The sequence below is a fragment of the Moraxella oblonga NBRC 102422 genome, from assembly GCF_001598275.1.
In the GTDB taxonomy this organism is placed as follows: domain Bacteria; phylum Pseudomonadota; class Gammaproteobacteria; order Pseudomonadales; family Moraxellaceae; genus Moraxella; species Moraxella oblonga.
Genome location: NZ_BCYQ01000022.1, coordinates 1 through 40420, shown reverse-complemented (window position 1 = coordinate 40420; position 40420 = coordinate 1). Strand labels below are relative to the sequence as shown.

General features: G+C 41.5%; 35 protein-coding genes, 3 tRNA genes, 1 other RNA gene and 1 pseudogene. 2 read left to right on the top strand and 38 right to left on the bottom strand.

What is annotated here, in order from left to right:
* Positions 1-2: 2 nt before the first annotated feature.
* From MOB01S_RS07575 to MOB01S_RS07440, 28 genes are all read right to left on the bottom strand, one after another.
* A tRNA-Met gene (locus MOB01S_RS07575) sits at positions 3-79 on the bottom strand.
* Positions 80-174: 95 nt separating this feature from the next.
* Positions 175-573: RNase P RNA component class A (gene rnpB, locus MOB01S_RS07570), an RNA gene on the bottom strand.
* Between the two features lie 29 nt (positions 574-602).
* Complete coding sequence (locus MOB01S_RS07565; RefSeq protein WP_084349661.1) at positions 603-2168, bottom strand: NYN domain-containing protein; 1566 nt, start codon at positions 2166-2168, stop codon at positions 603-605.
* 27 nt (positions 2169-2195) lie between these two features.
* Positions 2196-3326, bottom strand: a complete 1131-nt coding sequence (locus MOB01S_RS07560; RefSeq protein WP_066803351.1) for a S1 family peptidase — start codon at positions 3324-3326, stop codon at positions 2196-2198.
* Between the two features lie 89 nt (positions 3327-3415).
* Positions 3416-4012, bottom strand: coding sequence for a TerD family protein (locus MOB01S_RS07555; protein ID WP_066803348.1), 597 nt, complete (start codon positions 4010-4012; stop codon positions 3416-3418).
* Between the two features lie 102 nt (positions 4013-4114).
* Positions 4115-4495 (bottom strand): hypothetical protein, encoded by a 381-nt coding sequence (locus MOB01S_RS07550; RefSeq protein ID WP_066803345.1) that lies wholly within the window; start codon positions 4493-4495, stop codon positions 4115-4117.
* 29 nt (positions 4496-4524) lie between these two features.
* Positions 4525-5283, bottom strand: coding sequence for a TIGR00266 family protein (locus tag MOB01S_RS07545; RefSeq protein WP_066803343.1), 759 nt, complete (start codon positions 5281-5283; stop codon positions 4525-4527).
* A gap of 72 nt (positions 5284-5355) precedes the next feature.
* Positions 5356-5931, bottom strand: coding sequence for a TerD family protein (locus MOB01S_RS07540; protein WP_066803341.1), 576 nt, complete (start codon positions 5929-5931; stop codon positions 5356-5358).
* A 97-nt stretch (positions 5932-6028) separates the two neighbouring features.
* Entirely contained in the window at positions 6029-7093 is a 1065-nt protein-coding gene (locus MOB01S_RS07535) for a DUF475 domain-containing protein (protein WP_066803338.1), read from the bottom strand.
* Positions 7094-7225: 132 nt separating this feature from the next.
* Complete coding sequence (locus MOB01S_RS07530) at positions 7226-7804, bottom strand: TerD family protein (protein WP_066803335.1); 579 nt, start codon at positions 7802-7804, stop codon at positions 7226-7228.
* 99 nt (positions 7805-7903) lie between these two features.
* On the bottom strand, positions 7904-8155 hold the full coding sequence (locus tag MOB01S_RS07525) for a YfhL family 4Fe-4S dicluster ferredoxin (protein ID WP_066803333.1): 252 nt from the start codon (positions 8153-8155) through the stop codon (positions 7904-7906).
* The gene (gene coaD / locus MOB01S_RS07520; protein WP_066803330.1) at positions 8156-8641 is read right to left on the bottom strand and encodes a pantetheine-phosphate adenylyltransferase; all 486 of its coding nucleotides are present in this window, start codon (positions 8639-8641) and stop codon (positions 8156-8158) included.
* 129 nt (positions 8642-8770) lie between these two features.
* Positions 8771-9208, bottom strand: a complete 438-nt coding sequence (gene mscL / locus MOB01S_RS07515; protein WP_066803327.1) for a large conductance mechanosensitive channel protein MscL — start codon at positions 9206-9208, stop codon at positions 8771-8773.
* 223 nt (positions 9209-9431) lie between these two features.
* The gene (gene typA, locus MOB01S_RS07510; RefSeq protein WP_066803324.1) at positions 9432-11276 is read right to left on the bottom strand and encodes a translational GTPase TypA; all 1845 of its coding nucleotides are present in this window, start codon (positions 11274-11276) and stop codon (positions 9432-9434) included.
* Positions 11277-11443: 167 nt separating this feature from the next.
* Entirely contained in the window at positions 11444-12766 is a 1323-nt protein-coding gene (locus MOB01S_RS07505) for an OmpA family protein (RefSeq protein WP_066803323.1), read from the bottom strand.
* A 223-nt stretch (positions 12767-12989) separates the two neighbouring features.
* Entirely contained in the window at positions 12990-13733 is a 744-nt protein-coding gene (locus tag MOB01S_RS07500) for a pyridoxine 5'-phosphate synthase (RefSeq protein WP_066803321.1), read from the bottom strand.
* A gap of 17 nt (positions 13734-13750) precedes the next feature.
* The gene (recO, locus tag MOB01S_RS07495) at positions 13751-14410 is read right to left on the bottom strand and encodes a DNA repair protein RecO (RefSeq protein ID WP_066803319.1); all 660 of its coding nucleotides are present in this window, start codon (positions 14408-14410) and stop codon (positions 13751-13753) included.
* 262 nt (positions 14411-14672) lie between these two features.
* Positions 14673-15653 carry a GTPase Era gene (era, locus tag MOB01S_RS07490; protein ID WP_066803317.1) on the bottom strand — a complete coding sequence of 327 codons (981 nt, stop codon included), beginning with the start codon at positions 15651-15653 and terminating at the stop codon, positions 14673-14675.
* 86 nt (positions 15654-15739) lie between these two features.
* Positions 15740-16471 carry a ribonuclease III gene (gene rnc, locus MOB01S_RS07485; RefSeq protein ID WP_066803315.1) on the bottom strand — a complete coding sequence of 244 codons (732 nt, stop codon included), beginning with the start codon at positions 16469-16471 and terminating at the stop codon, positions 15740-15742.
* Positions 16471-16860, bottom strand: a complete 390-nt coding sequence (locus MOB01S_RS07480) for a DUF4845 domain-containing protein (protein WP_066803313.1) — start codon at positions 16858-16860, stop codon at positions 16471-16473. The genes rnc and MOB01S_RS07480 overlap by 1 nt, the downstream gene beginning before the upstream one ends.
* Before the next feature lie 37 nt (positions 16861-16897).
* Positions 16898-17998: a signal peptidase I gene (gene lepB, locus MOB01S_RS07475; RefSeq protein WP_066803311.1), complete on the bottom strand. Its 1101-nt coding sequence runs from the start codon at positions 17996-17998 to the stop codon at positions 16898-16900.
* Positions 17999-18056: 58 nt separating this feature from the next.
* The gene (gene lepA, locus MOB01S_RS07470; protein ID WP_066803309.1) at positions 18057-19856 is read right to left on the bottom strand and encodes a translation elongation factor 4; all 1800 of its coding nucleotides are present in this window, start codon (positions 19854-19856) and stop codon (positions 18057-18059) included.
* Between the two features lie 107 nt (positions 19857-19963).
* A complete protein-coding gene (locus MOB01S_RS07465) occupies positions 19964-21313 on the bottom strand; it encodes a capsule polysaccharide biogenesis protein (RefSeq protein WP_084349659.1) in 1350 nt (449 codons plus the stop codon).
* A 62-nt stretch (positions 21314-21375) separates the two neighbouring features.
* The gene (locus MOB01S_RS07460; RefSeq protein WP_066803306.1) at positions 21376-23538 is read right to left on the bottom strand and encodes a capsule polysaccharide biogenesis protein; all 2163 of its coding nucleotides are present in this window, start codon (positions 23536-23538) and stop codon (positions 21376-21378) included.
* Positions 23538-25244, bottom strand: coding sequence for a polysaccharide biosynthesis/export family protein (locus MOB01S_RS07455; protein WP_066803303.1), 1707 nt, complete (start codon positions 25242-25244; stop codon positions 23538-23540). Before MOB01S_RS07455 ends, MOB01S_RS07460 begins: the two co-directional genes overlap by 1 nt.
* Before the next feature lie 22 nt (positions 25245-25266).
* A complete protein-coding gene (locus MOB01S_RS07450; RefSeq protein ID WP_245640018.1) occupies positions 25267-26370 on the bottom strand; it encodes a KpsE/RkpR family capsule polysaccharide export protein in 1104 nt (367 codons plus the stop codon).
* Positions 26354-27019: an ABC transporter ATP-binding protein gene (locus MOB01S_RS07445; RefSeq protein ID WP_066803297.1), complete on the bottom strand. Its 666-nt coding sequence runs from the start codon at positions 27017-27019 to the stop codon at positions 26354-26356. The genes MOB01S_RS07450 and MOB01S_RS07445 overlap by 17 nt, the downstream gene beginning before the upstream one ends.
* 1 nt (position 27020) lies before the next feature.
* Positions 27021-27833 carry an ABC transporter permease gene (locus MOB01S_RS07440; protein WP_066803294.1) on the bottom strand — a complete coding sequence of 271 codons (813 nt, stop codon included), beginning with the start codon at positions 27831-27833 and terminating at the stop codon, positions 27021-27023.
* A 129-nt stretch (positions 27834-27962) separates the two neighbouring features.
* On the opposite strand from MOB01S_RS07440, the gene MOB01S_RS07435 reads away from it, so the two are divergent.
* Together MOB01S_RS07435 and panF are read left to right on the top strand one after the other, a co-directional pair.
* Positions 27963-28253 carry a YhdT family protein gene (locus tag MOB01S_RS07435; protein WP_066803291.1) on the top strand — a complete coding sequence of 97 codons (291 nt, stop codon included), beginning with the start codon at positions 27963-27965 and terminating at the stop codon, positions 28251-28253.
* A complete protein-coding gene (gene panF, locus MOB01S_RS07430) occupies positions 28250-29686 on the top strand; it encodes a sodium/pantothenate symporter (protein ID WP_066803288.1) in 1437 nt (478 codons plus the stop codon). Before MOB01S_RS07435 ends, panF begins: the two co-directional genes overlap by 4 nt.
* A 117-nt stretch (positions 29687-29803) precedes the next feature.
* Here the strand turns inward: panF and MOB01S_RS07425 are convergent, their stop codons facing one another.
* The 10 genes and pseudogenes from MOB01S_RS07425 to MOB01S_RS07380 all read right to left on the bottom strand — a co-directional run bounded on the left by MOB01S_RS07425 (position 29804) and on the right by MOB01S_RS07380 (position 40298).
* Positions 29804-30076: a hypothetical protein gene (locus tag MOB01S_RS07425; RefSeq protein WP_066803285.1), complete on the bottom strand. Its 273-nt coding sequence runs from the start codon at positions 30074-30076 to the stop codon at positions 29804-29806.
* A gap of 70 nt (positions 30077-30146) precedes the next feature.
* A complete protein-coding gene (locus tag MOB01S_RS07420) occupies positions 30147-31394 on the bottom strand; it encodes an RNA-guided endonuclease InsQ/TnpB family protein (RefSeq protein ID WP_066803282.1) in 1248 nt (415 codons plus the stop codon).
* Positions 31387-31974: an IS607 family transposase gene (locus MOB01S_RS07415; RefSeq protein ID WP_066803279.1), complete on the bottom strand. Its 588-nt coding sequence runs from the start codon at positions 31972-31974 to the stop codon at positions 31387-31389. The genes MOB01S_RS07420 and MOB01S_RS07415 overlap by 8 nt, the downstream gene beginning before the upstream one ends.
* Before the next feature lie 376 nt (positions 31975-32350).
* Positions 32351-33991, bottom strand: a pseudogene (gene mqo, locus MOB01S_RS07410) (malate dehydrogenase (quinone)); the annotation flags it as partial.
* A 552-nt stretch (positions 33992-34543) separates the two neighbouring features.
* Positions 34544-34620 (bottom strand) — tRNA-Asp (locus MOB01S_RS07405).
* A gap of 21 nt (positions 34621-34641) precedes the next feature.
* Positions 34642-34717 (bottom strand) — tRNA-Val (locus tag MOB01S_RS07400).
* 103 nt (positions 34718-34820) lie between these two features.
* Positions 34821-37316: a DEAD/DEAH box helicase gene (locus MOB01S_RS07395; protein WP_066803276.1), complete on the bottom strand. Its 2496-nt coding sequence runs from the start codon at positions 37314-37316 to the stop codon at positions 34821-34823.
* Between the two features lies 1 nt (position 37317).
* Complete coding sequence (locus tag MOB01S_RS07390; RefSeq protein WP_066803273.1) at positions 37318-37977, bottom strand: hypothetical protein; 660 nt, start codon at positions 37975-37977, stop codon at positions 37318-37320.
* The gene (locus tag MOB01S_RS07385; protein WP_066803270.1) at positions 37970-39640 is read right to left on the bottom strand and encodes an Eco57I restriction-modification methylase domain-containing protein; all 1671 of its coding nucleotides are present in this window, start codon (positions 39638-39640) and stop codon (positions 37970-37972) included. The genes MOB01S_RS07390 and MOB01S_RS07385 overlap by 8 nt, the downstream gene beginning before the upstream one ends.
* Positions 39633-40298, bottom strand: coding sequence for a DNA methyltransferase (locus MOB01S_RS07380; protein WP_066803267.1), 666 nt, complete (start codon positions 40296-40298; stop codon positions 39633-39635). The genes MOB01S_RS07385 and MOB01S_RS07380 overlap by 8 nt, the downstream gene beginning before the upstream one ends.
* Positions 40299-40420 lie beyond the last annotated feature (122 nt).

The window sequence follows — 40420 nt, the reverse complement described above, 5'->3', positions numbered from 1 at the left end:
GTTGGTGGCGATGGGGAGACTCGAACTCCCGACCTCACGATTATGAGTCGTGCGCTCTAACCGGCTGAGCTACATTGCCATTACAGGTTGGGTATTCTACAAAAATATAACCAACCTGTCAATCATAAATTTTACAAAAAAATAAAATTTATGATAATTTATTGAAAAATATAATATTTTGGCAAACCGATAAGCCGGATTCTGTCGTGGACAATCATTCATCTAGCCATGCCATCGCTGACATGGTCAAGCAACCTACCCGTACTCTGAGCGGGCAACCCATGGAGTACCTATTTGGTCTTGCTACGAGTGGAGTTTACCTTGCCATGAACTGTTGCCAGTCATGCGGTGGGCTCTTACCCCACCGTTTCACCCTTACCCGACCACTTAATTTGACTGTTGAGCTTAAAACACATTAAAAAAACCAATCAAATTAAGTGGTCGGGCGGTCTATTCTCTGTTGCACTGGTCGTCAGATTGCTCTGCCCAGCCGTTAGCTGGCACTCTGCCCTATGTAGTCCGGACTTTCCTCCCTCCACCCTTAACGTGGACAGCGATTGTCTGGTTTACCAGTACATATTTTAACATAACTATCAAATTTTTCAATCCTCAACTTCCACACCAAACGCATGACATAAAGCACGCAGGTCATGCCCAACAAATTGTGAGCGTGGCACAAAACGCCAACCATCAGGAATACGATTTAGGCTAAATAAAATCGCACTTTTAGAGATGTTGTCATTTGCCATAAATTGATGTGCAAATAATGGTTTGCCATTTTGTTCAATAACAACTTTTATCGGACTTTTTGCCATAACATCAGATTCATGACTGACGCTAAATACAAGCTGATGAATGTCTTTATCTTGCACAGATAAACGGCAAATCAATAAATCATACAAGTCATGATTATCCAGCACAATGGTGTTATCATGACTTTGGGTTTGACCATAAAACACAAAATCACCTTCGTGGCGTACTTTTTTATTTTCGCCAAGTCGCCACAACACCAAATCCATGCCTGACTGACGATATACATAAACATTGACCTCACCATGTAAAATCAATGGTTTTTGGTTAAGGTCTGACAAAGTCAAAGGCTTTTGGGTGTCTTTATTGGACGATAAATCTGTCTTTGTGTTGTTTTGTAGGGTTGGATTGTTTTTTGGTTGTTTTAATTTAATGTACATGCCATTGGGTTGTTTTTTAATATCAAATAAACGAATGGCAGTAATCAAATCAGAGAACTTTTTATAGCCATATTTATCAACATTGATGTGTGGGTTTTTGTTTAACTCGCTGGCGATATAACTGATATTTACCCAACCATTTTCAGATTTTGGGTTATTGTCAAGCAATGATTTAATAGTATTCACCAACAACTTATCTGATTGTAATTGTTTGGTAGAATATTTAAAAGGCGTGTTTGATTTCACATAAAGTATGGCAGGATTATCTTTATCATTTTTTACATCAAACAACTCAGTGGCTTTAATTAAATGAATAAGTTTTTCATAGCCATATTTTTCATGATTAAGTTCTGAATATTTTTTGCCAAATGCAATCAACACCTCTTTATAATCTGACCAATTCTCATCATCTAAATTGGCAAAATTAGCAACCACTTCACGCAAGGCGTTAATAAGTTTAGTGTCTTGTTTAAGTTCGTTGGTAGGTATGCGTTTTGGTAGCTGTTTTTGCACAGCTTTTAAACTCTCCACCTCAAAAAACTCATCACAGGCTTGGCGAAATGAAGCCACTGCCTCTTTACGCCCAAAACCCATCACCTTGACACCACTTTTGCGAATGCGTACTGCAAGGCTAGCAAAATCGCTGTCGGACGACACCAAACAAAAACCATCATATTCACCACTATGAAGCAAGTCCATCGCCTCAATCACAAGGGCGATGTCGGTGGCGTTTTTGCCTTTGACATAGGCAAATTGTTGCATGGGGTCTATGGCGTGGCGTAAAATCGCCTCTTGCCAACTGGCGGATAATCCTGATGCCGACCAATCGCCATAGATTTTTTTAGTGGTAATTTTCCCTAATTTTTCAATAGCCTCCAAGACAGCGTCAATGGTTTTGGCGGACGCATTGTCTGCATCTATCAAGACCGCCATGCTGTTTAGTTGGCTGTTAAGGGAGGGGGTTAGCTGTGTCATCATATCTTTTTGAGGTTAGGTTGAAAAAAATCACGCCCGACACCCCACCAAATACACCGCCTCCTTGTGAGCTCTGATCAGCTCTGGGGTACTCATGGCGGTGTGAGGGGTGTGAGCATTTGCCACGCCTGCACTACTAAGTAGGGCAGATAAAAGCTGATATTTTACCGCATAATTCATATTTTGGGTATTGGTAATGCTTGATGTTACCATGCCAATCACCTCACCTGTGGCAAGCATGAGCGGACTGCCACTAGACCCTGCTTGTATGGGAGCGGTAAACTGCAAAAAGCGAATATCATCTCGTACGCCCAGAAGTCCAGAAATATTACCAGAGGTGACTTGAAGCTGGCTTGTCAGCCCTGACAGCGGAAAACCCATCGTAACCACACTCTCACCCAAAAGCTCAACTTGTCCCTGTGCCAGTGGCAACACACACGACAAAGGCTCATCAACACGAATGAGTGCCGTATCACTGCCCTCATCACTCATCACCACATACGCCTGACGGTCGGCTCGCCCCTGCTGACGAATACCAATCACGCTTGCCCCATCAATGACATGATGGCAAGTCAAAAGATGGTGGCTGTCGATGGCAAATGCCGTCCCTGTCCATGTCTCTCCTACCACAGGTCGCCTTTGGGTGGGGGTGTCGCTCGTCTCTTGGGGGAATTTTTCATATAAAGAGATGCCCAAATGCTCACCAAATGCCTTTAAATTTACCCCTGTACACTCTGCCAAGGCTCGGCATTTGTACTGACCGCCTCGCTCATACAGTTCAAGCACAAGGGCGGTTTTGATGTGGCGTTCTTTGACGGGTACATCATAGTAAATATTACCATCAACGGTCAAAGCAATGTCAGCAAGCTCAGTGGCAGGGATTGCTAAGTTGGGGTCATAATAGGCATAAATGACCATCTGTACGCTTTTTACGCCCTGCCCAAAGACCTCTGCCAAATTTAGCGTCCATACACCATCATCACACTTTGCCCAGCTTTTTTGTTCATGTAGATAAGCAGGGCTGATTTTGGCACTATAATCCTCACCAAGTGCCAGCCACACCACGCCCACCGTCTGCCCCATCGCCAATGAGGTGTTGATGGCGATGGATATTGATGAATTTGATAAAACCGCATTCGCCCCTGCAATCAATGTTGTCATGATATGTCCTTACAATGCTTAAAAATAAAAAGATTTCACCCAAAAAAACCAAAAACCGCCAAATTACTTGACGGTTTTTACAACATGGCTTAGATGTGCGGTAAAATCGCAGGTATCAATTCATTAAAAGTACGCCCATTCATAGTCTCACCAATGGCGTGCATTTTCCATTCGCCATTATGACGATAGACTTTTGCCATCACCATGGCGGTGTGTGAGCCTTGTGCTGACAAATAGTAACGAGCGATTTCGCTGTTATTTGTCCCATTAAGGATACGACAATAAGCATTGGCAACTTTTTCAAATGACTGCCCTGTAAAACTATTGACTGTAAAAACAAGTGACTGCACGCCTGCTGGCACAGACGATAAATTGACAGTAATCACCTCATCATCACCATCGCCTGCCCCTGTGCGGTTATCGCCAGAGTGCGTGATTGAGCCATCTTTGGATTGTAGTTGTCCAAAATATACGACATCCACAGGCTGTTTTTGTTCGTTAAACAGAATCACTGACGCATCTAGGTCAATGCTGTCATTACTTCCACCACCAAACAGTCCACCCAAAAATCCGCCACCGCTAGATTTGGCAACGTCCCAACCCAAGCCCATTTTGACTTGGGTAAGCGTGCTACCTGCCTCTTTTTCCAAAGAGATTTTTTGACCTTTTTGCAAATTTACTGCCATAATAAACTCCTATTACTTGTTAAAAAAAATGTTAAAATCAAACACGCCAAATTCAATATTTGGTACAATTTGTATGGGTAAATTGTCATTCATTCCTACGAATTATTCACGCCAACCACTTTCTTCATCACGTTCAAATGGTCCAACGCCAAACAAACATTTGCCTGCCAATAATTCACGCAACCACAAATCAGTATACTCTTCGCCCATACCCCGAACGATAAAACGAACGTCAGGAAATTTCTCTGATATGGTATCAAATAAATTTAAAATAAGCCCTGCATACAACCCATTAAAGCCCGTAGACCAAGTGCCTTTCATCATTATTTCTAGGTCTTCAAGCACCCCTTCAACACTACAATCATATTCAATAGCCCATTCCTCTGCGATTGGTTTTACCAATTCAAAAGAAAATGGTTGATTGTGCTTGGCTTGGTACTCTCTATCGTCCCAAGTGAAGGCAACCATTGTATAATAACTCATTTTAACTCCATTTGTAAATTGGCTGACATTTAAGTCAAAAGCCCACCAAGCAAACCGCCACCGCTTGTGCCACTACCGCTATTGCCAGAGCCTAACACCTTACTTAGCCAGCCTTGATAATTATCACGGTTGCGTGAGCATAAGACCACTTTGCCAGCACCGCTAAATTTTAGCACCATGCCCTCGCCACTGGTTACAGAATTGATGATATTGCCCAAAAAGCCTTTGCTTTGACTGGTGGAGACTGATAATTCATACTGTAAACGGCTATCCCAACATACTACATGACCATTATCAATCAGTACAGGTTTATCAGGCGTAACCTCAATTTCAAATAGCGAGCCAAAGCCTGATACCACAACTTGCCCATACCCTTCGGTACGCATGACCATAAATCCGCCTGTATCACCAAAAACTGCTCCACCCAGACTGCTGTTAATGCTTGCCTTAATGTCCACCGTACCAGAGCTTGCCACAAATGCCCCATCAGATAAGGTGTACTGAACACCGCCCACATCAAGGATTTGCATATCGCCATCAAGCGTTGGGGCAAGCAGACAATCGCCCTCGCCTCGCACCGCCTCAATTTTTTGTTGAAACAACGACTCACCATTGGCAAATCGTCTCATCAAGGCTTGCATGATACCGCCTTGTAGAGAACCTTTAAGTTCAAGGTTGCTTTCCATCATGACCATTGCGTTTGCCTCGCAATGAACAATGTCGCCTTGTTTTAGATTGCAATGTAAAAAGGGTTCATTTTCACCCAATAAAGTAAAAGTTACGGTCATAAGTTTCCTTCGCATTTTCTTAATAAAAAAGAGCAAGCAAAAACTTACTCTTTTTTGCTTTTAAGCAATAACTTATACCACCACGCCGTGCGAGCTTGCCAATGCTCCAAGCCCACCTGCAAAACCTTGACCTACGGCACGGAATTTCCACTCGCCATTGTGTCTGTACAATTCCCCAAAAATCATCGCCGTTTCAGTAGAGCTGTCTTCGGACAAATCATAGCGAGCCACTTCACTGCCACCTTGTGTATTGACAATGCGAATGTAGGCATTACCCACTTGACCAAAATTTTGATTGCGTGCTTGCCCTTCATAAATCACCGCACAAAATACTACTTTGGCAACATCAGCAGGCACTTTTGTCAAATCCACTTTGATGACTTCATCATCGCCAGCACCCTCGCCTGTACGGTTGTCGCCTGCGTGTGCTACTGAGCCATCAACTGATTTTAGGTTGTTAAAAAAGATAAAATCACTGTCGGTACGGACTTTGCCATCTTCTTTGACCAAAAACGCCACAGCGTCCAAATCAAACGGCTGACCATCTGTGGCACGAGGATTCCAACCCAAACCAACAGTCATTTGGGACAGGGTTGGAGCTTCTTTGGATAGGTTTACATTACCACCTTTGGTTAAGCTAATCGCCATAACTTTTCCTTAATTACAAATAAAAAACGTGAGTCAAAACTCACGTTCTACTATAACAAAATCCAACACTTTTGCAAGGCATTTTTGTTACGTTATGTTAATCGCCGATTTTGGGGTTTTCTTTGCGATACTTAATAGAACCAATGACCGATGCCACAATAAAGGCAATGCCAATCAAGCCTGTGATAATCTCTGGAATATGAAATTTCATAGACAACAGCATAATAACCGCCAACGCCCCAATGGCATAATGGGCACCGTGTTCTAAATAGACAAATTCATCAAGCGTGCCTTTTTCTACAAGGAAAATGGTCATTGACCGCACAAACATTGCACCAATGGCAAGCCCAATCATAATAATCACCACATCGTTGGTAATGGCAAATGCCCCAATCACCCCATCAAAACTAAATGACGCATCTAACACTTCTAGGTACAAAAAGCCTGCGATACCGCCTTTGGCGACCGCCCCTGCCACTTCATTACCATCTACCTTGCCATCGCCATCTTCATCGCCTTCTAGTAGTGTTGAGAGTACATTAACCCCCATATAAATCAAAATGCCCCACACGCCTGCCATCAAAACAACCGCCTTGTGAGCTTCGTCCACCCAAGTAAGCGAAATCATCAATGCCACAATCGCCACAAAGACGCTCATTGCATCAACCTTGCCCAATTTGGCAAGTCTTTTTTCAAGCCAGCCAAACCAATGGATTTCTTTATCATCAAACACAAAGTTCAAAAACACAAGTAGCAAAAACATACCACCAAATGCCGAAATTTCAGCGTGGTGTGCCATCAGTTTTTCAGAATAAGCGGTTGGATTGTGTAGTGCCAAATCCACCACTTCTTTCATTCCCATATCCGCCGTTACCGCCACAATGACAATGGGGAACACCAAACGCATGCCAAAGACGGCAATAATCATACCCACCGTCAAAAAGATGGTTTTCCAAAATTTGTCCCAATGCTTTAAAATAGAAGCGTTGACCACCGCATTATCAAAAGATAAAGAAATCTCCATCAATGCCAAGACAAGGGCGATGAACATAGCGGTAAACAAAGCATTTGCTCCGCCGTGCGTAAAGCCCCAATAGCCCGCCAGTAACAGAGCGACCACCGTAAAGACGATGTCAAAATAAAAATGTTTTAGGTGTTTCATCATAGATGACAATTTCCAAAAATAAGTCATGAAAATATGAAAAAAGTGGCAATAAATGACCACTTTTTATCAATAAATACAATCAAATTTAAAGACACTCACAAAATCGTCCTTAAATCACCATCCAAAAGCTCAACCAATTTGAATGCCGTACTGATGGCACATGGCAGCCAGTCCACCAGAGTAGCCTTGACCCACCGCACGGAATTTCCATTCGCCATTGTAGCGATAGACCTCACCAAAGACCATCGCTGTCTCCACCGAATAATCCTCTGCTAGGTCAAACCTCACCACTTCTGTGCCTGTTTGCTCATTGACCAGACGAATAAAGGCGTTGGCGACTTGCCCAAAGTTTTGTCCGCGAATCTGGGCATCGTGAATGGTAACGGTGATGGCAATCTTATCCACATCTGGGGAAACACGGCTTAAATCTACCTTGATGACTTCATCATCGCCATCGCCTGCCCCTGTGCGGTTGTCGCCTGTATGCTCCACCGCCCCATCAGTAGATTTTAGTTGATTATAAAAAATAAAGTCGTGGTCGCCACGCACTTTGCCTGTGCTATTTAGTAAGAAGACAGAAGCGTCCAAATCAAAATCCTGTCCAGAAGTCACTCTCACGTCCCAACCTAAGCCAATAACCAGTTTGGTAAGGCTTGGGTCGGTTTTGGAGAGGGAAAGATTACCGCCTTTGTTAAGTGAAATTGCCATAATGCCTCCTTAATGATAACTACCGAAATCGTATGGAATTTATCACATTTTATTACCAAGCACAAGTACAGCCTCAAAGAAAATTGTTACTTTTTGCAATCACGCCCCACCAACAAGTCGCTCATACTTTGCCAAAAGCTCCTCATGGCTTTCAGGGTGATTTGGGTCTTTGGGGATACAATCCACAGGGCAAATTTCCACACACTGCGGTACATCAAAATGCCCCACACATTCGGTGCATAAATTTGGGTTAATGACATAAATGTCATCACCTGCACTGATTGCCTCATTGGGACAAACAGGCTCACAGACATCGCAGTTGATACATTCATCAGTGATTTTTAGTGCCATTTAACCCCCAAATTTTTGCTTAAAAGCCTTTAAAACGGTGGGTGGCACAAATTTTGACACATCACCACCCAATTTGGCAACTTCTCTCACCAATGTGGACGACACGAACGAATACTCGGCAGAAGGTGTCAAAAACACCGCCTCAAAATCCTCGTCCAAACTGCGATTCATGTTGGCAAGTCCAAACTCATATTCAAAATCACTCACCGCACGCAACCCACGAATCACTGCTGTTGCCTGTGTGGTTTTGGCAAAATCCACCAAAAGCCCCTCAAAACCCACCACCGACACTCGCTCATTATCCTTAAAAATATCTTGGACAAGTGCCACACGCTCATCAAAAGCGAACAATGGTTTTTTGTGGTGGGCGTACGCCACCGCAATCACCACTTCATCAAAGATTTTTAAGGAACGGTTGACAAGGTCAATATGTCCATTCGTAATGGGGTCAAATGTACCCGGATAGAGAGCTTTTTTTATGGTCATGATGACATTAATCTGGCTAAAAAGCGTTATCGTAACAGATTTTGGGAATTTTTCATAGAAAAAGCATGTTTGACTTTTGTATTTGCACAAAAAAAACTCACCAAAATGATGAGTTTTTAAAGATTGTGATTATTTGCTCAACTTAGCACTAATCTCACGCAACAACAGTACTTCTTCTGAGGGTTCGGCTGGTGCTTCTGGTGCTGGCTCAGGCTCTGCTTGCTTACGCATCTTATTCATACCTTTTACAAGCATAAATACAATGAATGCCAAAATGATAAAATTAATCAAAATGGTGATAAAGTTACCATACGCAAGCACTGGCACACCTGCTTCTTTTAGGGCAGCATAAGTCATCGCTGTACCCTCTGGCACTTCGCCAAGTGTAACAAACATATTGGTAAAATCAATCTTGCCACCCATAATCGCCGAAATCACAGGCATGATAACATCATCAACCAAAGATGTGGTGATTTTGCCAAATGCACCGCCAATGATAACACCGACCGCCAAATCCATTACATTGCCTTTGACAGCAAATTCTTTAAATTCTTGGATAATACTCATAAACTAAACTCTTTTTAAGTGAAAAAACCATCGCAAATTGACGATTACTGCTTGTCAATTTGCCCAATTCACTTTAAAAAGTAAGGCAATGACAAAACGGCGTGCATTCTATCATAATTCTTAGTAATTTACTTGGGTTTTTTGTATTGATTTATTAATAAACACATTTGATAAAATTAAAAATCCAACCCACATTGACATGGATTGGATTTTAAAAAACATTTTAATCTTTTTTACGACCAAAACGCTTACGTTCGTTTTCTGTCAGGTATTTTTTGCGAATACGGATAGATTTTGGCGTAACCTCAACAAGCTCATCATCTTCAATAAATTCTAAGGCTTGTTCTAGTGTGTATTCTAGGGCAGGCGTTAGGATAATGGCATCATCAGAGCCAGAGGCACGAATATTGGTGAGTTGTTTGGCTTTGGTTGGGTTCACCACCATATCATCACCACGAGAGTTAATACCAACAATCATACCCTCATAGACTTCTAGCTGTGGTTTGGCAAATAGGCGACCACGCTCTTGTAGGCTAAACAAAGCATAGCCCAAGCAAGTACCTGTCACCATAGACACAAGCACACCATTTTGACGTTTGGCAACCGAACCCTCCTTCATCGCCCCATAGTGTGAAAAACTAGAAGTCATGATACCCGTGCCTGATGTCAAGGTCAAAAACTCCGAACGAAAGCCGATAAGCCCACGAGAAGGCACAGTCGCCTCGATACGAATACGACCTTTGCCGTCCACTTCCATGTTAGTCAGCTCACCCTTGCGGTTACCCATCTCTTGCATGACCGTACCTTGATGTTGTTCTTCTACATCAAAAGTAACATTTTCATAAGGCTCACACATCACACCATCAATCTCTTTGATGATGACTTCTGGGCGAGATACACCAAGCTCAAAACCTTCACGTCTCATGTTTTCAATGAGTACAGACAAATGCAACTCACCACGACCAGATACTTTGAAACGGTCTGGGCTGTCCGTATCCTCCACACGCAGTGCCACGTTATGAATTAACTCACGCTCCAAACGCTCACGGATATTACGAGAAGTTACAAACTTACCCTCTTTGCCCGCAAAAGGCGAATCATTCACCTGAAATGTCATAGAAACCGTTGGCTCATCAACCGACAAAGGTGGTAGAGCCTCCACTTCTTTGGGGTCGCAAATGGTATCAGAGATGTTTAGATTATCAATCCCTGTAATACACACGATATCGCCTGCTGACGCACTGTCCACGTCCACACGCTCCAAGCCATGATAACCCATGATTTTTAGGATACGACCGTTGCGTTTGTTGCTGTCTTTGTCAATCACCACCACAGGCGTGTTGGTCTTGATGCTACCACGCTGAATGCGACCCACACCAATAACACCAACAAAGCTGTTATAATCTAGGCTAGAAATCTGCATTTGAAATGCACCATCTACGTCTACCTTTGGTGGCTCAACAATATCCACAATCGTCTCAAAAAGTGGCGTCATGTCAGGGGCAAGCTCATCAGGCGAACGCCCTGCGATACCGTTGATACCAGAGGCATACACGATAGGAAAATCTAGCTGTTCGTCTGTACCACCCAAATTATCAAACAAATCAAATACTTGGTCAATCACCCAATCGGCACGAGCAGCAGGTTTGTCAATCTTATTGATAATCACAATCGGCTTTAAGCCACGAGCAAAGGCTTTTTGGGTAACAAAACGAGTCTGGGGCATGGGTCCTTCTTGACTATCCACCAAAAGTAGCACACAATCCACCATAGACAATACACGCTCTACCTCACCACCAAAATCAGCATGTCCGGGGGTGTCCACGATGTTAATGCGGTACTCAATACCAGAACGTTTGTCCGTCCATTTGATTGCGGTATTTTTGGCTAAAATGGTGATACCACGCTCACTCTCTAAGGCGTTAGAGTCCATGACTCTCTCAATCTCACCAGCCCGCTCACCCAATGCCCCAGATTGTTGTAATAATTTGTCCACAAGGGTCGTTTTACCGTGGTCAACGTGGGCGATGATGGCGATGTTGCGTAAATGTTGAATGTTGTTTGACATAAAAACTCAAAAATAATTGGGTGTATGGTAAAAAACCAGTACATAAAGGTTAAATATAAAAGCTATCTATTATAGCATAAGTTTTTGATAAAACCCATGAATTTTGTAAATAGAAAAAACCACCCAAAAATTTGGGTGGTTTCTTTGTGCAACGTAATCAATAACGATTAACGGATAACCATGTCTTTGGTTTGGTCAACAGTAGTTACCTTATCACCTTGGATAACTGCATAAACACGGCGGTTCATTGCTTTGCCTTCTGCGGTGTCGTTTGGTGCTACTGGGCGGTCAAAACCATAACCTACTGCATTCAAGCGGTTAGGTGCGATACCGAACTCGTTAGAAAGCATAGATTTAACAGCGTTTGCACGAGCTTCTGACAGACGTTGGTTGTACTTAGCGTTAGAACGTTTGCTATCCTTAGAAGCGTGACCTTCAATAACAGCAGTTGCGTTCGGGAATTCACGCATACGTTCAGCAACTTTGGCAACTTCTTCACGGTATTGTGGCTTGATGTTTGACTTATCATAGTCAAAGAATACACGAAGTTCTTGACGTAGGTCTTCACGTACATCTACCTTCACAGGGCAACCACGAGCATCTACCACAACGTTACGTGGAGTGCCTGGGCAAGCGTCTAGGTGATCAGCCACACCGTCCATATCGCTATCAACCACAGCAGGAGTGTCGTCTAGCACTTGGATAGGCTCAACAGGGGTAGGTACTGGCTCAACAGGCAACACAGGAGCAACAGCCGCAGCATTCGCCAAACGACCACCTAGTGTTACTTCAAGACCTGCTAGGGCTTGGGCTTCCCACCAGTTGTTGTCAAAGTTGTGAACACCGCGCACTTCACCACGCAACGCCAAAGCATCATTGATTAGGTAACGAGCACCTAGACCAACATTACCAATAGTATCTTTAGATGAAGATACCTCTGTACCAGCAGGAACATCTGTGCCAGCAACAATACCAGCATTGTTAGTACCATTAGCCGTATAATGTACTTGGTTTTCTACTTTATATTTGGCTTGACCACCACCGATTAGGGCATAAGGCTTGAATTTGGCATCGTGGTTGCCAGTAAACTGGTCTAGCCCCACCAAAACGTTGGCACTAATAGTTTCTTCTTTAGCATCAAATTTGTTAGAACCATCTGGAGCCAAGGTTAAAGAATATTTAGAAGCTTTTGCTTCGGTGTCAGTAACACCATATTCAATCTGAACTTGGGTGGCAGGAGTAACTTCCACACCCAACGCAAGACCTGTGTATAGGTCGCTTTCTAGGGCAACACCACCATCCTTAGGAAAGCTTACGACAGCAGGATTGTTTTGATCGTTAAGTTGCTTACCAGTATGGAAAACACCACGTTGCTTGTCATGTGCTTCGTCTTGATACTGATAACCAACAAGTGGAGTAACAGTAACACCTGCAAAAGCAGTAGTTGTTGCAGTAGCAAAGATGGCCAAAGCGATTTTATTAAACTTCATAAATTCCTCCAAGGAACATTAATACTGAAATTATTGCCCAGTATTTTATCATTAAACCTGTCAAAATACCAACAAAAACTTTATTGGTATCCTCACCTTGCTATTAGCTTAACGGTAAATTGTCAATTTGACAACCTTTTTTTGATAAAAAACACGATTTATTACATTAATATTTCAAATTTTAATAATGAAACGCATATTTTTTATGATGAACGGTAAAATATTAACATTTGCTTACTTTAAAAAAAGCCTCTCGCATCGCTCTCACCGCCCCATCAAGCCCCAAAAAAACACTGTCGGCAATGATACTATGACCGATATTTAATTCATGAATACCCTCAATCTGAGCAATTAGGGCGACATTGTCGGTGGTCAAACCATGCCCTGCATTCACAATTAAATGGGGAGCATTGTCTTTGGCAAAAGTGGTGGCTATTTTAATACGGTCAAGCTCTACACTGGCAAGGTGTTTGTCATCAAGCCAAGCAGTCGCAAACGCCCCTGTATGAATCTCAATGGCATCTGCCGAAAGCTCAATGGCTTTGGTGATTTGGGCAATATCAGGGTCAATAAAAAGGGAGACTTTGATACCTGCGTTTTGTAAGTCTTTGATAAAATTAGGTAATTTGGCATTATTCACCACATCAAGACCGCCCTCGGTTGTTACCTCCTCACGCTTTTCAGGCACAAGGCACACCCAGTCAGGACGCACATTTTGGGCAATGGACAGCATTTCGTCCGTTACCGCCATTTCTAGATTCATCGGTATGCTAATTGCCTGTTTTATGGCATAAACATCGCCATCCTTGATATGACGGCGGTCTTCTCGCAAATGCAGGGTAATGCCGTCCGCCCCTGCCTTTTCACAAATCAGTGCCCCCTTCACAGGACACGGATAATCCACGCCCCGAGCATTACGAAGGGTGGCAATGTGGTCAATGTTTACGCCAAGTCTGGGAGTGTTCATATTTTTTTCCTTAAAAATCAACGATATTTTAACTGCTCTGCCCACAGTTTTCGGCTGTTTAGGGGTTTATAATCAAGTAAAAAATCAATCATCTGGCGATGGATTTGCCCAAGTACGTTTAAATACTTATCATCACTGATTGCCAAAATACTCTCGCCCAAAATACCCACCTTTGACGGTGCAAAGCCTGTATTTGGAGCAAATTCATAGCACATATCAGGCTCTATCGCTCGCCCCATACTGTCGCAAGCCCAATCAATCGCCACGCCCAATTCATCAAACAACACTCTTTCAAACTGGCGTAAAATTTGTTTCATGACAATTAAATCTTGCACCATTTTTAATTCTACCACACTATTTTGATAGCTGTACCAAAGCGTGGGGCAGGGATTTTCTGGGGCGATAAGTTTACAAATCAGCTCATTTAGGTACAAAAGTGCGTACTGATTTTGTCCAATATGGGTAGTAAGCGTATTATCAATCAGATGAATTTGGTTAAAATTTTTGAGCGAATTTTTACCAGCAACAAAGCATTCAATCTGCATAAAGGGTAACACACCACGCACGCCCACACCATGCACCACGCCCCATTCTTTGCTAAACAACTGATAAATCGCCCTTTTTTCTTGGTAGGGGCGAGAGTGGATAATAAAGCCTGTGAGGGGGGTGGGGGTCATTATTGATTACTTAGCAATTTCTTGAACAAAAAATTGACTGCAAATGACTTTTTTGCCATCAGCTTTAAAGCGAATAGTACCGCCCTCTTGGTATAATTTTTCCACTTGGTAGTGATGAATTTTACCATCAATTTGGCATTACACATCAAAAATATGGTCATTTTTTAGACCCACCTTATCGCTTACTGGCGATATTGCAATCACAATAAGAAAACCCATCATCAAAGCAACTAAACTTTGCATATCTATTTAAAATACTTGCTTAATACCCCAAACTGTTCAATGCCCTTTCATCATCAGACCAGCCTTTTTTGACTTTGACCCAAAGGGTTAGCATAATCTTACGGTCAAACAGCTTTTCCATATCCGCTCGTGCGTCTATGCCCACTTGCTTGATTTTTGCCCCCTTTTCGCCAATGACAATGCTCTTTTGCCCTGCTCGCTCCACAAAAATGGTGGCATCAATAAAGGTACACGCTTTTCGCCATTTGCCTGTTTCTGGGTCTTTGTAAGCAGGTTCGTCCTTAAAGGCGTCAATCTGCACCGTCAAATCATAAGGCACTTCATCGCCAGACTGACGCATAATTTTTTCACGAATAATCTCACTTGCCAAAAAGCGTTCGCTTCTATCGGTAATCTGCTCTGGGTCAAAAATCGGTGGACGAGTTGGCAAAAAGCCTTTGGCAACTTCAAGCAGTCTATCCAAATTATGCCCACGCAAGGCAGAGACAGGCACAATGTCAGCAAATTCAAAACTTTGGGCAAACTCTTCAATGGTGGGCAGCAGTTTGGACTTATCCTTAATGGTATCGGCTTTGTTGATAACCAGCACCACAGGCAAATCGGTATTTGCCAATTTTTCAAGCGTTAATAAATCATCTTCCACCCATTTAAGTGCGTCCACCACAAACAGTACCAAATCCACATCGGATAAGGCAGACACGGCAGCATTGTTCATTCGCTCGTTGATGGCTCGCACTGTTTTGCTATGAATACCGGGGGTATCCACAAAGACAAATTGGGCGGTGTTGTCCGTTAAAATGCCGTGAATACGGTGGCGGGTGGTTTGTGGTTTGCGACTGGTGATGGAGAGCTTTTGCCCCAAAAGATGATTCATCAGCGTGGATTTGCCGACATTAGGTCGCCCAACAATCGCTACAAAGCCTGCTTTAAACTCATCAGCAATGGCAGGGGCGGTAGGGTTAAAAAACTGGTTGATGACATCATCATTTGACTGGGTCATAAGTTTCCTGTTTGATTTAATAAAGTTTTAATTTGTGGAGGTTCAGTTGTAATTTGCCCAAAATTTGGGGTTTGGTGTGGTATACCTTACAAAGATTTGGGCTTTTCTAATTTATTTAGCTGATTTATCATGCGTTCAGCACATTTTTGTTCGGCGATACGGCGAGATTCACCTGTCTCGGTAATAGGTATACAATCAGTCACTGCCACCACACATTCAACCACAAAAGTTTGGTTGGGGGCGTTACCTATCGTATCAAGTAGTGTATAATTTGGCAAGGGGAGTTTGTTGCCTTGTAGCCATTCTTGTAGGCGAGATTTGGCATCTTTGAGCACTTTTTCTTCACCTACTTCACGAATCAAAAACTCATACCAACACTGAACCATACTCTTGACAAGCCCCATGTCGCCACTATCCAAATACACGGAAGCCAAAATCGCCTCTACCGCATCCGCCAAAATGCTGGCACGGTGTCGCCCTCCGCCTTTTTTCTCGCCTGCCCCCAATATCAGGTGATTGGACAGTTCTAGCTTCTCGGCGATTTGCACCAGCGTCTCTTGGCGAACTAAGGTGGCTCGCATACGAGTGAGCTTACCTTCATCATGGCGTGGAAAATGATGAAACAACGCCTCGGCAATCACCATGCCAAGCAACGCATCTCCCAAAAATTCTAGGCGTTCATAGCTTTTTTTTGGGTCAAAAGAACGATGGGTGAGTGCCTGTCTGAGCAGTTGGGGATTTTTGAATGTGTAGCCAAGTTTTGAACAAAGATAAGGATACCCCTGCTCAAAACTAGAAAAATAGGTAGGATTAGTCATTATTTAGCATCTGCTGAAGTAACATCCTTTGAGAAACGGTTGACAATAAAAGTCTGCCCATAGAAATTACTTTCTACTTCGTATTGGGTCTTGACCGCCAACGCACCGGGGGTTTTGTTGGTAAAAATCAACATCTCTTCGGGTTTGGAGTCGTAGTTGGCATTGATGGAGAGTTGTTGATTGAGATTTGACATAAACTGTTTTTCGGTCTGTTTGGCATCATTGGCTTTTTTAAGCTCTTGGGCAACCAATTTGGTAAATTGGTAATCCCCCACATAAGCAGGAATCATGCCTACACCGACTCTAGCAATCAAGCCCAAACAAATGATAAATAGCACAACGCCAGTAACGCTTGCACCACGTTGGTTGTTTAAAGAAAGTTGTTTCATAATTCACCTAAAATATCGCCCATGGGCGAAAACTGTATCAATCAATTTTACCTGCACGACCAAAACTTGGTACTTTTAGCCCCGCCTCTTTGTGCATCCAAATATAAGTTGCCTTGCCTGCCAAATGACGCTCACTGACAAAACCCCAAAACCGCCCATCTTCACTACGATCTCGGTTATCGCCCATCACAAAGTATTGACCCTCTGGTATGGTGATTTCCCACACTTCACCCACAGAATCAACAACGCTGGGTGAATGCTTTTGGAGAAATTCGCCATCTTTGGCACTATTTAAATTGCCCAAATAACGCACTATATAACTGTGCTCGCCCAGATTTTCACGATAATAATGGGCAAACTTTTCTTCTTTTTTACCAAAATCCGCCCGCTCATCATCAGTCAAATGATGGTTATCAATCATCGCTGGCATGAGTTTGGCATTGAGAACGTCAGGCATTTGGTAATCGGTTTTGTTGGTTTGGACAGGCTTGCCATTGATGGATAAAACACCACTGTTATAACTCACCTTATCACCCGCCACGCCAATCACTCGCTTGATGTAGTAGCGTTTTTCGTTCAAAGGATAACGAAACACCACGACATCGCCATGCTTGGGACTGCCTGTATTTAAAATTTTGGTGTGCGTGATGGGCAAACGCAACCCATAGGCAGACTTATTAACGATAATAAAATCACCTGTATAGAGCGTTGGCACCATTGAACTGGACGGAATGTTAAATGGCTCAATGACAAAAGCACGCACCACCACCAAAAATGCCAAAATCGGCAAATATTCGTATGCCCACCCCACCAAAAAAAATGCCTTAGTGTCGCCCAATTTGCTTTGAAGTTCGGCAACCTTACGCTTGGCGGTGTGGTAATTATCATGGAGTGTAAGCACTTCGGTAGGTGTGGTTGCACTTGGCTGAAAATGCTCAACTGACATACCGCCACCATGTTTTTTTAGGCTTTGGGCGAAAGCTTTTTGACATTCTTCAAAATGGGTTTGGGCAAAAGAAAGTTGTTTGGTATTTTGCTTGACCAACTTGTACTGTTTTAACCACAATTTATCCGCCAAATACGCCACCAACAAAATGAGCGTAATCGGTACTAAGATTAAATTAACATCAAATTCCACAGGCAACCCTTTCTTTGTATTTGCAAGTTTTATACCAAATTCTAATCAACAATCAACATCAGCCATCTACTTTCAACACCGCCAAGAACGCCTCTTGGGGGATTTCCACCGAGCCGACTTGTTTCATTCGTTTTTTGCCCGCTTTTTGTTTTTCAAGTAGCTTTTTCTTACGAGACACATCGCCACCATAGCATTTGGCAAGCACATCTTTACGCATTGCCTTAACGGTGGAGCGAGCGATAATCTGACTACCAATGGCAGCTTGAATGGCAACATCAAACATCTGTCTTGGGATTAGCTCTTTCATCTTTTCCACAAGCTGATTGCCACGACGGCGAGCGTGTTCTTGATGGCAAATCATCGCCAAAGCGTCCACTTTTTCGCCATTGATTAGCACATCAACTCGTGAGAGTTTGTCGGCTTGATAGCGTTCAAAGCCATAGTCAAGCGAAGCAAAGCCACGAGAGGCGGATTTTAATTTATCAAAAAAGTCCATCACCACCTCGCCCATTGGAATATCAAAGACAACCTGCACTTGGCGTGCCATAAACTTCATATCTACCTGCACGCCTCGTCTTTCAATCGCCAAAGTAATGACATTGCCCAAATACTCTTGCGGAACTAGGATATGACATCTGGCAATCGGCTCACGAAACTCTTGGATTAGTCCAGCATCGGGCAGTCGTGATGGGTTATCCACATAGACAATCTCGCCATTTTTTTTGACCACTTCATAAATCACCGATGGGGCGGTGGTAATCAAATCAAGGTCATACTCCCTTTCAAGTCGCTCTTGGATAATTTCCATATGAAGCATACCCAAAAACCCACAACGAAAGCCAAAGCCTAAGGCTTCTGAAGTATCAGGCTCAAAGAACAGGGCAGAATCGTTGATTTGTAGCTTTTGCAAGGCTTCACGAAACTTCTCAAAATCGGCTGAATCAATGGGAAACATTCCTGCATAGACTTGCGGTGTTACCTTTTTAAAGCCTGCAATGCTTTGTACATCAGGGGTTTTGGCAAGGGTAATGGTATCGCCCACAGGTGCCCCCATAATGTCCTTAATCCCTGCAATAATAAAGCCAACCTCGCCTGCTTGCAAAATGCCCGTTTCTAGGCGTTTGGGCGTAAAAACACCGATAGAAGTTACCAAATGGCTCTCGCCTGTGGATTTGATAAAAATCTTATCGCCCGTCCTAACCTCACCTTCACGCACACGCACCAAAGACACCACGCCCAAATAATTGTCAAACCAACTATCAATAATCAAAGCCTGCAAAGGGGCATCTCTGTCGCCTTGTGGGGCTGGGATTTTCTCCACCAGCACTTGCAACAGCTCATCAATGCCAAGCCCTGTCTTGGCGGAGACTCGTGGGGCGTCCATCGCCTCAATGCCGATAATGTCTTCAATCTCTTCTATCACTCGCTCTGGCTCAACCTGTGGCAAGTCAATTTTGTTCAAAACTGGCAAAACTTCCAAGCCCTGCTCTACTGCCGTGTAGCAGTTGGCAACTGATTGAGCCTCAACGCCTTGAGCGGCGTCCACCACAAGCAAAGCCCCCTCACACGCCGCCAAACTTCTTGACACTTCATAAGAAAAGTCCACATGCCCTGGGGTGTCAATGAAGTTGAGTTGGTATTTTTCGCCACTCGGGTGGTTGTAGTAGAGCGTAACGGACTGTGCCTTGATGGTAATGCCTCGCTCTCGCTCAATGTCCATACTATCAAGGACTTGGGCTTGCATTTCTCGTTCATCAAGACCGCCACAAACCTGAATAAAACGGTCGGCAAGGGTGGATTTGCCGTGGTCAATATGGGCAATAATAGAAAAATTACGAATATGAGTTAAATCAGTCATGATGTGTCAAGTTGGCAATAAAATAGTAACCTGTTATTTTAGCAGTTTTTTCATAAAAAACCTATGATTTTGGCAAATGATTTTTAACAAAAAATCAAATCCGTACATTATGACAACGTACTATTTTTAAATTTACCCTTTTTGTTTTTGTGTTTGAGTTGGCGTTGGTGGTAGGTGGTGGGTTTACGCTTCTTTTTGGAGGGATGAACACGACTGCACGACTCAATCACCTTAGACTGATTGGCACGATTGGCATAAAATGCCATGTTTTGTTCAAAATTAGGCAACTCCCACGGTGCCTTGCCATAAAAAGAACCATTTAATTGTGTGCGTTCAATGAGATATTCTCTAAATTTAAGATAAAAAGCACGATTAGGGGCAGTGGGATTTACCCAAAATTCATCAAGCGACTGTTGGTCGGTCAAGCCCGCCACGTCATACAAGGCACGCCCCATGATTTTGGTAGGTTTTTGGTGATAGATGGATTGTAAAGCGGTGGTGCTATTGACCGTAATCATGCCTATGCTTGCCTTGATAAGGCTTGGCAAATGTACATCACAGCAATAATCAACTCGTTCGCTTATTCCCAAACGATTAGCAATGCGAGCGATAAAATGGTTATAATCTCTATGCCCTCTATCTAAGGGGTGATGTTTAAATACAAGGGTTGTACCTTTGGGGGCGTGTTTGGCAAAACTTTCTAACACTTCCACGATAAAATCACGCACATCAGCATAATCACTATGATGAGTGATTTGCGAATCGTTGTGGACTTGTAGGCTGACAAGATAAAAATTTTTTTGTCTAATCAGTTTCTTTTGCAAGGATTTATCAGGCAACCAACGAAGCCATTTTCGCACAAATGCCAAACACCACGCCCACATTTCCCCAAAAATTGTCAAGCCACGATAATGCTCATAATGCGGATAACGCCATTGCCCAAAAAATACCACCACATAATAAACAATGCTTGCCACACACAATCGCCAAAAACGATTGGCGGTATAAAGCGGCTCGTCTTGGGCTTGTTGCAACTCATCAATCAAAGTTGAATCAAGGCGAGAATAGCCATTGATGCCATGCTCTTCTAGGGTGATATAGTCAGGACGTAAATAACCTTCTTCAAACACAAAAAATGACGTACCAAGCCTTGTGGTAACGACACTAGCAATGGCGTGATGAGGGCGACAATCATTAAAACACACCACCGCATGAATGTCGTGCGTTTTTATGTACCAGCTTAAAAATTCATCAAAATCCGCCAATGTTCCACGATAGTTGTTGGTATTTTTTTTATGGCAATAAAAAAAGGCATCACCTGCATTAAAGTTGATTTTATGTACTGTTTTGCCTTGATTGATTAAAAAGGTGGCAAAACGACAAAAAAACGTCCCCATTTTGCCTTGTAAAAGCAAAATATTTTGATGTGTCATCAAATGGGACAAGGTGGCGGACATGAATAAATAGCTGGGTCAAAACTTAAAATGCGTCATTGTACCACATTTTTTATCCACAAATTTTATGCTTTGGTTAAATTGCGTAACCGCATGAAGGTGGTTTTTATCATTTGTGTCATGCGATGGTGCGTGGGTGTGTGCTTGTGATTATAAAGATAGTCAATCACATCTTCGGCATTTGCCAAACCCACACCATGCGGTAGACGATATATCGGATAAGCAATAAGCACTCCAAAAATCAAATCATACAAATCAAGTGGCGGTAGATGAGGGCGAGTACGGCGAGATAATGCTTGTTGTTTAAGTGTGTTATTTTCTTCAACCACATCATGTGTCAGCCCAAATCCTGCATAAAAAGGCAAACCATAGCACACCACTTTTTTACCACGGAGCAGTGCTTCAAAACCCGTCAACGAACTGATGGTATGTATCATATCGCACACATCTAAACAGTCAGGCATGGCAACATCATGGGCAATCACGTCCGCCAGATGATGGTTGTTTGCCTTACCAACACGCAATCCTGCTTCTACATCTGGGTGCGGTTTATAAACAATCAAATCATCAGGATAATCTGCTCGTACTCGTGCCAAAAGCTCACTGTTTTTTTTGATTAAACTTGCACAAAGTCTCACGGACGCATCATCTTCAACCTGCCCCACCACCAAATGAATGGGGCGATTTTTTGATTTTAGGGCGTGGATTTTGTGGGCAAAATCATGATTTGTGGTAGGTACATTATATTTACTAACCCGTTTGGTGAGCAGAAGTTTGTGTAGATTTTTGGCACGATTTTTTTGTGCATCAGACAAACAAATACCATTTAAAATCATTTCAAGACGACTTGGGACGGTTGCATCAAAATAAATCCCCACATCGTCCATGACCACCGACAGTGGGGCAATGAGTGTCGCCCCCAATCCATTTGAACGGATAAAACCATCTTCCATGCACCAAATGTGTGAGGCTATATTGTTGTGATGAGCGAGTTTTTTTTGTAAAGTTTGTTTGGTTTTTTGCCCCCACACTGTATAGGCAACATGAGGTGAAATTTTTGCCAATATCTGATGGTTGGCACGGTTGGCACGTTTTTTGTTGATGTTGTTGGGTAAAAAAAATAACCATTTGGTCTTGGGCTTGATGATGAGATTAACCTTGTCAAAACCCAAAAATCCCCGCACAAATGGCACCTTCCAACGACTGACATCGTACATCAGCATATCGCCTGCAAGTTTGTCTTGCCAATCACGATTTTGAATAAGATAGTCCATCAATACAAGCAAATCACACGCCTGCCCTGTGGCGGGGTTGGCATAACGGCTGTATGACACATAACTGGCATAAAAAAGCTGATAAACTGTGGGATTGGTGATGTTTAAGGCTTGATAATGCTTGCACACATTTTGATAAAGTTCACTATTTTTTATAAAATCATCATCAGTCAAACCAAAACCTGCATACCAATTCACCCCAAAATTATGCACTTTTTTACCAAGCATTAACGCCTCAAAACCCATATGGCTACTTACCGTATAAACAGCAATTACTTGACTTAGCAAAGCAATGGGATTGCAGTTATCCATCAAATAAAAAGGGGCAGAAACATCATCAGAGCAAAAATAACCTTTGCCCGCAGGGTGAGCTTTAATCCAGATATTAGCGTTGGGATAATGCTCTTTGGCGTGAGCAAGCATGGCAAAAAACCGCTCATCATCTGCCCCTGCCCCACCAATGGAAGCATCGTTTGCTACTTGGTCTATGATGATGATGTGGGGTTTATTGTTGTTTGCCAAAACTAATAAATCAGGAGCATAGGTGGTGGCATTGTATTTGGAGAGTTTGTTATCAATAATTTTGTTAATGAGTTGCTTTGCGTAGATTTCTTTGTCATTATTCCAGTTTATCACCGCATCGGCGATGAGTTGTTGTAAACGATTGGGGGCGGTCAAATCAAAATACACCCCCAAATCATCAACGATAAAACCACCCCCAACGCTCCCTACGCCACTACCCAAAGAACGCACAAAACCATCTTCAATGGTAATAAGCGACAGTCCATGCGTTTGGGCAAATCTTGTGGCTTTGGTATGGCTAGGTTTTCTCCCCCACGCCAGCACTGCTTGGGCGGATTTATCTTGGTAACGAACATCCACCCCAAGTGCCACGCCAAGCAGGGGATTATTGTTGATAATCCCCTTGGTGGCAGTGGTGTAGATAACAGTCATTATAACTTAACAATCACGCCTGTCGCCACCGCAAGCTGATAAATCACCTGTGCAATGCCACGGGCAATCTCAACTTTGCGAGTTTTGACTTTGGGCAAAACCATGATTTCATCACCTTGCTTGATGCGATAGGCAGTATTTACCACACTCGTTTCGCCATTTTGGTGCATGACCAAAATCTGCTCGGTATCAGCATTATCGTCAAACCCCCCTGATTTGGCAACATAGTCTCCCACTGTCAAATCAGGATTGAACGTCAATGCCCCTTGATTTCTTACTTGACCATTGACAGTAATGACCGAAGTCTGAGCAGGAATGTGAATGATGTCGCCTTGTTCTAGGATAATATCCTGCCATGAGTTTGGCACAACCACAATCCGCCCTGTCGGCTCAATCTGACGAGCTTTGGTGATGAATTGTTCCACCAATTTGGCATCTTCGGCACGAAGCTGAGCCTCTTCACGAGTAGTGGATTGGGTAGCCAGTGTCATCTCTTGGAGGCGGTCTAGCGTTTTATTGATTGCATTTTTTTGGCTGGCTTTGACCGACTCACGGTAAATGGTGAGATTATTGACATTTGCCAAAGAAGATGGTTCAAGTTGGGCAATGACGTCTTTGAGTCTTGCCCCATATGGCAAAATCACCGCCCCATTACCTTTGTGAGCTCCTGTTACTTGCACAGCTATCGTACCTGCGTGTCGGTCAGACGTTACGACCAGTTTGTCTCCATTGTTGACAGGGACACTTTTGGCATCATTTAGGGCATAATATTCTGCTGTTTGGGCTTTACCAGAAGCACGAGTAATGCTGATGTTGGTAGCGTCTGCCAGTGGTTTGGCAACCGCCAGCACGTCCGAGATGGTCAAATCATCAACGCCAAATTCAAATACATATTCGTTTTGGACTTTGCCAGAAATGCTAAATGTCTGTTTTTGCGAAGCGACATTAATCACATCGCCATCTCTGAACGAAAATGGCGACAACCGCCCCATGATGAGAAAATCGTAGAGGTTGATTTTTTGAACAGCTTGCCCATTTCGCAAAATCTGCACATCTATATAACTGCCACGCTTGGGGTCAATGCCACCTGCACGGTCAATATAAGATAGCACACTATCTGCCGCCAAACCACCATAATAACCCGGTTGATTGACAAAACCAGTAACAAACACCTTGACAGGCTGGGCTTGTTCTAGTGAAGCATACACCCCTACATTGGAGCGATAAATACGTGCAATGGCTGACTGCACCACATTTTGAAGTTGCCCATTTTGGATACCTGCAATACGCACAGGTCCAACGTTTGGTAAAAAGATGTTACCCTGTGGATCTACTGTCATCGTAGCAGCGTACTGGTATGCCCCCCACATACGCACTTGGACATTATCACCCACATTAATCACATAACTGTCATTAAAGGTTGAGCCTGATGTAGTGGCAAACGCCCCACGAAACAACTGCTCACCAAAAATACGTACGTCTGATTTGATGTGCTGGACAGCAGAAGTGTTACTAATCACAGCGTTGGTTGGCATACTTGCCATCGCCACCGCCTCAGCCGTTGTTGCTTCTGATGGTATGCCTTGACCCATCACGCCTGCCAGACGACCTGTATTATTGTTAGTGGCAAAGTTGGTGTTGGCGATGGCGATATGAGACGATAAAAATGCAATGGCAATTGGCGTGAGTTTGGCAAATTTTCTCATTATTATTTTCCTTATAAATCAATCACTTAGAATGGTCTCTGATAACTGCAAGCACCAGCACGATAAAGCCGTATAAAATCAAAAGTAACACAAATGACGTACCAAGCACATAACCCACACGTGGATAAAGTGCCTCTTCTGCCTTGTGCGGACTTGAAATGATGACAAGATTTTTCATTTTTCTAAGCACTTCTAGACGAGAGTTTTCCATAGAAGTCAGTGCCAATTTATAAAGCTCGCCAGCAAACTCTACATCTGCCTTTAATGCCTCAAATTCTGCTGTTTTTTCGTTCAATTTGGCAGACTGTGCAGAAGTGAGTTTGGACTGCTCATCTTTGATTTGTTTTTCAACCGAACTGATTTGGCTACGCAAACTCACCACTTGTGGTGCTTCTGGGTTAAGATAGCTCAAAAGTTGACGCTCTTCGGTGCGTAGGGTGCTAAGCTGACCTTGCAGTGTACCGATGACTTGGTTGACGATTTGGGCATTGGTTTGTGGATCAAAAATCTCATTGGTATTTTGGTAATCAAGCAAAGCATTTTTGGCTTTTTCAAGGCGACTTTCAGCTTCTGTTACTTGGTCACTGACAAAGGCAAGTTGCTCGTTGGCAGTTTGTTTTGAGACACTATTGACGAACTTTTCAGATTCTCGCAAAATCGCACGATTTAACCGCAAGGCATACTCTGGCGTAAATCCTTGTGTCTCAACCGTCAAAACATAACTAAGCTCGTCCAATTTGACAGACACTCGCTTTTTAAAATATTCACGCAACTCTTCTTGGGTGGCATTTTCTGGAATTTCATAGATAAAATCCGAACCTGACACCCGATAATGGGTGCGAAAATCAAACTCAGCATCCAAAATCTCAATCATGTCGTTGGATAAAATATATTCGGTCAAATACACCGCATCTTCACGGTTGGTATTATTAACCCCCAAAAGTGCAGAAAAACCAGAGCTTGCACTTGCTTGGTCAGACACTTGTTTGATGACAACAGATGATGTGCTAACATAGCGTGGATTTGCCAAATTGGTCGTATATATGGCGGTCGCCACCCAAGGAATAACCACCACCGCCACAAACAACAGTATTTTTTTAAATTTCTTTTTATTTTTTTTGGACATAATCTTTATACACCTCAACTGCTTGTTTGACATTCCCAAAAACTTGGGCACGTTGATTCATCAATACAATCCCAACATCACAATTTTTCTCAATATCTGCCAAGTTGTGCGACACCATCAAAAATCCCGCCTGACTTCGGCGTGCGTTCAAAACTTCTTCGCTACGCTTACGAAAAGACGCATCGCCCACCGCACTCACTTCATCTAACATATAATAATCAAAATCAAATGCCAAAGACAGCCCAAAGGTTAGCCTTGCTTTCATGCCCGAAGAGTAGCTTTTGACGGGCATATCAAAATATTTGCCCAAATCGGCAAATTCTTGGACAAAACGCACTTTTTCTTCGGTATATCTACCACTTGAATACAGCCGACAGACAAAGGTGACGTTTTGTCGTCCTGTCAAACTGCCTTGAAATCCGCCCGCCACACCCACAGGCCAGCTAATAGTACTATTGGTGATGACTTCACCACTGTCTGGTCTGTCAAGCCCACAGATAATCCTAAGGAGCGTGGATTTACCTGCACCATTTTTGCCCAAAAGCCCAACCGATTGACCATCTTCAATGGTTAAATTCAAATCTTTAAACAGATAATGGCGACCTTGTGGCGTCATAAATGATTTGGTGATGTTTTTTATTTCAATCATATTATTTGCTACGAATCAAATCATTTTCAAAGGCTTTATATAAAAGCAGTCCAAAAAAATTCACACACACCGTCCATTTGACAAAATACCACATATCCACATGATAAATTGGATAAGTTGGTGATAATGAATGACGCATCATTTCTAAGTTGTGAATAAATGGATTGTACATCAAATAACTCAAATACGGCTCAGGCACGACATGCACCGAATAAATCACCCCAGAGGTAAAATACAAAATCGTAAATACAATACCAATGACCTTACTAAGCTCACCACCATAATGCCCCACAATCATCATAATCATGGCAAGCCCAAAAGCAAAAAAGAACATGGCAAGCCAGCATAACAGCACCATGTGCAAATTATCCAAACTAAATCCAATCCCAAAAAATGCCAAACCTACAAGCAAAATCACAAAAGTAACAAAATAAATCACAAGCTCCAAAAATGAGCGAGCGATAATGATGTCAATGTGTTTAACCGCTCGATACATCAAAAGTCCTGCATTAGCGGAGACCGCTCCAAGCGAGCGAGTGGCGATTTTTTGCATCATAAAAAACGGCGTAAATCCTGCCACTAAAAATAGCATATAATCCATGCCGGGCAAAGTGCGTTTCATTACTGCACCAAAAATCACAAGCATGATGACCATTTGCAAGATGACTTCAAGAGGTGCCCACAAATAACCAAGCCGATAGCTACCAAAACGAGTCTGTAACTCACGCATCAGCAAAGCATGAAATGCTGCCACCATAACTTGCAAACCGTTACGGCGTTTGATAGGACGATAAGGAGGTAACTGTACAGACATTAATCATGTATTGAGGAGTAAAATCTCGTTATTGTAACATAGCTTAGCCACTTTCGTTGGTAAAAATTGCTAAAATTTGTTAAACTATTTGCCCAATTTATGACACTAGCCTACCATATAGGGACGTTTATGACCAAATCCAATCCTCATTCTCCCACCTCCCAAACCAACAATCCCACCACCCGCCAACTAAACCGTGAAGCCAAATGGTCGCTGTATCTAACTTTCATTTATTTGGCAGGTTGGGTAATTTTTGCTTATTTTTTACCAAATGGTACAGGGCTTTTAGGTTTTCCTTTGTGGTTTGAGATGAGTTGCATTGTTTTACCAATTTTATTTATCCTTATGAGCATGGCAACACTAAAAACTGTTTACAAAGAAATTGATTTAAATACTCACACTGATGAGGATAACGCATGAATCTAAATGTACAAATTCTCATTCCCCTTGTGCTGTATCTATGCTTTGTCTTTGGAGTGGCGTGGTATGCCTACCAAAAACGCAAGCAAGGCGGATTTTTAGACGAATACTATGTTGGCTCTCGCTCAATGGGTGGTTTTGTACTTGCCATGACAACTGTCGCCACCTACGTATCAGCAAGCTCATTCATCGGCGGTCCCGGAGCGGCGTACAAATATGGGCTTGGCTGGGTACTGCTGGCGATGATTCAAGTACCTGCCATTTGGCTCACGCTTGGCACATTAGGCAAAAAATTTGCCATCTACGCCCGACAAACAGGGAGCATTACCATCAATGATTTGCTGTTTGCTCGCTACCAAAACAAAGTAGTCGTCTATCTTGCGTGCATATCACTCCTACTGGCTTTTTTTGGCATGATGGTGGTGCAGTTTATCGGAGCAGGTCGCCTTTTAGAAACCACGCTTGGTTTGCCCTATGAACTATCTATTGGTGTTTTTGCCCTCGTGATTGGACTTTATACTTTTATTGGCGGTTTTCGTGCGGTGGTGTTGACCGATACCGTACAAGGGCTAGTCATGATGATTGGTACAATTTTGCTACTTGGCGGTACGGTGATAGCCACAGGGGGCATTGAAAATGCCATGACCACACTACACACCATTGACCCACGCCTGCTCACACCCACAGGAGTAGATGATAAACTGTCAGCAACCTTTATGCTATCCTTTTGGGTATTGGTGTGTTTTGGTTTGATTGGTTTGCCCCATACAGCAATTCGTGCCATGGCATACAAAGACAGTCACTCACTTCATCGAGGGATTTTGGTGGGAACGGTGGTGATGACCATACTGGTGCTAGGCATGCATCTGGCGGGCGTGTTGGCTCGGGCAGTTATCCCCAATTTAGACGTACCTGACAAAGTCGTGCCCACACTCATGATGACAGTACTACCACCCTTTGTGGCAGGGATATTTTTGGCAGCTCCTATGGCAGCCATCATGTCGTCCATTGACTCCATGCTTATCCAATCATCAAGCACGCTCATCAAGGATTTGTACCTATCTGCCAAGCCTGATGCCATCAAAAACGAAGCTAAAATCAAACGCTACTCCACAGGCTTTACGCTGATATTTACGGTGATTTTGGCGGTGGTTGCCATGCTAAATCCGCCTGATATGCTCATTTGGCTAAACCTGCTTTCCTTTGGTGGACTAGAAGCAACTTTTTTATGGGTTCTTATTTTTGGTTTGTATTATAAAAAAGCCAATGCCACAGGGGCGATTTTTTCAATGATAGCAGGGTTGTTTAGCTATGTGATTTTTGCCTATTTTAAAATCACCCTATTTGATTTGCATGCGGTTGTACCTGCTTTGGTCGTTGGGTTTGTGGCGTTTGTTGTGGGCAATCAACTGGGAAAAAATCGCACGGCTTAACCAAAAACAAAAGGACGAAATCTCGTCCTTTTTTATCAAACTTCATAACCCTCTTGTCATCTCCACTAGCCAAACTCACAATTTGATAAGCTTGTGGTAAAATTTAACCACACCCAGCTACAACGCCCCATACTGCGACCACCGCTCGCCTGTGTCATGGCGTGCTTGATGATGTTGCAATCCTTGATACGCCCAGACATGCACCCCAAACAACACCGCCAACACCACCCAAATGATGTGCGGTCTGATGAGGCGTTTGTGTAAAAGCCACCGTAACACGCCATGACTGGCAATGCTAAGAAGCACATACCCCACCCCCCAATCAAATATCCAAAGATACAGCCCCATAAGCAGTAAAACCGCCCATATGCCCGCCTTTACCCATTTCATTGATTTTTACTCTTTTTGGTTACTTGGCTTGGATTGCATAGTTGCAAAAACCATAGTAAAATATGGTAAATTACTTTAAGACATTAACCATCTTTGGCGTACTACACACCTGTATTGGGTCATAATCAAAGTTCCCAATTACTTTTCGCAAGATATTTAAAGCACCATTGACATCAGCGTTAATGAGCTTGCCTTGTGATGATTTAAATAATCCACGTTTTATCCGCTTACCTTTGTAAGTGGGTTGTTTTTGTATCGGTTCATCATCTAAAAAACTACATTTGCTGGTGTGGCTTTCATTTGTGATGATGACCTGCATTCCTTTTTCTTTTGCCTTGTAGGTTATCATATCGAGTAGCGTGGCAAAAGGAATGTTCACAAATTTTTGGTTATTGACCCTGCCAATCTCAATCTCTTGTTTTAAGCCTTGATTGTAACCTATGACTAGGGTATCAATGTGGTTTTCAACGGCATGATTAACTAAGTAATGGCTTGCTTTATGCAAAAAGTCATTGACCTTGTGTTTGCGTTTTTGGTAAAGCCTATCCAATTTCTTTTGGACAGATGGCTTTAAAAAATCTTTGGTGGTGTCTAAGTGGCTTTTTAGCTTCGCCAACTTTTTATTAAAATATTGGTTAAAGGATTTTAAGGCTTTGCCCTTGATAATGATGTTTTGTGCTTTGATGTTATTGCCAACCGTCATTAAATTGTTTACACCAAAATCAATGGATAAAACCCTTGTTGGATTTATACTTGTGGGGCTTTCTATGTCTTGTGTTTTATAACAGATTTTTACATCATAGCCATTTGCTACTTTGACGACTTTAACTTCTTGGATATTGTCATAACTAATCAACTGATTAAGTTTGCCTAATTTGATTGAAATAGGACGTGATTTATCAAAAGGGCTTAGGGTTAGCTCTCCTTTGGCTAAGTCCTTTTTACTGATGGCTTGTTTGGTAAAAATGATGTTGGCACGTCCTTTTTGTTTGTCTAAGTAACGTGGTATGTTGGGGCGTGGTTTTGTTTTGTCTTTCACCCATAATTTAATCAATCCCCAAAAGGATTGAAACTCTTGTGCCACTTGAAAAATGATTTGTTGGGCAACCTTTCTAGGGATTGCAATGTAATCAGCTTGTTTGTCATGGGTAAAGGTGTTAATTAGGGAAAATTTATTGATGGTTTTGTTGCTAAAGAAAGCTTGACGATAAGCATACAAAGCAGAGTTTTTAAGGTTTTTGCATAAAAACGCATAATCATCAATCACATCAAATAATGGATTGGTGTTTTTAATGAATATGGTGGCGGTTTTATACATGGGTTTGGTCTTGTTCTAGGGATTTGATGAGCTGCTTTGTTTTGCGTTTGGTGCATCTTAGCCCATAAAGCCTTGCACAAAATGAAGTGATGATGGCGGTAAAATCCGCCATTAAATCATCTCTTGGGCTATCCACTTGATTAACCACTTCTATTTTGCGGTTTTGCATATCAAGTAGGGTTTCTAAATAATTAAAACCAAAGCGTGTCAAGCGGTCTTTATGCTCTACAATAATAAGATTTAAACTTGGGTCTTTGAGTAGGGCAACCAATTTGGGGCGATTGTCATTGACACCGCTACCCACTTCCTTGATGACTTTGGCAACTTGATAACCACGTGCATTGGCATAAGAGATAAGGCGGTCGGCTTGACTGTCTAAATTGCTTTTATTTTCACTTGACGATACACGGCAGTAAATGGCAACAAGCGTTTTGGACATCACGCCATCGCCATCATCAACGATAATCACGCCCCCTGTTTCGGTGCGTTCTGATTTTACCTTACCTGCTTTTACCCAATTCCAAACGGTGCGGTATTGTACTTTTTTGATTTTAGCGTATTCGGATATTTTATATCTCATTAAATATAGTATAATGTTCCTAGATTTACCATATTTTACTATTATTTTGGGTTGATGTCAATGATACCAACCAAACCTAAAAACTAGTACAAAAACCGTTCACCCCAAGCCATGCCTGTGGGCGAGTTTCTGTTATGGTTTGACAAGCTCACCACGAACAAAAACCATAACAATTTTGAAGTTCGGTTAGTATACATCCAACTCCCAAAAAATAAAGGGCAATGTCGCCCTTTATTGTATTTGACCGTTCATACCATTACGCCACTTTTTTATCAGCCTCTGACGTGTTTTGGTCGGCAGGTGCAGTTTTGTCATTGGTAGGTTTGTCCGCAGGTGTTGCTGGTGTTGTCGCCTCTTGCTCTTCCACCTTTTTATCATCTGCTTTTTTCTCGTCTGTCTGCACCTCATCAGATGAGTTTTCTTGGGATTTTGGGGTATACACCAACCCTAGTGTGGCACTGGTGTCGGTACGCACTTTGTCAAGCAGTTCTGGATTTTTAGCCAAATCCTGACCATAAGAAGGAATAATTTTTACAAGTTTATCGCCCCACGCACCTTTGACTTCATTAGGAAATGCTTTGGCAAGCAAATCAAGCATCATGTTTGGTGAGGTGGACGCACCAGGGGATGCACCAAGCAAGGCACTTACTGTGCCGTCTTGCGAAGCAAAAATCTCTGTACCAAATTGGAGTTTGGCAGGTTCATTTGGCAATTTCTTGATAATTTGTACGCGCTGACCGCCTTGATTTTCTTTCCAATCTTCGGATTTGGCTTCTGGATAGTATTTGCGTAACTCTGCCATTTTTTCTTCTGATGAAAGTAGCACTTGGCTGATGAGGTATTTGACCAAATCAGTATTTTCAAGCCCAATCGCCGCCATCGGCAAAGCGTTGTCTTTGGTAGCTGATGATAACAAATCTGTTTGTGAGCCTTGTTTTAAAAATTTGTTAGAATAAGTGGCAAACGGTCCAAACAAGACATATTTTTTGCCATCAATATAACGTGTGTCAATGTGTGGCACGCTCATGGGAGGTGCACCAAGCTCGGCACGACCATAAACTTTGGCGGTGTGAGCATTGACGATTTCTGGCTTGTCCGTCATCAAAAACAGTCCGCCCACAGGAAAACCTGCATAATATTTACTCTCAGGCAAACCTGTCATTTGGAGCATTTTAATCGCCGCTCCACCCGCACCGATAAAGACACGGCGAGTCTTAGTGTGTGAGATGCTGTTATCGGTCAAGTTTTTGACACTCACCGTCCAACTACCATCTTCGTTACGGCTGATGCCCGTTACTTCGGTGCTTGTTTTTAAATTAAAGTTACTATTTTTACCCAAAGCATCAATGAGCTGTGTGGTAATCGCACCATAGTTTACATCTGTACCTATATCCATGCGAGTGGCAGCAACTTTTTGGGCATCATCACGACCTTGCATGACCAAAGGCGACCACTGACTGATGGTGGCTTTATCTTCGGTATACACCATATCACTAAATAGCGGAGATTTTATCATCGCCTCATGACGGCGTTTTAAGAAGCTAACATTATCCCCCCACACAAAAGCGATGTGTGGCACAGGATTGATGAAGGTTTTTGGGTCGCCCAACGCACCGTTTTTGACTTGATAAGCCCAAAACTGCTTGGACACCTCAAACTGTGCGGCAATTTTTTCGGCACGCTCAATAGAGATACTACCATCATCAGCCTCAGCCGTGTAGTTCATCTCCATAAAGCCAGAATGCCCTGTACCAGCGTTATGAAAGCCGTTGGAGCTTTCTTGGGCGACCTTGTCAAGGCGTTCGTACATCTGGATTTTCCATGTCGGTTCAAGCTCTGACAGATATGTCCCAAGTGTCGCTGACATGATACCGCCACCGATCAGCACCATATCCACCATAGGTTCTTCACCCGTCAGATTGACGCTTTTACTTGCCACAGGGCGAAATAAAAATATCAGCACGCATGCCAGCACCACCGCCAACGACGCCCCAAATATTTTAAGGGGCTTTTTCAATTTATGTGTTTTTGTCATAATACACCTTTTAGATTGGTCATAACAAAAACGGACTTAATTTAAAATTTCTTAATCAATGTTTAATTTTATAAAAAATCAAACAAAAAATGATTAAAAAATCTCAACTTAAGTCCGTTTTGGGACGTATATTATAAAGAAAAATACACACAAATACCTAACTTTGTCATCTCTTATGCCCAAACAAACACAAAAATACAACAGTAGAACACTTTTTTGTAAAAGATTTATGGAAGTTTGTTTGCTGTATTGTAAAGCAAATGTAATGGTCGTAATTCATACACTCACTCAACCCTAAAACACTCTCAATCCCCGCTCAAACATCAACAGATGGCTTCCATGTCATTTTTTGATTGTCGCCCAAATTCTTTGCTTAGGCAGCTTTCGCCTTACATACAAAAAGTATCACATACTCCATGATAACAAAATAAAACCATTTTTCCAATGAAAATGAGAATTTATCACAATCATCATACAAAAAAATCCCCAAGTCAGGGGAGACTTGGGGGATAAACTGGAAAACCCAGTTAAAAATGGCGCAGCGGACGGGGCTCGAACCCGCGACCCCCGGCGTGACAGGCCGGTATTCTAACCAACTGAACTACCGCTGCTAAGGTCGCTATCAAGATAAATGGTGGGTCGTGACGGATTCGAACCGCCGACATTCTGCGTGTAAGGCAGACGCTCTACCAACTGAGCTAACGACCCATCGTCTTGATGTGGTGCGTATTATACAGTAATTTTTTGGTGTGTCAAATGTTTTTTATCAAAAATTTTGAAATTTTTGTAAAAATTACATAACTTTTTGATTTTATTTATAATTTTTAATTACCGTATTATAAAGCCCCAAATACTCACCAGTTTTATCAATCCCTGTATATTCAAGACTGGCATCTTCATAGCGTTTAAACTTATAGACCGCATCATTCATTACCCCTTCATCAAAGACATTTAATGAGACGAGTAAAGAAAAGTCTTGCTTAGATAACCCTGTAACTTTTGTAAAAAGTTCGGTTTCAAGCTCCATAATAACATCGGTCAAAGTATGCTCACGATAATCAGATAAATACATAAAAATCGGAATACGAGTGGCAAATTTAATGAGTTTTTCTTCGATTTCTCTGCGTTTGGATTTTTTATCCTTTTCCTCCTTTTCAAGTTGGGTTAATTCTTTTTTATCTTTTTCGTTTAACTCATTATCTTTGGCTTTTTGTTTTAACGTCTTAATCCTTTCAGAACGATTGATGACAATTTGAATATCATCATTAAGATTACGAAAACTTTCTAATTTTTCTAATGCGTTTAACGCCTTTTCATTATCCAAAATATTTTGCAAAGTCAAATCATCAACATTAACCAAATGTGCCGATTGCCAACGCCGTGCAAGTAGCGTGGCGGTCGTCCCACTCATCGCCATATCAAGCAGGCGTTTGGCGTCCACCTGCTCCATCGCACTGCCATCATAGGCAAGCACAGGCAAAAAGGCGATAAACTCAGCCACTTTGGTTTCTGGATTACTGTCTTTGGTATTTAGTTTATTGGCGTATTCACTAATTTGTCGCAAGGCACGATTGGGAGCAAAATCAAAGACATAGCATTGATGTTTGATAATCTCTTGTTCATTATCCGACTGCACCACCCAAGGCGTTTGCACCCGAAAGCACGCCTGAAAATAAGTCTCTGGGCTTGCCGAATTTCTAAGCATAAAAATCCCTGTCCACGCAGGCACAGACACCCCAGTCAAGAGTTTACCACACGATAAGGTAATGGATTTGGTATTTAAAGGATTATTGCCAATGGCATTACTCACAGGAATTAACGCCTTATCGCCCATTCCTGCATTATTGCCTGCCGCCACGATAATCTCATACTGATGATAAAATTGATTATTGGGCGATTTTAATAAATTTGCCATCGCAAAACAACTGGCAACATCAGGCAAATACCAAACGGTATGCAATAAACTATTTAATAAATTAACATCACTAAATGGCATTGGTGGTTTTTTATTACCTTGTTTTAAATTGTGAATAATCATTTCATCAAGACTATCACGGATTAAATCCAGCCATTTTTGTACTTCATTTTGATGTTTAAAAACGGCAGTTTCTCCCTTGCCTGTTGCTTTAAAAAACTCATTCAAATCAAATTCATTAAACTGCCCATCGCTGGCAATATGGCGAATATGCTCTGGTAATTGATAGGTTAATAACATCATTTGCGGTAATGATAAATATGGATTATCCCCTGTTGAATTATCCCAATTTAGTTTGGCACTTTGTTCATCTGAATAAGTCCAATTAAAAATCTGCTCTTCAATAAATTCGCCTGTACTAATCGCTCTAAATGGCGTACCTGACAAATACAAATAATAGTCGGTGGTAATGGGTAGCTGACTTTCATCAAAATCCATATTGGTAGTATCTAATTCCATTTCAGTATATTCATCTTTTACTGCCTTTTGTGCCAGCTCTTCATCTTTGGCAAATAGGTTTTTGGCATTATCACGCCACGCCCCAAAATGATATTCATCAAATACCACACAATCCCAATTCATCGTGTGTAGCCATTCATTTTTTGCCTTGATATTACCAAATTTATCTTTGCCCAACAAATCTTGAAATGAACCAAAATACACCATTGGGCGATTTTTATCATAATCCTCTATGCTTAAATCGCTATCACGGCTGATAAATTGCCAACCATTAAAATCAATATGGCTATTTAAATCATCAGACCAAGCCGTTTTTACCGCAGGTTTAAAAGTTACAATCAACACCCTTTGCCAATTCATCGCTTTGGCTAATTGATAAGTGGCAAAAGTCTTACCAAATCGCATTTTGGCATTCCAAAGAAAATGCGGTGTGCGAGTGTGTGTTTTGTCTTGTTTGATGGCATTAAAATAACGCACGGTTTTATCCACCGCCATTTGTTGTTCTGGACGCATTTTAAAATCATTGGTGCGTTTTTTCTCAAAAGTTTTGTTATTTTTGATGTTTAAAATGGCATTTTTAATGGTATCCAAATTGCATTCATACCATTCGCCTGCAATGTGTTTTACTCCCATTTTCTTTAATTCATCAAAAACGGCAAAATCTTTAAAATAACCGCCATCATTTTTTATCGCCAAAGTTTCAAATTCCAATTGCCAGCTTTGACTTGGGGTAATGGTTGGATAATGCTGTTTCATACGCTGTTCCACCGTTTCTTGGGCGGTATAGCCGACTTTTAGGGTATTGGGATAACGGCTATCGGAATAGACATAGATTTTTGGGGTGTGGATTTGGGTAAAGGTTGGGTTGGTCATTTTATTTTCTCAACTTTAATTCAAAAAATAATTCGGTTGCAACTTTGGATTGATAGAAGTCAATAAATTCTTGGTTTAAGAATTTATATTTTTCCGACAAATAAAAAGCGTTATTTCCTTTAAAATTTTCGGAAACAACTTCATCTAATTTCTCGCCAATTTCTTTAAATTCAATAAATTCATCAATTATTTGTTTGGTTGTTGGTTTTTTGTGCCATAAATCATATTCATTATAATCAATGCCAAGATGTTCAGAAAATTTTCTACGATATTCAAATTTTAACCACATAATTGTATAACGACAAAATGAATAAAAACCAGTTTTTGCATCAGGCGGATTACCAAAATCATAAACACTAAATTGCTCTTGATTACCTGTATTATTATCAACAATAAATAGACACTTTGTAGTATAATCTGGCGATTTTTTGACAATGAAATGGCAATTATCCAAATCAAAAATATCTAGCAATCGCTCAGATTTGTCGCAATAATCTTGAATGAAATCTTTTAAATCCAAAATACCATTATCACAATCAACCAAGCCACTTTTATTTGCTTTGGCTTTGTCATAAATGCTTTTTAGGTGCTTTTGAAATGCTCCTTTTGTAGGAAAAGATACATTTCTTGTTTTTAACAAATGTGGAATTGCTTTACTCATCATCATTCTCCAAATCTAACTGTGATTGTGCGGTCTTTTTACTACGAGATTTTTTAACCTTTTCGCCAGTATCGTTTTCCATTGGGCGTATCATACTTTCAATAAAGTTAATTTCATCTTTGGATAAGCCATATTTGGCATAGAGCTGTTCATCTGTCCACGAACGGCTAAAATCTTGTATTGGTACAAGTTGGTAAACTCTTTTTGGGGCATCTTGGGTATTTTTAATTAGCATTACCAAAAAACGGAAAAATCTTGTGGAAATATAGGACATTACATTCTTGCAAATCTCTTCACTTTCAAATTTACCTATCATCAAATAAGTTTCTGTGCAAACTGTATTTGGCTCTCCATAAATAGGATTGTTTAATATTTGGTGTGGAAATCCTTCACCTGCTCCATAAGCCCTACCAATATAAACTTTATGTGTTAAGATATTCTCTTTATTGCTTGGTATTTCAGACCGTTTTATATAACCAGTACTACCATTTTGATACAAAACAACATTCTCATTACAATTTACATAAGGTTTTGGGTTTCCTTTTATATTAGTAGCTAGACCAAAAGGTTTTCTTGAACTAACTAAATTTGAAAAACTTTTTTCATCTAATTTTCTAACTTTATTTATGATAGAAACTGCTTGATTATAACGAATAAAAACATCAATACCTTTTTCTTTTAGCGGTCTTTTAGCATAAGAAACGCATTGTCCGTTTTCATAAGTAAATATCTCACAATCTCCATTATAATCTCTATCCCATAAAAAATAACTAACACCCCCTTTAATCTCTACATTATCAAAACAATCTTTGGAATTGGGAAAATCGTGAATTTGTTTAATTCGTCTATCATTTAGCATATTATCCCGAAATTCATCTAACCCCTTACCACCTGCAAACCAACGGCTTGGGGTAATCATAATCAGATAATTGGGATTTAATTTTTTGGCTTGTTCTACAAATAAATGATAAATCGGCTTAGCACTTGCCCCAGCTCCACCATCATCTAATTGATAAGGCGGATTACCAATAATCACATCAAATTTCATCGTTAAAATCTCTTTAAATACAGTATCAATATTAGAATGAATAAAGGCATAAGCGTGGTTTTCTAAGCCGTCTCGCTTGCCAAATACCCCTTCGCTTGCTCCGCATTCCACACATTTGCCATTATCAAAAATATGCTCACTTTTGCCAAAAATAATATTGCCCATTTCATCATCAAATTCATCACAAATAGAAAAAGGCGAATTGGCAATCTTGGCACAATACACACTACGGCGTGATAATAGGGCGGTCAAATAAGTAATGGCGATGCCATAGACTTGATTTTTGCAAATATGATTAATACGAGTTTGACGGTCTGGTATTTGATTTTCTAATCCTTTATCTAGTCGTTTGACTATTTCTCGTAAGAATACGCCTGATTTACAAACAGGGTCTAAAAATTTGGCATTGGGATTTGACCAGATTTCATTGGGTAATAAATCCAGCATTAAATTGGCAAGTTTTGGCGAAGTAAAGACTTCATCATTAGAAAGACTGGATAAACAATCTAGCACATCAGGGTTATAGGTCATCTCAAAAAATGATAATTGACCTTTGCCGATATTATCCAAATCAGGGGTGATTTGGCTGTTTATTTTTAAATCTTGATTATACATTTTCCTGCTCGCTTAATTTTAAATAATGAATGGGGTGATAATCTTTGATATTTTTGGCAATAAAGCCAGTTTCTTCTGGCGAAATGTTGTTGGTTTTTTCTACCAAATCCTCATAAATAAAATCTCGCCTTTGTATCATAATATCGCTAATAAAAGTCCATTCGCTAAATACAATCGGATTACCAGTTAAATCCTTTAAATCTAGGGCATTGCCATTAACGATATTTTTATTTAATAAATAATGGGCGGTTGTTAGTACTTGTTCATTTATCTGTTTAAAATAACTTTGATAATGCTCTTTAAACAGCGTGAATAATCGGCTACGGCATTCAGCACAGTTATCGGCAAGTAACTCAATACCATAAATGCTAGATAGAGCAATAATGGCATTTTTTTCATAAATGGCTTGGGCGTATTTGGGAGATTTTTGCGATTTATTGATTTGGCTTAGAGTAATGGCGGTGTTTAATTTACGTTTTAAAATTTCTACCAAAAAATTTCCTGTACCGCACGCAGGTTCTAAAAATCGGCTTTGTAATTGCTCGGATTGGATTTTTACCAAATCAAGCATTGCCCTAACTTCTTTTTCAGCGGTAAAGACTTCACCAAAATCCGCCACTCGTTTTTTAGATTTGACTTGTTTTTGTTTATCGCTCATCAAAAACCCCAAATTTAGATAATAAAAAACCCACTCCCAAATGGAAGTAGGTTTTTAAAAAATAAGAAATTAAGTTGTTAACTGGTTGATTTTTAACAACGCATGGGTAGAATTGCGAATTG

Coding starts and splice junctions, on each gene's coding strand:
- MOB01S_RS07500 (WP_066803321.1), bottom strand. CDS start 13,733: ATGAACACTCCCAGACTTGGCGTAAACATTGACCACATTGCCACCCTT.
- MOB01S_RS07420 (WP_066803282.1), bottom strand. CDS start 31,394: ATGTATAAAACCGCCACCATATTCATTAAAAACACCAATCCATTATTT.
- MOB01S_RS07460 (WP_066803306.1), bottom strand. CDS start 23,538: ATGACTGTTATCTACACCACTGCCACCAAGGGGATTATCAACAATAAT.
- MOB01S_RS07380 (WP_066803267.1), bottom strand. CDS start 40,298: ATGAGCGATAAACAAAAACAAGTCAAATCTAAAAAACGAGTGGCGGAT.
- MOB01S_RS07465 (WP_084349659.1), bottom strand. CDS start 21,313: ATGTCCGCCACCTTGTCCCATTTGATGACACATCAAAATATTTTGCTT.
- MOB01S_RS07480 (WP_066803313.1), bottom strand. CDS start 16,860: ATGAAACAACTTTCTTTAAACAACCAACGTGGTGCAAGCGTTACTGGC.
- MOB01S_RS07565 (WP_084349661.1), bottom strand. CDS start 2,168: ATGATGACACAGCTAACCCCCTCCCTTAACAGCCAACTAAACAGCATG.
- MOB01S_RS07555 (WP_066803348.1), bottom strand. CDS start 4,012: ATGGCAGTAAATTTGCAAAAAGGTCAAAAAATCTCTTTGGAAAAAGAG.
- MOB01S_RS07525 (WP_066803333.1), bottom strand. CDS start 8,155: ATGGCACTAAAAATCACTGATGAATGTATCAACTGCGATGTCTGTGAG.
- typA (WP_066803324.1), bottom strand. CDS start 11,276: ATGTCAAACAACATTCAACATTTACGCAACATCGCCATCATCGCCCAC.
- era (WP_066803317.1), bottom strand. CDS start 15,653: ATGACCCAGTCAAATGATGATGTCATCAACCAGTTTTTTAACCCTACC.
- MOB01S_RS07560 (WP_066803351.1), bottom strand. CDS start 3,326: ATGACAACATTGATTGCAGGGGCGAATGCGGTTTTATCAAATTCATCA.
- MOB01S_RS07435 (WP_066803291.1), top strand. CDS start 27,963: ATGACCAAATCCAATCCTCATTCTCCCACCTCCCAAACCAACAATCCC.
- MOB01S_RS07530 (WP_066803335.1), bottom strand. CDS start 7,804: ATGGCAATTTCACTTAACAAAGGCGGTAATCTTTCCCTCTCCAAAACC.
- panF (WP_066803288.1), top strand. CDS start 28,250: ATGAATCTAAATGTACAAATTCTCATTCCCCTTGTGCTGTATCTATGC.
- rnc (WP_066803315.1), bottom strand. CDS start 16,471: ATGACTAATCCTACCTATTTTTCTAGTTTTGAGCAGGGGTATCCTTAT.
- MOB01S_RS07445 (WP_066803297.1), bottom strand. CDS start 27,019: ATGATTGAAATAAAAAACATCACCAAATCATTTATGACGCCACAAGGT.
- MOB01S_RS07505 (WP_066803323.1), bottom strand. CDS start 12,766: ATGAAGTTTAATAAAATCGCTTTGGCCATCTTTGCTACTGCAACAACT.
- lepA (WP_066803309.1), bottom strand. CDS start 19,856: ATGACTGATTTAACTCATATTCGTAATTTTTCTATTATTGCCCATATT.
- MOB01S_RS07425 (WP_066803285.1), bottom strand. CDS start 30,076: ATGAAATGGGTAAAGGCGGGCATATGGGCGGTTTTACTGCTTATGGGG.
- MOB01S_RS07385 (WP_066803270.1), bottom strand. CDS start 39,640: ATGTATAATCAAGATTTAAAAATAAACAGCCAAATCACCCCTGATTTG.
- recO (WP_066803319.1), bottom strand. CDS start 14,410: ATGACCCCCACCCCCCTCACAGGCTTTATTATCCACTCTCGCCCCTAC.
- MOB01S_RS07415 (WP_066803279.1), bottom strand. CDS start 31,974: ATGAGATATAAAATATCCGAATACGCTAAAATCAAAAAAGTACAATAC.
- MOB01S_RS07455 (WP_066803303.1), bottom strand. CDS start 25,244: ATGAGAAAATTTGCCAAACTCACGCCAATTGCCATTGCATTTTTATCG.
- MOB01S_RS07540 (WP_066803341.1), bottom strand. CDS start 5,931: ATGGCGATTAGCTTAACCAAAGGTGGTAATGTAAACCTATCCAAAGAA.
- mscL (WP_066803327.1), bottom strand. CDS start 9,208: ATGAGTATTATCCAAGAATTTAAAGAATTTGCTGTCAAAGGCAATGTA.
- MOB01S_RS07395 (WP_066803276.1), bottom strand. CDS start 37,316: ATGACCAACCCAACCTTTACCCAAATCCACACCCCAAAAATCTATGTC.
- MOB01S_RS07545 (WP_066803343.1), bottom strand. CDS start 5,283: ATGACCGTAACTTTTACTTTATTGGGTGAAAATGAACCCTTTTTACAT.
- MOB01S_RS07535 (WP_066803338.1), bottom strand. CDS start 7,093: ATGAAACACCTAAAACATTTTTATTTTGACATCGTCTTTACGGTGGTC.
- MOB01S_RS07390 (WP_066803273.1), bottom strand. CDS start 37,977: ATGAGTAAAGCAATTCCACATTTGTTAAAAACAAGAAATGTATCTTTT.
- MOB01S_RS07450 (WP_245640018.1), bottom strand. CDS start 26,370: ATGTCCAAAAAAAATAAAAAGAAATTTAAAAAAATACTGTTGTTTGTG.
- MOB01S_RS07440 (WP_066803294.1), bottom strand. CDS start 27,833: ATGTCTGTACAGTTACCTCCTTATCGTCCTATCAAACGCCGTAACGGT.
- coaD (WP_066803330.1), bottom strand. CDS start 8,641: ATGACCATAAAAAAAGCTCTCTATCCGGGTACATTTGACCCCATTACG.
- MOB01S_RS07550 (WP_066803345.1), bottom strand. CDS start 4,495: ATGAGTTATTATACAATGGTTGCCTTCACTTGGGACGATAGAGAGTAC.